Source organism: Yeosuana sp. (assembly GCF_057126245.1).
Genome location: NZ_DBNGMQ010000036.1, coordinates 1 through 43,637 on the forward strand (window position 1 = coordinate 1; position 43,637 = coordinate 43,637).

A 43,637-nucleotide genomic window follows, 5' to 3' on the forward strand; every position below is an offset into this window, starting at 1 on the left:
GAAACAATAAATAATTAACCAATAAACTAAAAACAATGAAACTATCTAAACCACTTTTTTTAATGTTAACCCTTGCAGCTATTATTGTAGCTTGTAAAGATCAACCTAAACAAAATAATTCCGATACTGAAATTACAGTGCCAAAAAAAATAGAGGTAGAAGGCAAGGAAGTGACCTATAATACAGGTAATACTACCATGAAAGGCTATATCGCCTTCAATAAAAATACGAACCAAAAACAACCAGGTATTATTGTCGTTCATGAATGGTGGGGACATAACGATTATACACGCGAAAGATCAAATATGTTAGCTGAACTTGGCTACACAGCAATCGCAATTGACATGTATGGTGATGGCAAACAGGCAGCGCATCCTGCGGATGCTGGAAAATTTTCTGGTATGGTCATGAAAAATATAGACGAAGCCAAAGCGCGTTTTGATGCAGCTATGCAAGTCTTAAAAAATCATCCTTCTGTAGATTCAACAAAAATTGCAGCAATAGGATATTGCTTTGGTGGTAGCGTGGTCTTAACTATGGCAAATGCAGGCGAAGATTTAGATGCGGTTGCAGCCTTTCACAGTGGTGTACAATTACCAATTATGCCTAATGATAAATTGAAAGCGAAAGTACTAGTAGCCAATGGTGCAGATGATCCATTTGTGTCGCCAGAATCTATTGCAAATTTCACACGTGCTATGGATAGCATTAAAGCCGATTATACATATGTAGCTTATGAAAATGCAAAACACGCATACACCAGTAAAGGAGCTACTGCTTTAGGCGAGAAATTTAATTTACCTTTAGAATATAATGCGGAAGCCGATGCCAAATCTTGGCAAGCTTTACAAGATTTATTAAACGAAACTTTTAACAATTAAAAAATATAATTATGAAATTTACAAGAAAAGCAAATGCTGAATGGAAAGGAAGCGGAAAAGAAGGAAAAGGAATCTTAACAACAGGGAGTAAAGTACTCGAGAATACGTCATACTCATTTCATACACGATTTGAAGACGGCGAAAAAGGAACCAATCCTGAAGAATTGATTGGTGCCGCGCATGCCGGTTGTTTCGCGATGCAATTAAGTTTCTTATTAAATGAGGATAACTTTACAGCAACCACGTTAGATGTCGATGCAACGGTCTTGTTTGAAGATGGTGCTATCACTAAAATTAGTTTAAATTTAGAAGGAGATGTTCCTGAAATCGATGCAGAACAATTTCAACAAATTGCACATAAGGCCAAGGATGTATGTCCGGTATCTAAATTATTAAATGCAAACATCGAATTAAAAGTAACCTTAAAAAATTCATAGATATATGACAACAACTGTAAAAGCCTACGGAGCTACAGCTGCAACTGAAGATTTAAAACCTTTGGATATAGAACGTAGACAGGTAGGACACGATGATATAAAAATAGATATAACTTATTGTGGCGTTTGTCATAGTGATATACATACCGTAAGAAACGATTGGAAAGGTTCTACCTACCCGGTAGTACCTGGTCATGAAATTATTGGTCGTATATTAGAAGTAGGGAATAGTGTGAGTGCGTTTAAAGTTGGTGATTTAGTCGGTGTAGGATGTATGGTAGATTCTTGCCACACCTGTTCTTCTTGTCAGCAAGATTTAGAACAGTTTTGTGAAAATGGCACTACATTTACATATAATAGTCTGAATAAACATATCCCGGGAACACAGACCTATGGGGGTTATTCTACTACGGTAGTCGTAGATGAGCAATTTGTATTACGCGTTCCAGAACATTTAGACGAAGCAGCCACCGCACCTTTATTATGTGCAGGTATAACCACGTGGTCACCTCTAAGACATTGGAAAGTGAAAAAAGGAGATAAAGTTGGTGTTATTGGTTTGGGTGGATTAGGGCATATGGGTGTCAAATTTGCGAATGCCTTAGGTGCCCATGTGGTTATGATTACCACATCACCAGAAAAAGGTAAAGATGCCAAAGATTTAGGTGCCCATGAAGTTTTGGTTTCAAAAGATTCAGAGGCCATGAAAGCCCACCAAGGAAGCTTTGATTTCATACTCAATACCATTCCTGTTGGTCATGAAATGGATCCATACTTATCACTATTAAAAATTGATGCCTCGATGGTGTTGGTGGGTGCGGTAGAACCTCTAAAACCATTTCACGGTGGCAGTATTATTATGGGACGTAAACGTATTGCCGGTTCATTAATTGGCGGAATCAAAGAAACCCAAGAGATGCTTGATTTTTGTGGAAAACATAATATTACTAGTGATATTGAATTAATTAATATGCAAGATATTAACACCGCCTATGAGCGTGTAACCAGCAATGATGTAAAATACCGCTTTGTGATTAATATGAAATCGCTTAAAAACTAGTTTATAGTTTTACTGAAAGTTATTATAAGCAGCATTTAAATTTAGTTTAAGTGCTGTTTTTTTTAAATGACATGTTCAAAGGTTTAATTAAACCACCACAAAACAAACCTACTTTTTTTATGCCCTTGTGACATGGATACGATATGGTAGTTTGCGTTTACTTTTTTAAGCTGTTTTTCAATTTTGATGAGGTTATCTGCTTTAGCGACCAGACTGGTAAAAACTTTTACCTGATCTTTAAACAAAACACTTTCCTTTATTAATCGTTTAATAAAGAGCGCTTCACCACCATTACACCAAAGCTCATTGGCCTGACCTTCAAAATTAAGAGTAAGCTCTTTTCGGTCAGTTTCGTCTCCTAAATTTTTAAGTTTTCTAAACGATCCTTTTACGGCGTCTTCTCTAGAACTATGAAAAGGAGGATTACATATGCTAAAATCAAATCGTTCATGTGCTTGAATAATATTTTTAAAAAGAAAACTCTTATTTTCTTGGAGTCTTATTTCAATATTATCTTGCAATGCTTCCGTTTGTAGTATATTCGCTTTGGCTATATTTACAGCTTCCGCTTCACTATCTGTGCCAACCATAGTCCAGTTAAAATGTTGCGTACCAAGAATGCAATAAATCGCATTGGCACCAGCACCTATATCTAGCCCCCGAAGATTAGAATTCACATCGACACCAAATTTTTCAGAAAGAAAATCTCGTAAATGCAGCAGATAATCTAAGCGACCAGGAACAGGAGGTATGAGATATCCTTTTGGTAAATAATAATCCTCTAGTTTAAAATCGGTAAGCAAAATCGCTTTATTCAGTTCAAGCACAGCCGTTGACAAACTAAAATCAATGGTTTCTTCGCCAGCGGGATTTATAATTATATGCTCCTGCAAGGCAGTATGGTGTTTTACCAAACTTTCTAGATTATAACGGTCTCGATACGGGTTTTGAGGATGCATCTATTTAAAAGTACTTCATTTCAAAGTTGCTAAGTTATTGGTATTCATCCTTTATAAAATCTAAATCGAGCACATTAAAATTATTTGCAGCCTTAACGAGTAACGTTGAACCTATTGTTTCAAATAAATCATTGGTTTTAAGGACAAATTGTGCTTGTTTTTCTATCCTATAATTAGGAATCCCAATTAATGTTAAATCAGTAGTTGCAGAATATTGCTTTATGATGTCATAAAAAGGTTCTTGTTCTACAGCGTTATTAATAATTTTTATTTCAACAATTACTCTTAAATTGTCGACTAGTTCATGAATTTTGGAATAAATCAAGTCGGTATCAACATTGTTGTTATTCAAAAATAAAACTCTAATTTTAGTGTCGTTCCATTTAGGAGAAGCGATAATGAATCTGGCAATATTCAACATCATTTCAGCATTCTTACTATCGGTTTCTCGCCACCATAAATCAACGGTTTGATAATTCCCGAACTTTGTTTTTTTATCAAAATCTAAATACAATAAATTATAATCTAAATGCAACAGGGTCTGCGTCATTTTCGAATATTCTACAGAATTCTCCAGCCCTTTGGGCCAGCCCATCATAATGGTATTGGGTTCAACGCCCGAAAACCCAAACGTAGTAGCTATATTTGTGATGCCAGTATATATATTGTCAACTTTTACTTGACGTGCAAAAATCCCAAGATCGCTAAACGTTTCATCTCTTACTATTTGTTCCGTTTTTTTAAAGGGCTTATAATTATCCTTTCCCACAATCAGTTTAAAATTTGTGACAATCCCTGTGCGACCCGATACCGTTTTACATAACTCCAATAAGTACGACTGATGTTTACTTTGCCCACTAAACAAAATAATATTTGGATTCCAATTAGAATTTTCATCACCCGCGTTAGCATTTATCTTCTTTAAGCCTTTGTTTACTACATTTTCCCAAACACTTCGCCAAACATCGTTAGATTGTAGTTTTACTTCTTTACGCTGCAATCCAAAATATAAAATACCGACAATGGCAAAGGCAGCAATCATAGCTATCATATCTAGTTTGAACATGACCGTAAAACAAGCTACGAAGCCAATTAAACCAATCCATCGCTTAATTTTGAATGTGGGTTGAAAATCTGGATTTGCCCAACTTTCAAGAAAATAAGACACATTAATAAAACCATAGGCGGTTAAGTAGAACATAGAGACCACACGAGCAATAACATCTAATTCCCCTATTAAAATTCCAGCTTCAGCAATAATAAAAACCATAAATAAGGCATTTACAGGTTCTCCGTTTTTACCTTTTGCTTTTCCGAATATTTTTGGGGTTACCTTGTCTATAGACATGGCTTGTAAAATTCTTGGGCCACCAAGAATGCCTCCTAAAGCCGAGGACAACGTAGCTCCCCAGATTCCTGCAACCACAGCCGGTGCATATAAGGCAATTTTCATTAAAAAATTATAATCTGTTTTTAATATTTCAGAATCAACATTAAAAGCAATATAAACGGCAAGTCCCACATATACTAGAAGTCCTATGCCAATAGCGGATAAGGTTCCTAAAGGAATCGACTTTTTTGGGTTTTTTAAATCTCCACTCATGGCAATACCCGCTGTAAACCCTGTAACAGCAGGAAAAAATATGGCAAACACAATTTCTAAACTAACAGAATCGGTTGTAGAAAATAAATGTAAGGTTTCAGGCTGATAGTTTGAAGTTCCAAAAAATATGGAAATTAGAGAAATTACAATTGCTGTAAGAACAACAAATTGCGCTTTGAGTGCAACCGAGGTACTAATTAAAGCTAAAATAGTAAGTGATATTAGTGCAATAGTACCTGTTAATCTAATATCATTAATAGTCATTCCAAAACCAAAATAACCATTAAAACTTTCAGAAAACCCAACCAAATACAAGGCAATAGAAAAAGCAGTTCCAACATATAATGCAATACCAATAGATCCTCCAATAGGAATTCCCATACTTCGTGATAACACGTAATAAATACCACCAGCACCTATTTTTTTATCGGATGCTACAGATGAAACACTTAAACCAGTAGTAACGGCAATAACATGAGCAATGATAATAATGATGATAGCACCAAATAAGCCAGCATTACCAACAACCCAACCTAAACGCATGTACATTATTACACCTAGTATGGTTAATAATGAGGGTGTAAAAACACCTTCAAATGTTCTATATTTTTTTTTATCGGCCATTTTCTGTTTTTTTTTAGAGAATGTTCTAAAAAACTATGTGAATATAACTAATAATTCTTCTTTTCAAGATAAATGTTTCTGTGATATTTTATTATTAAAATACTCGTGAACTCACAAGTTTGATTTTTATAAAAACTAGCTAGAGCGTTAAGAAAACGTTTTACAGAATTTTTCAGGAAATTAAAACAAATTACTTTATTAATTTTGTTTTTAAGGTGTTAACAAAAAGAATATTACCTAATTTATCGTATCCTTCAAAAAGTTTAATTCTATTTTCAGATTTTACGATACTTTCATGAAAGCCTATTAAAGTAAGGTCGGCATCTGCCGAAAATTCATTAATTAAATCAATTTTACTCTTAGATACATCAAGAGGTAATACATAAATATTATTTGAAGAAATTGGTAATCTACCAGTTGATGCCAGTTGAATCAGGTTATTTTGTTCCTCTTTTAAGTGCTCAACTTGGAAGGCCGCAAAGATTTTTATTTTTCCTTTTTTCCATTCAGGGTGTCCTAAAATTACATAGGATAGTAAGATCATTAAATTCGTGTTTTCAAAATCTTCCTTACGTATCCATATATGAATATCTTTTTTGTAGCCAAATCCTCTGTCAGAAGTCGCTAGAATTCCAATATCTAAACCTATGGTTTTTATCAAACTGTAATTATCAAATATTTCAGATAACCATTCTTTTTCACCTCTTTTATATTCGAACAGTATCATATTATTTGGTTGTCCCGAAATTCCCGGTTGCTGAATAGCGTGAGCAATAGCCGATGTTGTTGATGGTGTAACCAAAGTTTCAACAAAAACATTTGATTTATTATCTGCTATATTATGTATTAACTTTTCTAATATTACTTGGGCAGATTTTTTAGATTCCCGAGATAAATAAGCCTTTTCAAAATGCAAATACATACCAAATCCATAGCTATGAGAGATCCATTTCATCAATTCAAGAGCCCCTAATCTTTTAAAACTGTCTTGAGAAAGACAAATAACAGCCGGTCTCCATTCTTCTTCAGTACTTTGTTTTTCAGCCTTTTGAAGGAATACCTGTAATCTTCTGCTCAATTGTTGAATAACCCCTTGAAAGATACTCGCCATTCCTGATTTAGTTCCACTTTTTGAGGAAATGTATAAGTAGAGTAAAATCATTAATAAAATGGCTGTAAGTGCATACGGAGTATTTATTTTAAACATCAGATAAATACACATAATAGTCCCTAAAAGTGACAAATACCACTTAGATTTAAATGATGGTCGATAGGATGGATCAGCTGCAAAATGCTGCATAAAGGAAATCAAACATAGTGAGCCATAGGTTACCAAGAAAAACATGGAAATTATTTCTGCAACGGCATTTACATCCCCCATTAAAATAAAAGCAAAGGCAATTATACTCGTTATAATCGTCGCGTTTCTAGGCTCATTATTTTTTTCTGTACCCTTAGAAACCCATGAATTCATTAATTCTCTAGGAAAAACCTTGTCACCACCAATTGCTTGCAACGTTCTTGGTGCAACCATAAAAGATCCTAAAGCGGATGAAATAGTGGCTGCCGCTAATCCTATGGGTATAATAGGTCCCCAATAAGCTATATTACTCATAATTAGCTGATTATTTATAAGATCTGTCGTCGAGGCCGATGAAGCGAGTTTATAGGCAATAAAAACGTAAACTATCATTCCGATAATTGTAGCAGACAGCGTACCAAGTGGTATCGATTTTTTCGGATCCTTTAAATCTCCAGATAATCCAACTCCAGCCGTCATTCCTGTAAACGCAGGAAAAATAATAGCAAATACATAAAAAAATCCTTTATCGTTACTTATGTTTTTAAAAAGTAGAGACGTATCAAACGTTTCACTAAATTCAGTAGACCCAGCAAAGAAAAAAATAAGTGAGATGGTCAGAATTGTAACTACAATATATAAGGCCTTCATTCCCATATCAGCCCCTTTTTTAACCATTAACCAAACTAATAAAAGGAGTGCAGGGATACTAAACAATCTGTTATCATAAATTTCGTATCCAAAATTAACTTCAATCCAGGGTTTAATAACTTCAAACGATTCTGCAAAGGCTATTACATAAAATGCGACACTTATAGCCTGAGAAAAATATAATGCAATACCTATTGCAGCACCAATATTAATTCCAAAAGATCTAGAAATAATAAAATATTCACCACCACCTTCCACTTTCTGATTGGTAGCAATTTCTGCCAATGCCATGGCTGTGGGAATTGTTACTAAATGACCTATCAAAATAATGAAAAGTGTTCCCATAAAACCTACTGACCCAACTGCGAAACCAAATCGCAGGAACATAACAGCTCCTAAAATTGTAGAAATAGCTGTTAAAAACACAGGAAGTGTTGTAAACTTTGATTTTTGTTCCATAAAGTTAGTCTATCAGTTTATATATAAATATATCGAATAAATAAAAGCAAATTACAATTCGCTTCAACATAATCACAAACGTTAAAACACTCGTGTGTTATTATATCTATGATTATGTCAAATTTTGGGCAATGCGTTATTGCCCTGATTGTTGTAAATTGTATTATAATGTCCCGCGTTTTGTAACTTGAGCTTTATTCACAAGGTTTTTATTTTAAATTATTGAGTTCATGAATCTCCTTTGTCGCTTTGTTTATAAGCAGCACAGAACGTTAAGAAATAGTCCTGTGGACTATTTTAGTGAAATCGAAGATTCAATTAAGTCAATGGGGGTACCAGCCTGGTGCTTTGTTAAACTAAAGTTTCTTCTGCGATGTTAATAAAACCGCTTGCGGTTCACGAGTTCTTATTTATTAAATAGGAGTAGAGCAAATAATCCCTCTTTTTACTACTAAAAAGTATGGAATATTAATGTATGCAAAACTATATATAATTTTGATTATCAATTATTTAACATATTATTTTATAAACTATCACTAATTTAACCTATTTTTATAAAGTTAATTATTTGGACAGCCTTCTTTTTTAATTTCTCACAATTTTAATAAATCCTTTGCTTTCTCATTTTTTAATAGACCTTGACAGACTAAAATAGTATCAGAAACTGCTCAAGAATTTGGCATGTCGTATCAAATTAAATCATCACTATTTAGTGATATTTATAATCATACCAAAATGCTTCGTTTTTAAGAAAACGCAAAAAGTAAGTGTTGTTTTTAAAGAACAAAACAAATGTTGAATAATAAAAAAATAACAAATGATAAAACAATTTATAAATAAATTAATGAATACTAATAACAATAAAATTATGAAAGAAGGTACTGTAAAATTTTTCAATCACGCCAAAGGATTCGGTTTTATAACCGTAAAAGATTCAGAAGAAGAAATTTTTGTTCATACCTCAAACGTTATTGATCGAATAAACGAAAACGACAATGTGACTTTTGATGTTGAAAAAGGAGAAAAAGGTTTAAGTGCTACCATGGTAAAACTAGTGTAAACCAATAAATACGATTATTAGAAACCACCTCAAGGGTGGTTTTTTGTTTTACGACTACCTGAATAACCTAGTCACACCTCAATTAAACAATCTAACAAATTTCAATGGTTACCTTTGCAAATAATAAAATATCCATCTAAATGGCAAATAGCATTAAACAACAACATGAAATTTTAGATAAATTAAAAATTCGAGCCTTGTATCCCATGCAAGAGGAAGCCTTGGCGGTTATCAAATCAACTACTAATACGATGTTATTATCGCCTACGGGCACAGGTAAAACATTGGCATTCTTATTGCCTTTACTTGATATTCTAGATCCAACTAACAACGATGTACAAGTACTTATCATTGTGCCGTCTCGAGAACTTGCCATTCAGATTGAGCAAATCGCCAGAGATATGGGTTCTGGTTTTAAGGTCAATGCCCTGTACGGTGGTAGACCCATGTCTAAAGACAAAATAGAAATTAAACATGTTCCTGCTATTTTAATAGGAACGCCAGGTCGTATTCTCGACCATTTTGATAGTGATCGTTTTTCTAGATCCAGCATCAAAACTCTTATTCTAGATGAATTTGATAAATCACTTGAAGATGGTTTTGAGGAAGAAATGAAAGCTATTATGGGACTATTACCAAGTATCAATAAGCGGATTCTCACTTCGGCGACGCAAGGTATCAAGATTCCTGGTTTCGTGCGTTTGAATAAGCCAACAATAGTAGATTATTTAAATGTAAAACGAACGTCTACTTTAGCCATCAAAACGGTAGTATCAGAAACTAAAACCAAACTACCTGCCTTATTAGAATTGTTGCTTCATATCGGAAACTACCAAGGCATTGTATTTTGTAATTTAAGAGATAGTATTGATATGGTAAGCCAGTTTCTAAAGCGAAATAAAATAAGTCATTCCTGCTTTTCTGGAGGTATGGAGCAAAAGGAACGAGAGCGTTCTTTGATAACCTTTAGGAATGGATCAAGTCAAGTGCTTATTGCTACTGATTTGGCATCGAGAGGTATTGACATTCCAGAACTTAAGTTTATTATTCATTACGAATTGCCAAGACATAAAGAAGAATTCATTCATAGAAATGGCCGGACAGCCAGAGTTAATGCCAAAGGTACTGCCTACGTCTTGAAATGGAAAGACGAACATTTACCTGACTTTATCAAAACAGCTAAAGGTATTAATGTGTCCAAAAAAGCAGCCCGTGCATCGCAATTTTGGGAAACATTATTTATATCGGGTGGTCGGAAAGACAAAATTTCAAAAGGTGATATTGTTGGTTTATTTATGAAACAAGGCGGATTGACACAAGACGAACTTGGCACCATTGAACTCAAACAGGACTGTGCGTTCGTTGCGGTGCCACTCACGAAAGCGAAGCAGTTAGTGGGCACCTTAAACAACACTCGTTTAAAAAAGAAAAAAGTCAGGATTACTTTTTTAAGCGACTAAAAGACTACTTATAGCCTTGCGACTTTGCAGTTATAAGTTAGTCTCGTGAATTTTAAGAATTACGATTATGACCTTAGGTGCGAATGATATAACTTAAAGAAAATGTTATGTAACATGAAAGGAATAGTGCAGCCTTACCTTTGATTTGTGATACTTATTTAACGTCACTAATCTTATAACTATGAAAATTAAAAACCTACTACCAGCTTTTGCAATAGCAATGGTTGTATTATTCATGGGTTGTTCAAACGACGACAACTCACAATCAAGTCTTTTACCAACAGTTGATTCTACCGGTCCTGAAAACAATGCCGTTGATGTGACTCTTAATCAAGTTATAACAGTAGCCTTTAGTGAAGCTATGGATCCAGCAACTATTAATGCCGAATCTTTTAGTGTAATGGAAGGCGCAAATAATGTAAGTGGTATTGTAAGCAAGTCTGGTACAACAGCAAGTTTTACACCGGACAATGTGTTGATGGCTTCAACAAATTATACAGCGACTGTATCAACCGATGCTAAAAACATGAACGGGAACGCCATAAGTACAAATAAAGTATGGAGTTTTACTACCAGTGCTTTAGCTGATGCTATTGCACCAACGGTCCTTTTAACGGATCCTCTTGATAGCGATACAAACATTGCTAGAAATAAAGTTATTACTGTATCCTTTAGTGAAAACATGTATGCATCATCTATTAATACTGGAACGTTCACACTAAAACAAGGAACTAATGCAATAGCGGGAACCGTTTCTTATTCAGGAACTACAGCAAAATTTATTTCATCAACTGTTCTTGCAGCCGATATGCTTTACACTGCAACAATAACTACAGGAGCGAAAGACTTAGCTGGAAATAATCTTGGAGCTAATACTCAATGGAGTTTTACAACAAGTAGTAATGCCGCAGGTTTAGCCGTTGTTGACCTTGGCACAGCTGGAAATTATGTTATTCTTGCAAAAACAGCAATCAATAACAATCCAACATCTGCAATTACGGGTAACTTAGGATTAAGCCCTGCTGCGACATCGTATATTACAGGATTATCCCTAACAGATTTTACAGGTTATGCAACGTCCGCACAAATTACCGGACATGTGTTTGCTGCAGATATGGCTTCACCTACTTCTGAAAACCTTACGACTGCGGTTGAAAATATGATTACAGCTTATAATGATGCAGCCGGACGTCCATTACCAGATTTTGTTGAACTGGGAACAGGAAACATTGGTGGCAAAACATTAACTGCAGGTCTTTATAAATGGACCAGTACTGTTACAGTGCCTGCTGACGTGACTATTTCAGGAACGGCAGATGATGTATGGATTTTCCAGATTTCAGGTGATTTAAACATGAGTGCTGCTACAAAAATAACGCTAGAAGGTGGGGCAAAAGCCTCAAACATTTTCTGGCAGGTAGCCGGAGAAGCAACCTTTGGAGCGACTTCGCATTTTGAAGGTGTTATCTTGTCAATGACAGGCATAACGCTTCAAACAGGAGCTTCGTTTAATGGGAGAGCCTTAGCACAAACAGCGGTAATTCTTGATGGAAATACCGTGGTAAAACCACAATAAATTAAATTTTTAATAGTACTGAAAGAGGTGTTCCGATGGGACATCTCTTTTTTTTTGAAGATACTTTTGAAAAACTAATTTAGAATAAAGATTCCTTTTTTAAAATTTTATCTCTAAAGTTTCTTTTACGATATTAATCAAATCGCTTACGGTTCACCAGCTCTTATTTCTTAAATAGGAGTGGAGCGAGTAAAAACTATTTTTATGAGAAGACGCAGAAGTAAAGCATAATGTTTGTGGAATGGTATTTATGAATACTTATAATTGTCTAATTATTTCAATGACTGATAAACATCATTTCGCATAACAATAAGGCTAATTAACTTTAAAGTTATGAAAAAATCACAATTCTTAAAATTTACTTTAAGCATTATCATTTTCATAATGCCTTTGATAATAGCATTCGGTCAAAAAGATCTTTCAGCAACAGATATTGTTAAGAAAGCTGATGATAATATGCGTGGTAAAACTTCAGAAGCGGCTATTACTATTAAAATAATCAGACCTACTTGGAGTAGAGAAATGACTATGAAAGCTTGGTCTAAGGGTGATGATTATTCTATGATTTTAGTTACATCTCCAGCAAAAGAAAAGGGCACTGTTTTTTTAAAACGCATAAAAGAGGTTTGGAACTGGATTCCGACTATCGAGCGTAACATCAAATTACCACCCTCTATGATGTCGCAAAGTTGGATGGGAAGCGACTTTACCAATGACGATTTGGTAAAAGAAGCCTCTTCGGTAATGGATTATGACCATACCTTGTTAGGTAAAGAAACGGTTTTAGATAAAGAATGTTATAAGATTCAAATGATTCCTAAGCCATCAGCCGCGATTGTTTGGGAAAAGGTAATTGTCTGGATAGATACTGCAGATTTTTTACAGTTAAAAGCTGAATTCTATGATGAAGACGGCTCATTAGTAAACATTATGAATTCCAGTGATATAAAAGAATTAGGTGGAAGAAAAATAACGTCTAAAATTGAAATGTTCCCAGTTGATAAAAAGGGAAATAGTACAGTTATCATTTACAATGCTATCGTTTTTGATGTGCCCATTAATGATAATTTCTTCACCACAAGAAATATGAAACAATTAAAATAATGTTATTAAAACTAGCTTGGTTAAACATATGGCGTAATAAACGCAGAACAATCATCACCGCTACCTCTGTATTTTTCGCCGTGTTACTGGCTATAATTTTTCGTTCGTTAACCGATGGTATTTATGATAATATGATTCATAACGTGGTGAGTTATTCCTCCGGTTACCTGCAAATCCACCAAAAAGGGTATTGGGATGAGCAATCTATTGATAATACATTTGAAGAAGATGAACAATTGTATCAGGGCTTACTTAAAAACCCAAATTTTACTCATTTAATACCGCGTTTGCAAACATTTGCACTGGCATCATATACATATAAAACAAAAGGTGTTCTTATTTTAGGAATAGATCCTGCCAAAGAAAAGGAGGTCAACAACCTTCACGAAAAAATTATAGATGGAGAATACATTGAAACCATTAATGAAAATGCTGTTGTTTTAGGCGAAGGTTTAGCATCTCAATTAAAATTAAGGGTGAATGATACTTTGGTGCTGTTAGGTCAAGGTTATCACGCAAGTAGTGCATCAGCAAAGTACAGAGTAAAAGGCCTTATAAAACTAGGAGCAATAGAACTGAATAATAATGTGGTTTATATGCCTTTGCAACAATCACAATACATGCATGGGGCCGAAAATAGGTTAACATCCGTTTCGGTAATGTTAGATAAAACAAAAAACTTAAAAAAACTAAAACAGTCTATACAAGAATCAATAGATTCTGACACTTATGAAGTAATGAGTTGGAAAGAAATGATGCCAGAAATGGATCAGTTTATCGAAGCAGATAGTACAGGACATAATATTATTATTGGCATCCTGTATTTTATCATTTCTTTCGGGTTATTTGGTACGTTGTTAATGATGATTTTTGAGCGAAAGCACGAGTTAGGAATCTTGATTGCTATAGGAATGAAAAAGCATTTACTGGCTTTGGTACTGTTATTAGAATCTATTATGATTTCCTTAATTGGTTGTTTTACAGGTGTTATTGCAGGTGTACTGTTAATAAAATGGTTTACCATACATCCCGTTCATTTTACTGGAGAACTGAAAGAAGTTTATGAAGATTACGGTATAGAATCCATTATATACTTTTCTAATCATGAGAAAATTTTTATTATTCAAACTTTAATCGTTTTACTATTATCTATTCTATTAGCCTTTTATCCAGGGTATAAAGTGATGAAATTAAAACCTGTTGAAGCTATAACTAGTTAATTATGTTGTTTCAAATTGCTTGGCGAAATATTTGGCGTAATAAAGCCCGAAGCTTAGTTGTAATAAGCTCTATTATTATTGGTGTGTGGGCAGGTATTTTTATTATGTCTTTTGCTTGGGGTTTATATAAAAACAATATTGATGAATCTGTTTATAGACAATTATCTCACATTCAAATTCATCATCCAACTTTTGATGAGGAGAATGATTCTAAATTCACTATCACAAATACGGATGAGATTGTAAAACAATTACAATCTGATGATCGCATTGCTTCGGTAAGTTCTCGCGTTATTTCCATAGGAATGATCACGTCTCCAACAACAGCAAGTGGTGTGAAGATTTACGGAATCAATCCTGCTTCAGAAATTACTCAAATTAGATTGAATGAGTATGTAAGAGAAGGCGCATATTTTGATTCAGGAAAACAAAATGAAATTCTCATTGGAGAAAAATTAGCAAAAAAACTTAAAGTTAAGTTTAAAAGTAAAGTGGTTTTAACCTTTACCAATGTTAATTCGGAAATCGTTTCAGGTGCCTTTAGAATTAGCGGAATTTACAGATCTAAAAACATTTCGTTAGACGAAGTAAATGTATATGTGCAACAAAAATACTTGCAGGAACTATTGGCGCTAAAATCATCAGAAAGTAACGAGATAGCTATATTGGTAAAAGATGAAGAACAATTAGATGCCATTAAAAAGCTCAGTGTCGGAGTAGTGCCTAAAGGAAAAATTGAAGATTGGAAAGCGCTTTCGCCAGAGTTAAGCATGATTATAGAGTCATTTAATTTATACACCTACATTATTAGCGGCATTATTCTTTTAGCATTAACATTTGGCATTATAAATACAATGTTAATGTCTGTTTTGGAGCGCATTCGAGAGCTCGGAATGTTGATGGCTATTGGTTTGAATAAGCGTAAAATATTCATAATGATTATACTGGAAACAATCTATTTAACAGTAATAGGTAGCCCAATTGGTCTGTTAGTTGGATGGTTAACCGTTACAGTATTAGGAACAACTGGAATTAATATTTCTATATTTTCTGAAGGCTTATCATCCTACGGATTCAGTTCTATGATTTATCCTGATTTAGAGCATGAAAAGTATGAGATTATTGTAATAATGTGTTTAATAACAACCATTTTATCGGCTATTTATCCAGCTTATAAAGCGCTACAATTAAATCCATCAGAAGCAATACGTAAAATTTAAAGTTATGGCAAAAACAATTATAGATGCACATAATGTGAGTAAAACATTTAACCCAAAAACAATTCCAGTACATGCTGTTCAAAATGTGCATGTCCATATAGAAGAAGGAGAGTTTGTGGCTTTAGTTGGGCCTTCTGGTTCAGGAAAATCTACCTTATTGAATATGATGGGCGGATTAGATGAACCAACAGCAGGAAGCGTCATTATAGATGGTGTAGAAGTTACAGAGTTATCAGAGAACAAGTTAATAGATTTCAGATTACATAATATTGGGTTTGTATTTCAGGCGTTTAATTTAATTCCTGTCCTTACCGCAAAAGAGAATGTAGGTTTTGTATTGCAGTTGCAACATATATCAAAAGAAGAACGTAAAAAAAGAGTATTAGTATTACTAGAAGAAGTGGGACTTCAAGATAAAATAGACAGTAAACCAGGTGAATTATCTGGAGGTCAGCAACAACGTGTAGCGGTTGCAAGAGCATTAGCCTCTAAGCCAAAAATAATATTAGCAGATGAACCCACAGCAAATTTAGACTCGAAATCTGCTGATAATTTGCTGGATATTATGGCAAAACTGAATAAAGAAGAAAAAATAACCTTTTTGTTTTCTACGCACGACCAAAGAGTAATTAAAAAAGCAAGAAGAGTAATAACATTGGTTGATGGCAAAATAGATTCAGATGCTGAGCAAGTACCTACCTAATCATTATGAAAAGGTTGTTTTTAACATATCTGTTACTAATCACTTTGACTACTATATACGCCCAAGAAAAGGAGGAAAAGTTAGTGCTGTCTGGTTATGTTAAAAATCTACACGAATTCAGCTTTATTAACAGCTTAGAACAGTTACAATGGACGACCTTATTGCACAACAGATTGAATTTTAAATATATTCCTACGGAAAAACTTACTGTTAGGTTAGAATTTAGAAACAGGCTGTTTTACGGTGACAATGTTAAAAATATATTCGGTTTTTCAAAGTTCATTTCTCAAGACCATGGGATTACGAATCTTTCCTGGAATATAATCGACAACAAAGACATCCTTTTCAATACAACCATTGACAGGGCTTTAATTAATTATGCAAAAGGAGATTGGGATATTACCTTAGGAAGACAGCGTGTTAACTGGGGAATGAATTTAATTTGGAATCCGAATGATATCTTTAATACCTATAATTTTTTAGATTTTGATTATGAAGAACGTCCTGGCAGTGATGCTTTAAGAGTACAATATTATTTAGATGATTTCACTAAAATTGAAATAGCCGCAAAAAAGGGGGAAAGTGACGATGATAAAATAGTAGCAGCAATGTATAAGTTTAATAAAGAGTCTTATGACATACAGCTTATTACAGGTGTTTATCAAAAAGATTGGGTTATTGGAGCCGGTTGGGCTGGAAACTTAAAAAATGCTGGTTTTAAAGGAGAAGTCTCTTATTTTGTGCCTTATGAAACTTATGTTGATTCAGAAAATGCGTTGAGTGCAGCGATATCGTTAGATTATGGTTTTAAAAAAGGATTGTACATCAATGGCTCTGTTTTATATAATAGTAGTGCAGCCGAGGCGTCTGGTAACATGGGGTATTTGTTACATACCAATTTAAGTGCAAAATATTTAATGCCCTATAAATATTCAGGATTTCTGCAACTGGCTAAAGAATTTACACCAATTTTTAGGGGCACTATAAACACTATTTACTCACCAACCAATCATTCCGTCATCATAATGCCAACCCTTGATTATTCAGTGGCTACCAACTGGGAACTTAATTTCACAGGGCAATCTTTTTTTGAATTTGAAAATTATCAGACTTTAGGGAATAGTCTTTTTGTGAGACTGCGCTGGAGTTTTTGAATTTAATATAAATAATGATATGTAATTTCTTTAATTATGTCAAATATTGCTAAAAAAGCTTTAGCACTAATTGTCATAATTTGTAATATAATGTACCGCGTTATGTTTCTTGAGCTTTATTCGCAATAAATTTATTTGATGTTATTGTGCTCATGAATCTTCGATTTGGTAAAAAGCATGGCAGAACGTTAAATAAAGGTCTAGTAAAACCTTTTTAGCGAATGAGCCAGCTAGCGTTTTATCTAACTACAGTTTCTTCTGTAATGTTAATTAAAGCGAAGAATGAGATTAGGCACTAGACAAACTCATTCAAAATTCATGAGCCTTATTTATTAAATAGGAGTGAAACGAGTAAACACTCCTTTTATGAGAGGACGTAGGAGGGAGGCATAATGTGTGTGGAATGATTTATTTTCAATAATTACTTTTTATAGTTATAATTTTAAAATTACTTTTCATTTAGACTGATAAACATCATTTCTTTTTGCCATAAGATCAACTAGCTTTGATTTTCAATTCTTAAAATTAGTTGCCGTAATAGGTGGAATAATACCAAGCTATAGCAACTACTACAACCCGTTAAGCCAATCTAAAAAACGTGAATAAAAGATTGAGAAATGAGGAACATCCCAATAAAAATATCGCTAAAGAAGTCTATTACTTACTCCGCATTTAAAGTTCTTATAGCCCTTATGCTATTGGGTTGTTCATCGACAAAAAAAATGAAGCAGAAAACAAACCTTTTAGGGTTGGATCAAAATGCTACACATGTATATAGTAGTAATAATGGCAATACAGCAACTTCTGAACAAGATTATAATTTAGATAATCATGACTATATTAGCGAAAAACTAGAGCTAACATCACTAATCCTTCCCAATTCTAAAAATTCATTGACACAAATCGTTACTAGTACAGAAGAAAACGAAATTGTATCACAGGCTATTTTAGCCGAAGAATTTACAAATTTTAATATTTTAGACATTAAAACTCCGGTGGCTGATAAGATAGTAGAAAATTACCTATACAGCGAAAACAAGGAGCCTAGTGGTCATTGCCTTTCTGTAAGTAAAGGTCGTTTTGAACAAGCTTATGAAGAGATTTACGGTCACTTGCTCTATCAAGATCTACCAGATAGTATGGCATCAAAATTCTATAATCCGAAACAGGTGTTTAATATGCTTTACGATTCCGCTTCAGACACGTATGAAGGATGGCGAAGCCTCCCAAAAACATATAGGGGCAAAGGTAATGCAGGTGCTATTGCCTATGCCGGTATGGGTACTTTGGTTGATTCATTAGGAATTTGGAGTGGCCAATTAAGACCTGGAGCACTCATGCAAGTTTGGCGGTATAAAGAAGATTATGAAAAGGTAGTCAAAGGCGTAAATGTTAAAAAACTTGATTCTTATGGACATTCGTTCATTTTTATAAGCTATGTGTGTAATGAAAAAAATGAAATTATAGGGCTTAAAATTGCCGATCAAGGTTTTCAAAGCAGCAGACCTATAAAGCCTCGGTATTATCAAGTTTGGTGGGCAGTAAATCTTAGTATCTAGAGGACAAATCTGTAGTAAAATACAATTTTAACATTTTTAATGTAATTACTTCTTATCTAATACGTTAGAATAATGTATTTTGGCTTCCAAATCTATAAAAACCCTTCATGTTATTTTATTCGCTACTATTCTCTTTAGGATTTATAAACGAAATACCACCTAAAATAGACAAGGTGGCAGTGTATGAACTTGTTCCTGAAAAGTCCTTGCTTATGGAGGAAACTATGAATTTTAAGAAAGGTATAACTTTTGAGTTTAAAAAAAATTTAGATAGTATTGCCATTTCTTATGCCGGCACCAAAATAGATTCTGGTAAACTTCGTTTGCGTTTAAAAGAAGACCTTAGGTTGGGCACTATATCTTTTGATAACATTAAAACAGCTTTTACCAATCAATTAGTAGATAAGATTATACCTCATTGGTACGGTACTCCTTGGAGTTTTGAGGGCCATACAGCTATACCTAACCATGGTGAAATTGCATGTGGTTATTTTATATCAACCACTTTGCGAGATATGGGTATAAATCTCAACCGATATACAATGGCTAAAAAATCACCTATTGATGAGGCTAGAATGATTAGTTGTGGCTCGGTAATTAACAAGATTGTTCAGGACACAACCGAAAAAGCCTTTGAAGAGATTGATTGCTTAACGAAAGAGGGACTCTATTTTATAGGTTTTGACGATGGGCATGTGGGATTTCTTTTAAAACGTGAAGGTAAACTATTTCTAATCCATTCCAACTATCTTTCTCCAGTGTCGGTCTGTATGGAAACTCTCAAAGAATCACGAGTTTTTAAGAGTTTTACTAAATTTCATCTTGTGGCTATTTCTCATAATGATACCCTTTTGCAGCGTTGGTTAGATAATGGTTTGGTGTTGTAATAAATAACAATAAATCTACGAATATTAATAAGCATTCTAATAAAATAGCTTTTACATACGCGAGAACTTTTAATTATCCTGTAGATTATAATTAGTTTCCGTAATTCGATCTGGTTGATAGCATATAGTCCTACGGCCAATATCTGATGTTATATTAAATAGCAACAGCTATACACCGTTTTAAACTATAAACATATTTGTACTATATTGTTTTGTGTTAGCATCCTTTGCTTTTCCAAAGCAAAGGATGCTAACGTAATTTTCTTCAAAAAACCTTTTCTAAAAGTTTCTTCTACAAAGTTAATTGAACACCTTTTTACCAAATCGAGGTGCGAGATTCATGAATTCCTATTAATAAAATATGAGATAATTAATAAACGACGTAAGAGCGCAATGGAATCACAATATAGATGCATTTTTTCATGACTAATATCATGAAAAATTGTATCATTTTTTTTTAATTTTAGAAAATTCAAAAGCTAAATATTAATTATGAAAAATTCAAACCATTCATTTATTAGAACTATCTGTTATAATTTATTTATTATTGGATTTTTATTCTTATTAATGACCTGTAATAATGGTCCTTCAAAAGATAAAACGAGTAAAACTGAAACAGAGGAAATTGTAAAAGCTAATGATATCTATTGGAATGTTAAAGCCATTCATCCAGATGGAAAAAGCTTAGATATTAAAGCCTTTGATGAAGAAGGAAAATCTTTCGACATAAAGGCAATTCAGAACTCCGATCAAACTAGCTTCTTAGATGTAAAAGCTATTGTAGATGGTGAGAAATTACCTGTTAAGGTGTTGGTAAGTGATGATCAATATGTACCTGTTAAAGCCATTAATAATGAAGGCGTTTCGTATGATATTAAAGCAATAACTGCAGAAGGAGAAAAACTGGATGTTAAAGGAGTTGTTAGATTTGAAAATATTGTCATTATGAAAGCCATTACTAAAGAGGGAGATTTCTATGGAGTGAAAGCTATTTCACCGGACGGACAACTTAATGACATTAAAGGAATTAAGATTAATATACAGGACAGAGAGATGACTTTAAAAGGCCTAAGTATCCATGCACATGTCAAAGCAATGCATCCATCTGATAATGAAGATGACTTTGAAATGCCTAAAAAAAATATAAAGAAAGGAATATATAAAAATGACTTTAAAAGAGTTATCTGGAATATTAAGGCGGTAACTGCTGATGGTAAAAACCTAGATGTAAAAGCTTTTGATGCTGAAGGCAATAAATTTGATGTAAAAGCAACACAAGATTCTAAACAACATAGTTTTATGAATATTAAGGCCTTTGTAGAGGGGGCAGAATTACCAGTTAAAATAATGCAAAGTACTGACGAATATGCACCTATTAAGGCTATTGGAACAGACGGTACTATTTACGATATTAAAGCGTTAACTGATGGCAATGTTAAACTAGATGTAAAAGGCATTAGTCGTTCTGGTAATATTATTCATGTTAAAGCTATAAATGAAAATGGCGAATTTTATGGTATTAAAGCTTTTTCTCCAGACGGAAAACTTAATGCAGTAAAAGGTGTTAAGATTTTTGATAGAGAAGTAGAAATGAAAGTACAAGGACATCCAGTATATGCTCATTTAAAAGCTATTAATCAATAAGTGGCTCTATAGCATAAATTGACTTCTTCGATTTTTCGGTGATACCTTATAATGAGAAGGGGTTCAGCCTGATAAAGTAATTATTCCAGATTGGCTAAAATATAGAAGCGGTAAAGATGAAGCACTTGAATGGGTAATTAAAGACATTGAACAAAAGTATTACTTAAAAAAAACACTTTATAGACCTAAAGGAACTATATCTACAATTATGTGTAAATAGCCTGAAATACGGCTATACAGAAATTACTATACCTCTGTACTATAATGTACCTTGTTATGTAACTTGAGCTTTGGCAAAAGGGAAAGTTCAATACATTATTTTCTTTATTTTTTTCTTCTATAATTTCCCTTTACGATGTAAATGGAACACGCTTTTTACGAAACGACGATAGGAGAGTAGTTGAATGTATGTGGAATGGATAATTGTTATAAATAATATTACAGCAATTAAAATTAGTTAAATCAAAAAATAGCTTAGAATTCTATTAATCTTTTCTTAAAATTCTAAATATGGAATATGATATTTATCATTTTAAATTTCTTTTATTATAAGTAATTTTATTTTTTATATCTATAAGTTCTTTAGTTATATATAATGGAAATAAACACTTGTGAGCAAACATTCTTGTTATCTCAAACATAGTGAACATACAAAGTACATTAAACAAAAAAAAAGCAAAATGTCAATCTTAATTTTATAAATATAAAAATTATGATCTTACATAATGTACTCGCTTTTATAACAAAAGACAACAAACAAGAGTTCGAACCCTATTATTTATACGATAGTTCTGAGATAAAAAAGAACTGCAGAACATTTCAAAATATATCCTATAAAAACAAAACCATACACTTCGCCACTATGGCGAACATCAATAGTGATTTCTTGAGAATAATAAAAGAAGAAAATACTAATGTCTTTGTGAATTCTATGTGGCATCTAAAACAGGTAATGGATGTAGGTTACAAAGGACATCAGATAATCTTTACTGCATCTGCAATGACCGAAAAAACGATGAAAACTATAAAATCCAACGGAATAAAAACCTATTTGGATTCTCCTATGCAGCTTAGACGTTGGTCAAAACTAAATCCTGATACATCTGTTGGCATTAGATGTAATATAGGAGATAGTATAAAACCTTATTCAAATCATGCTGGGTCGTTTATTGGTAAAACAAGCAGACTTGGTTTTAGCTTTGAAGAAATTAAACAAATAACAGATAAATCTAAAATTACTAGTATTCATGTATATGTCGGCACAGACATTACAGATATAACATATTTTATGAACTGTTATTCTGCACTTATCAAAATTGCCAAATATTTTCCTAATCTGAATTCTTTAAATTTTGGGGGTGGTTTTGGAGTTTCAGAAAATGGAGAAAATACTTTTGATATAGAAGAGTATAGCTCACAACTGAATAAATTAATGGAAGTTGCTTCTAAAAATCTAGATAGAGATTTACATATTATATTGGAACCAGGAAGAATTATTGGAGCAAACTCAGGGTATTTCGTTTGTAATGTTAGCGATATTAAGAAAAAAGACAATTCCGTTCTTATTGGTGTAAACGCATCTATAGTTCAATTTCCAAGACCACTAATGTATCCTGATTTAGCTCTTCATCCAGTATACGTTGTTCGAAATGGCAAAGTTTTAACCAGTAAAGAACAACACGTTTCTATCATTTATGGCAACTCTACCTATTCACGAGATATATTTAGAAAAAACATATACCTATCAAAAATTAAAATTGGTGATATGTTGGTGTTTGGTAATTCCGGTTCCTATTCTTCATCGTCATATTCACAATTCTTAGGTTTCGAAAAGCCTGAGGAATATTTCATCTAATATTACAATATTATGAAGGTAGAATTATTAAATAGAAAAAAAGACTTTTCAATATTTAAAAAAGTAGGATCGGAAGTTTACAAAGGTAATAAATATTACAGAGGAACGGGATCCAGTATCGAAAAGCTACTATTAAAATCTTCTGGAGCATTTTCTAAACACGCTACTATAAAAACCTTTGTTGTTAGGGATCAAAATAACTTAATTGCACGATTTGCTCTTATTCACGACCAATATCTTCCTGACTATATTCAGGTTTCATTTTTTGAAGCTCATGAAGGTCTAGGTGATATCTTTTCTATAATTAAGAAATGTGCAAAACTCCACTTCCCTAAAACATACAAAATTGTTGTGGGTTTAAATGGACATCTTAATTATGGTGCTGGGATATTATTAAACAGATTTGACGAAACTCCATTGTTTGGAATGCCGTATAATAATGATTATTATGCCGACTATTTTAAAGACTTAACACCTCGTAAAATGGTAAGTTATAAGTTTAGTATGGACATTTACAGTCAGTGGGCAGAATCATATAAATCCTTTCGAAAAATAGATGGACTCACTGTCCGATTTATGAATAAGAAATATATAGAAAAAGAAAGTGCTATTTATACCGAATTAAACAACAAGACATTTACACAGCACCCTTATTGGGCAAGAAGAGAGGCTGAAGAAGATTTGGAACTTTTTGCTCCTTTCAGTCATTTACTGGATAACGAAAACTTAATTTTTGCAGAGGTAAACGGAGAAACTGCGGGCTTTTTTCTATGGTATCCTGATTTTAATAACTTAATTTCAAGCCAGGGAGATTTAAATATCTTTGATGTCATTAAATACAGAATAAAACCATCAATTGAGACTTTCCGATTTACAGAAATTGGAATAACACCCAAATACCAACGAAGTCCAGTTGCACTAGCTTTAATAGATAAAGGTCTCACAGCAATGAAGGGATATAAGTATTTTGAAGGTGGGTTTATATTCGAAGAAAATAAAGCATCAATAGCATTTGTGACACGTGTTTACCAAAGATGCTATGGCAAGTTACCAAAACCATATCGTGAGTTTGCAGTTTTTGAAACAGCTATTTAATGATAGAAATTAAATACATAAAAAAACCTGAGGACCTTCCCAAAGAGTGGGATAAAATAAGTGATTCATATTTTCAAACGATAGAATTCTTGAGACATGCTGAGACCTATAATAATTGTAAACAGCGATATTATATGCTATACAATGAAAATACACTTGTTTCAGCCGCTATTATGTATTCTTTACATTTAGACTTATTTACTTTTTTAAGGATCAAAAGTCCGATAAAAACAAATATAGTTGGGATTCCTGCTTCGGTATCTTCTACGGGAATATTTGGTAATAAAGAATACATAGAAGACTTAAAAAAACATTTATACAAAGAAAATAAAGGCTTAATTCTGTTCTTGAATTTAGAAACACAAAACAAGAACTCCAACATAGCTTCTGGAAAAACTCTACCAACAATTATTTTCAAAAATCAATTTGAAAATACAGAGAAATATAAATCAAAACTTCGATACCCTTACAGAAGAAGAATTAATAAACTAAATTCAAATATTAACTATAATATTGAATCTTCTAGCTGCTCTGTTTTTGATGAAGAAATGCACAAGCAGTATCTAGCTGTTTACAATAAAAGTAATAACAAACTGGAAAGGTTGAATTTAGATTTTTTCAAAAACTTACCCAATAATTTTTTACTTACGACTATTAAGAAAAAAGATAGCTTATTAGGATGGTATATTACATTAACCATCAAAACAAAAACTTATTTTTTTCTTGGAGGAATAGATTATAAGCTTAATAAAGACAATTCGACATATTTGCGATTACTCTATAATATAGTTGAGAAATCGATAAAAGACAAAGCCAAAATTATTGATTTAGGTCAGACTGCGGAAATTCCTAAAATACGAATGGGAGGAAAGCCTAAAACACTCTATATGGAGGTTTTTCACAGTAATTATATTTTCAATTACTTATTAAAAAAGATAATAACACACATAGAATACAAGGTAAAGTTGGAATATAATAAAGTATTTAAAGAGGACTTGGACTAAGAGCTTAATTCTTGTTAAGTATACTTGAATAAAAAATTAAAATCCGAATTATATGAAAATATTAATGATTCATCCACGTCCTTCACCACGAACAATTGGCTTACAACATCTAATGATAATTGAGCCTCTTGAACTCGAAGTGTTAGCTGCATTGAAAAGGGAAGAAGATGAAGTGGAGATTATTGATATGATGATTGAAAAAGAGTCTATTGAATATTTCATCAAAAAATATAAGCCCAATGTACTTTGTGTTACAGGTTACATCACAAATGTTTCCAACATAATCTCCTATTGCGAAAAAGCGAAAAACATTGACCCAAATATATCAACAATAGTGGGGGGAGTGCATTGTGAAGTTGTTCCTGAAGATTTCAATGTTGATGTCATAGATTATAGGGTAGTTAGAAATGCTACAAGAGCTTTTACTCCTCTTCTCAATCATATTGAAAATAAAGCTGAATTGCCTAAAGGTGTTTTAAAACCAAATAAAAATGTAAATGAGATTGAATTACCAGATTTTGACTTTTATATGCCTATTCCTGCAAGAGCGTATGCAAACAAATACAGAAAAAAATATTTCTACATCTTTCATGACGATATAACTATTCTAAAAACATCATTCGGCTGTCCTTACAAGTGTTCGTTTTGCTTCTGCAGGGTTATAACAAAAAACTTATTTTATCAACGACCTATTGATGACGTTATTGAAGAAATTTCGAATATAAAGCAACGCTCAATCTACATAGTTGACGATGATTTCTTAATTGATAAAAAACGTCTTAAAGCATTTACATCAAATATCAAACAACGAAGAATTAAGAAAAACTATATTGTTTATGGTAGAGCGGATTTTATAGTGAAAAATCCCGAAACAATGAAGGATTTAGCCGAAATAGGGTTGAATACGGTAATTGTTGGATTTGAAAGTTTCTCTGATAAAGAATTGGATTTGTACAATAAAAAAACAGATTCAAACATTTATAAAAAAACTATGGAAATTCTAAAAGAAAATAATATCGACGTCTATGCTACTATAATTGTCTCACCTGAATGGGGAAAATCAGAATTCAAAAACATGGTCATAAACCTCAAAAAACTTGGCATACATTATGTAAACCTGCAACCATTAACGCCTTTGCCAGCGACCGAGATTTCATATCCCGACGATCAAATGGTTATAAAAACAGAGGAGTACGATTTATGGGATTTAGCCCATGTTTCTATAAGACCAACTAAACTATCTATTCCTGACTATTATAGAGAAATACTAAAAGCTTATAATTCCATCTTATTTCAGCCAAAAGTGCTTTGGATGTATATAAAAACATATAGCATAAAGATGCTATACAAAATGTATATGGGAAGTGTTCGTATAACAAAACAATACAATATAAAAATTAAAGAAACAGAACAAAATGCCTAAGATACTATTCATACAACCCACGCAATATGCCGAAGATGGAAATCTATGTAAACAAAACAAAATTAATCTTCCCAGTTTATCATTTCCTTTACTTGCAGCTTATACACCCGACACTTGGGAAATAGAATTGAACATCGAAGTTGTAGATGAAATAAACTATGAGTCTGAAGCAGACATTGTAGCGATTAGCAGCATGGGAATTTCTACACTTAGAGGCTTCGAAATAGGTGAAATATTCAAGAAAAAAGGTAAGATTGTAGTTATGGGTGGATATATGGTATCGATAGCTACTGATATAGGAAAAAATTATGTAGACACAATAGTCATTGGAGATGCAGAAATTTCATACCCATTAATGTTGAAAGATTTCGAGGAGACTGGAACTCTAAAAGCAATATATGATAATCCTATCGACAATTTAGATAATTTACCAATACCAAAATACGAATTAATTATGAAGAAAAAGATAGGTAATATGCTACCGGTTCAGGCGGGAAGAGGGTGTACATACCATTGTACATTTTGCTCAATAGCATGTTTGTATAAGGGTAAATATATGTCTAGACCTGTTGACGATGTAATTCGGGATATTAAAGAGGTAAAACGTTTAGGGTTCAATAGGTTTTACTTAATCGATGATAACATTATTTCTAATCCAAAATATCTTACGGAATTGTGTGAGAAAATAACACCTCTAAAAATGAATTGGGCAAGCCAGTGTACTTTAAGTTTGGCTAAAAACCCTAAATTATTAAATACAGTTGTAAAATCGGGATGCAATTTGATGTCTTTTGGTGTTGAGAGCATTTTACAGGAATCTATTGACAGTGTAAACAAACCCTGGTTAAAAGCATCCGATCATAAAAACAGTATAAAAGTTCTCTTTAAGGCAGGGATTACAGTTAGCACCGAAATGATTATTGGAACCGATTATGATACAGTAGGATCTATTAAAGACACTGCCGATTTTGTCAATCAGAATAAAATAGCAATTCCCCGATTTTATATACTGACTCCCGTTCCGGGGACAAAATTATACAGTGATATGAGAAAAGAAAACAGGCTGATTAGTGAGGATTTTAAAAGATTTGACGGTACCGAATGCATGCACATTCCAAAAAAAATGACTCCAAAAGAAGTAACCGAGATGTATTGGTGGTTGAACAATGAAATCTTCTCATTCAAAAGTATCATTAACAGAACCCTCTTTAACAAACAGCTTTGGAAAAACATACCTATGCTATTGTTCTCAATTGCAATAAACCTTCATTATAGAATGTATGTAAAGAAAAAAGTTGCACCTAACATATTTTAATCATTTAAAAGAGAAGGTGACATTTGGAAATGGACCTATGACTTAATACAATAAAACAACAAACTGGGTAAGAAACATTCTTTTCAGTAAATTTATTCAAGAATATTATACCTAGTCAATTTTTTCTCTGGCAAGAAGACCTTATGATAAATTAAGCAATTTTGAAAAAATGTTAATTATCCGGTATAGTAAAATAATTATCAGTTTGATTATATTAGGAGTAATCATCTCTTTCCTATTCATTCCTAGACTTTATGTAAAGCACGATTTAAAAAGCTTTTTTGTAGAAGGAGATTCCGATTTAGATTTTTATAATGATTTTAGAAAATCATTTAAATCAGATGAAAACATTTTAATGATTGCCATTCATAGTGAAAAAGGAATTTATGACTATAAACTACTCCATGAGATTCACGATTTTACACTAAAATGCAAAAGGATTTCTCATGTAATTAATGCAAATTCTATTACAACATATAAGGATTATATTAATTCACCTATGGGAATTATGAGCTTTCCTTTTCTACACTATAAGGACAGCACAAAATATATAGCAGATAGCATTAGGATTTCAAAGAATTCAAATATTAATGACTGGTTTGTTTCAAAAGACTCAAAGACATTAACAGTAATCCTTGAAACCGATCCTACAATTGATGAAAAATCAAAGGATAATCTAATAAGCAATCTAGATACCCTTTTAGAAAATTATTCATTTGAAGAAGTACATTTTGCAGGTGGCTGGAATTATGAAACAAGGTATTTTCGAATGATTGGTAAGGAATTACAATTCAATATAATACTTTCCTCAATTGTTATTGTATTGGTTCTTATTATTATTTTTAGATCAATAGCCGGCGTATTAATACCTGCTATTTCAGTAATTATTTCAATGATATTTCTTTATGGGTTGCTTGGGTTATTTGGCAGGCCCTTAAACGTCTTAAGCACTATTTTCCCTACTATTATGCTGATTGTAGGTGTATCAAATTTAATTCATATTTTATCGAAATATAAGGATTTACTATCAAAAGGTCTGGAAAGAAAAAAAGCTATTGCAGAAACCTTTAAAGAATTAAGAATAACCATCTTTATTACGTCTCTTACAACAGCAATAGGATTCTTTTCTTTAGCTATATCATCTATGAAAGCATTTAGAAATTTTGGTATTGAAGCTGGAATTGGAGTTTTAATTGCATTTGTAGTTTCAATAACCTTTGTTCCGGCATTACTCCATAATATTAAAGCTAAATCAATTGGTAAAAATCATAAACTAGAAAATTCTGTTTTATCTCAAATACTAGATAAAATATATAAAACGATTCTCAAATTTCCAACAAGAATATTGATAGTTACTGCTATAATATTTGTTGTTTCCATTTTTGGGTTATTACACATTAACACTAATAATTTTATTTTGAGTAATTTTTCTAATACCACTTCTTTAAAAAAAGATTTCATTTTTTTTGAGGAAAACTTATCAGGTGTTCGAACATTTGAGATGTCTGTCAGTACAATTGATGGAGATTCTTTAACTAACATAAACATTTTGAATAAAATTGATAAACTTCAATCTTATCTTGAAGATAGTCTCGATTTTAAGCAAGTCTATTCTCCTGTCTCAATCTATAAATCAATGAATAGAATATATAATGGCGGCGTTTCAAACGCGTATATCCTTTCTGAAAATCAGTCTAAAATAAATAAATATGATAAAGCCGCATTAAAGTTGAATAGAAAATTATATAGTCAATTTATAGATTCCACACATACAAAAGGACGAATTACTGCAAGGATAAAAGATATAGGAACAACTAAAATTAAACACCTTAATCAACAAACTAATGACTGGATCAATGATAACATAACGGACAATAATTTAAAATTTCGCATCACGGGTTCTATGTTTCTAACTGATAAAAGCAATGATTATTTAATACACAATATGCTAATGAGTCTTTCTTTTGCCTTTATTGTAGTTAGTATAATAATGTTTCTATTGTTTATGGATTTAAAAATGGTAATTATCTCATTGATTCCAAATATTCTTCCTCTATTTGTTGTTGCTGCTATTATTGGTTTAACAGATATAATTTTCAATGGTTCCGTTGCAATTATTTTTTCTATTGGATTTGTTATTGCAGTAGATGATACGATTCACTTTTTGAGTAAATTTAAGTTGGAACTGAGTAAGGGTCATGACGTAAAAAAAGCAATAAAAATAACTTTAGAAGAAACTTGTAAGGCGATAATAACAACTTCTATTATTTTATTTTTTGGCTTTATTATATTAGTACATTCAGATATGAAAGGAGTCTTCTACCAAGGACTTCTTCTTGCTATTATGCTTCTCACCGCATTAATAGCTGACCTATTCTTACTACCTGTTTTTTTAATACGTTTTATTAAAAAGTAAAACACGTGTCGTAATTGTTTCCAAAATTATATGCAGTCTTGATTTTCTTGTTACTTTATTTATCAAGTAAAAAAGATTTAATAAAACCTTCAAGAGTTCAATTGTTTAATTTCTATTTTACATAATATTAATAGTTGTAATTAAAAAAGAATAAATAGTATCGAGAATAGAATAAGTGCTTAGAATCTTATTTTTTTAAAATTTAAGCTCTTTTGGCAAGCTTACGAGAATTGCGTAAAAAAAATATGTTGCACAATTATTCATATACGTTAAAATTTCAATAACAGCAAAAAGGTTAGCTTTTATTTTGGCGTTGGCAACCGTTGGATAATTGTGTTTAAAATAAATTGCCAGAGCAATTTGATTTTATATAACAATAGAGCGCTTGTTAGCGGATATTTTACATAACGGCTAATTATAGATACAAATGTTTTTTAAACTCTGCGAAGCAAACCGCTTATTAGTTTAATGACCCAAGTTCCAATTAATCTTATGAAAACGAATGCTTCTGGGATATTTTACATAATACTACATTATAGCTATCAAATGGACTTCTCTCATAAAATACCAATGATAGTATTTGTACTATAATTTATATTATGTAAAATAGAAAATTTAATCCCATACTCTAGGGAGCATAATATTTTATAAAAAAGAGACCATAATTAAAATAATTTATGGTCTCTCAAAATATAGTTTAGTTAGGGTATTAAAAATTATAGAAATTCAAGAAAATAAATCATCATTTCCTCCTTAAACTCATAATGTAATTTTATATAATCTTTCATATCTTCACGCAAGGAATGTTGTTCATTCTGCAATCTACCATCTATGGTTTCATCAAAATTCACTCTGTTGATGGTTATCATTTTATTTCTGATTCTATGAAGTAATTTCTTAATAGCATCCTTTTCAATCATAATTCGATTCTGAAAAACCTCTAAAGGCTTTAATGCTTTTTGTCCAAATTCGCGTTCAGCTATTTCTTCCAATTTTTCTTGAAACGTATCCATCTCATTAAAATGAAATCTTAATTCACGTTTCCATGTTTCTAAATTGAATTTAAGGTCACTTAGGTATAATACTTTAGTATGCATAATTTTCATCAATTTATATTATTAATTTTTTACTAATTCACTTTGTACATGTGCTGGTACCATCTGATAAGATAAAAACTTACTCGCAAAGGTTGCTCTACCTTGCGTTAATGATCTTAAATCAGTAGAATATCCATACAATTCATCTGCCGGTATCAGACATGTTAAAATTTGGTAATTGTTATTGTTTTCAAAGCCTTGAATCACAGCTCGCCTTGATTGTAAATCGGTCATTACTTGCCCTACCATTTCTTCTGGTACTTTTACAATAAGCTCATTTGTTGGCTCCAGTAATTTCGGATTTGCATTTAAGAATGCTTCTTTAAAAGCATGCGCTCCAGCAATTTTAAATGATATATCATTAGAATCTACCGAGTGCATTTTACCATCATATACCATGACTCTAATATCTCGTACATAGGATTCTGTTAATGGACCAGATTCCATAACCTCTAGAATACCTTTCATAACCGATGGTAAATACCGCTGATCGATAACACCTCCAACAATACAGTTATAAAAAATTAATTTTCCGCCCCAAGGTAAATCAACCTCCTCTTTTCCTCTTAAATTAAACCCTTCAGGTTCAGGTATTCCTTCTTTCCAAGGCTCAATTTTCATATGAACCTCTCCAAATTGACCAGATCCTCCAGATTGCTTTTTATGTCTATAACTTGCATTTGATGAACGCTGTATCGTTTCTCTGTACTGAATTTTTGGTCGCTCAAATTTTGCACTTACGCCATAAACATTTTGTAGTGTCCAATCTATAGTAGCTAAGTGTAATTCACCTTGACATCCTAAAAGTAGTTGCTTTGATTCTTTCGAATATTTAACCACAGCGGTTGGATCTTGGCTATTAATACGCTTAAGCGCGTCACTTAATTTTTCTTCATCGTTTTTATCAACAGCAAAAATAGCTTTAGTAATTCTAGATGCAGGATGTTGGATGCTTTTAATGGTAATTTGTTTTTTACCACTATACAAGGTATCATTGGTTTCTGTATATTTTAGTTTTAAAGTAGCTCCAATATCACCAGCCGTTAGTTTTGATACGGAATGCCGTTCTTTACCATCCATGATATATAACTGATTGATGATTTCAGTTTCACCAGCTCTCGAATTTGTTAATCTATCATTGACATTAATCTCACCAGATTTTACCTTAAAAAAGGTAATTTGCCCTAAATTAGGTTGATATAATGTTTTAAAAACGAATAAAACAGTTGGTGCCGATGTACTTGAGGTAATTTCATCACCTTCTAAACTCTGTACGGCCTTTAAATCTGAAGCAGCAGGAGCAACATTATCAATGAATCCCATGAGTCTACCCGTTCCCATATCGTTTAAAGCAGAGACACAAAAAACAGGGAATAATTCGTGGTTTAACATCCCAGCCTTTATTCCCTGTCGCATTTCGTCTTCGTTGAGCGTGCCTTTATCGAAATAGAGTTCTAATAACTCTTCATCGTTTTCGGCTGCTTTTTCGACTAACTCATTGTGCAATGAATTAGCCATTTCAACATGGCTATCTGGAATTGGGAGTTTTTCAGGCTTCCCTCCTTCTTTCCCAAATTTGTACATTTTCATCTTTAAAACATCAATAATGCATTGAGCACCGTCAACAACCAATGGAAACTGGATTTGAACCGCATTATTTCCTACTAAAGATTTTATACTTTTAAAATTATCTTCGAAATTTGTTTCTGGATGATCTATTTGATTAACTACAAAAAGCGTAGGTCTGTTATATTTATCAATGTAATTCCATATAATCTCAGTCCCAACTTCAACACCTTGTCGTCCGTTTATTACGGCAACTACCGTGTCAGATACTCGAATAGAAGAAATTATTTCACCAATAAAATCATCTAAACCAGGTGTGTCTATAATATTTATCTTATAATTACGCCATTCTGTGTGCATAGGTGTTGCATAAATAGACGCTTCACGCTCCTGTTCTATAAGATGATAGTCCGAAACCGTATTTTTGTCTTCTACAGTGCCTCGCCTTTTTAAAAGACCTGCTTCAAACAGCATGGTTTCAGAAAGTGTGGTTTTTCCACTATGATGAGCCCCTACTAAAACAATGTTTTTAATGTGCTTTTCGTCAAATATTTTCATGTTCTAGGTTTAATTTGTTATAAAATAAAACTAAGTCCTTTAAATTAATTAAAAAATGATTTAAGTCAGCAAAAAAATTCAAAAAAATATGTAGTTATTTAACGATGATGTTTTAATCTACATGTTAAAGCTATCTTAAACTTATGCTAAATAATTTTAAAACGGTTTTAAATAATCAGATAAACCTATATTTGTGTGCTTGAAAAAGAAAAATTATTAATGAAAGAAAAACCAAAAACTGGTACGAAATCCGAAAAATCAAGATTACATTTATTACATCAATATTATACGTATACTGGTTTTTATCAATTCGTAGGTCATGCTATTAAAAAGGCTTTACCTTATATTGTACTTATTGTTGTCGCCATTTATTTGGTAAATAGATTTTTTAATATTAATGAAGCGCTCATTCATGTTACCGAAATACTTCCTATACCAGGTGTATTAGTTTTTTTCTTTGTTTCGGAAACGTTTTTAGGGCTTATTCCTCCCGAAATATTTATTGCTTGGTCTGGTAAATTAAACCAACCTTGGTTATACTTAAGTGTTTTGGCGGTTCTATCTTATTTAGGCGGACTGTGTACTTACTGGATAGGTATTGGAATTACTAAAATTCCATCCATAAATAACTATTTAGAACAAAAAATGAAAAAGCAACTAAAAAACTCTAAAAAGTGGGGTGGTTTTTTAATTTTAGTTGGTGCATTATTACCTCTACCCTTCTCTATTTCTTGTATGGCTGCAGGCATTATTGAATTTCCTTTTAAAAGCGTGATACTTTACGGCTCTCTGCGCTTATTGAGATTCCTTCTTTACGGACTTGTAATTTTTCATGTGTTTTAATTCATTTGAATTGAGTTTTTATCTATCTAAATAGTACCTTTGAAAAAAATTAAAATTTTCGATGTTTACATTTTTAAATATTTTTAGATTGGTTGCATTTTTAGAAGGTGTTTCTTATATCTTATTACTATTTATAGCAACTCCTGTAAAATACGTAGCAGAGGACCCTAAATATGTAAAAATATTAGGAATGCCACATGGACTGCTGTTTATAGGCTATCTTATTTTAGCATTTATGTTTAAAAATGAAACCAATTGGAATAAATCGCAATTTGCCTCTGTACTGATCGCGTCTATCATTCCATTTGGAACATTTTATGTTGATAGAAAATATTTAAATACCTCCAATTAATTATGGAAACTTTAAAACATTTGCTCTACGATTATTTAGTGTCTGTAGGTTTTACAGAAACGTCTTCTAAATACATGAATATGCTTGCATTGGCAATAGTATTGTTCGTGTTGGTTTTTATAATTGACTTTATTATAAGAAAAATATTAATTGAAGTTTTTTCGAGATTTGCATCAAAATCAAAAACTAACTTTGATGATTTGTTGGTGACCAATAAAGTGCCTAGTAACGTAGCTCATGTTATTCCGTTTCTAATCATGATTGAGTTCATGCCCATTGTCCTAAGTGATTTTATGAATTCTTTAAAGATTGTAGAGAAAGGGTTGCAAGTGTTTGCCATTCTTTTAACGCTTTGGATCGTAAGAAGTGTTTTAAATACAATAAAAGATTATTTGAAGATATTACCTAGACTTAAGGATAAACCCATAGATAGTTATATTCAAGTGTTTATGATTTTTTCTTGGGTCGTGGGGATTTTTTCAGCCATAGCCATCATCTCAGGAATAGAATTTATAAATTTTATAACAGGTTTAGGAGCTGCTTCTGCTGTTATTCTATTAATTTTTAAAGATACCATTTTAGGGTTTGTAGCTAGTATTCAGGTTTCTATTAACGATATGGTACATATTGGTGATTGGATCACTTTTGAAAAATATGGTGCAGATGGTGATGTTACAGAAATTAATTTAGCTACTGTTAAAGTTCAAAATTGGGATAAAACCATCACAACCATTCCTACTTATGCATTGATTTCTGATTCGTTTAAGAACTGGCGAGGAATGATAAATTCCGACGGAAGACGCATAAAGCGTTCCTTAAACATTAAGTTTGATAGCATTAAGTATCTGTCTAAAGATGAAGTTGATAGCCTTAAAAAAATTCAGTTAATTAGTTCGTATTTAGACAAACGTCAAAGTGATATAGAAACCTATAATACAACCAATAACATAAATAAGGAATTGGCTTTAAATGGTAGAAACCTTACCAATATAGGTGTGTTTAGAAAATACGTTCAAACCTATATAGAACAGCATTCTGCCATAAATAAAGAGATGATGATCATGGTTAGACAATTAGCACCTACAACGCAAGGGATTCCTTTAGAAATTTATGCTTTTAGTTCCGATAAACGTTGGGAAAATTATGAATATATCATGTCTGATATTTTTGATCATGTCATTGCTTCAGTACCTTATTTTAATTTAGAAATATTCGAACTTCCAACAGGTTCAAGTTTTTTATCGAAAGACACGAAATAATTAGAGATGATTGTTTATTTAATAATGAGCTTTTTAATAACGTTATTATTTATTTTCATTAAATAAAATCCTGATTTTAATGCGTTTAAATTAAATTCAACCTCTTTAATATTCTGATATTGTTTTTCTTCAAGGAGCTTTCCAGTAATGGAAAACAGTTTAATATTTGTAATGTCATGACCTTTAATTATTACAGTATTAAAAGCGTCTGATGGATTTGGATAGACATTAATTCTATTCGCATTTTTTATGATGTTTGAACTTGATAAGGCGGTACCTAAATTTTTTTTTAATGAAATTACCAATGTAGTGCCTTTTGAAAAACTAATGTTAGTGCCACTAGCGTCCGTTTGATTCGCATTATTTGCGATATCCGGATGCTGAATAGACATGAACAAATACTTGTAGTCTGGTGTAAATGTAATGCCTGTAGGCTCAGATCCTATTGGTGTAATAGCAAATATCTGTACTCTAGGATTTGCTTGGGTATGTCCATTTTTAACAACCCAAATATAATTTTGGTCTCCATTATTTAAATCACCATCCTGAAACACCCATAAATTACCATCACCATCAAAGGCTAAGTTATCATTGCCATAGCTCCATGGAATAGATGATGACCCCGAGTCATAATCAATCGTATAATTCATATTACCAACATAGGTTTCCATAGTTGACACAGTCGTACCATTAATAGCATCTGAATCTTGAAAACGATAGACTTGATTTTCAGATTTAACAGCAAAATATACCATCCCATCAGGTCCGATTTCTACGTCCTCAATACCAGCAAATTCAGTTGCCCCTAATGCCACACTTTGTGAAATGGTGGTATTTTGTTCGGCCTGAGTTGTATTATTCAATAACACCCAATCTCCTGAGCCATTTTTAGAGCCTTTATAAACATATAACAAGCCAGCACTTAGGTCTTTTGCAGTATTCGCAACATACTTATAAAGATACCCTGGGTTGGAATCGGCACCTTGATACACCGTTCTTTCGTTAGAATGAATGGAAACATTTTCGTGAGCAAAATTACCCATAGCCCAATGTTTACCAATCACCGTTTTACTGGCAGGGTTAATTTCTACATTCCAACCCGTATCATTATAACCATCCGCATTAAAATCCCATGCTACTGCAAATTCTTCTGATGATATAACGGTCCCCCAAGAGGTTACAGTTCCTGAACAATTCGCGCCCGTCACAAAAACTGAAGAAAAATCAATGGCTTGTGAGGCTGTCGTTTCCCATAGTTGTGTTGTGGTATTAAAATTAACATCAAACACAGTCACAGCTCCAGGTGCTATTTCATGATTTAAACTTAAATACCCATTGGTACTGCTGCCTGCTATGGGCACAAAACCTGTAAAATCAGGGTTTTGAGGAATTGTTCCAGAACCAACCGTTAACGCGTCACCTGTTTCTGCAATTTTTTGAAAGGTATGTGTGGACGGGATTACAAATTGGTCAGACTGCGCTACGGGTTCTACTGAAGTAAAATCCCCTATATTTTGTTGCGGGAACACATAAAAATTAATAAACAAAAAACTGGTTAAACAGAACAATGGCAATTTTTTCATAGGGTTGGAATAAAAAAAGGATTCAATACTAATGTAATGAATCCATTTTAAAATATATGATAAAATATTAATTTCTAGATATTTGCAGCTAACCAGTCACCTACTTCTTTTGTGCCATAAGCTTTTCCGCCATCAGACAAATCTTCAGTAACAATGCCTTGGGCTAATGCTTTATTAACAGCATCTCTAATAGCTTTCCCTTCTTCTGGCAAATTAAACGCCGTTTCAAACATCATAGCTGCCGATAAAATAGTTGCCATTGGGTTTGCTATGTTTTTGCCTGTTGCCTGCGGGTATGAGCCATGAATGGGTTCAAATAAAGCCATATCGGTTCCCATAGAAGCAGATGGCATTAATCCCATAGATCCAGAAATTACAGAAGCCTCATCGGTTAAAATATCTCCGAATAAATTCTCTGTAATTAACACATCATAACTATTTGGCCATTGTACTAAACGCATCGCTACAGCATCAACAAATTCGTAACTGACTTCAACCTCTGGATAATCCTTTTCCATAGCCTGAACCGTTTCTCTCCATAAACGAGACGTTTCTAACACATTCGCTTTATCAACACAGCACAGTTTTTTAGAGCGCGTCATAGCCAGTTCAAACCCTTTTTTTGCCAAACGTTGTACTTCAACTCTCGTGTAAACACAATTATCAAAAGCCGTTTCACCACCATCTCTTCTACCCTTTTCACCAAAGTAAATACCACCAGTTAGTTCTCGTAAAAACACCAAATCGGTGCCTTCAATGCGTTCTCTCTTCAAAGGCGATTTATCTATAAGCGATGGGAAGGTAAATGTTGGTCTCACATTAGCAAATAACCCTAATTTTTTACGCATTTTTAATAAGCCTTGTTCTGGTCGTACCTTTGCAGATGGATCATTATCGTATTTAGGATGCCCAATAGCACCAAATAAAACAGCATCTGATGCAACACAAATATCATGCGTGCTGTCTGGATAAGGCTCACCTACAGCATCAATAGCTGCAGCGCCAGTTAGGGCTGGTTTCCAAGTAATCTCATGTTCGAATTTCTTAGCAACAGCATCACTTACTTTTACTGCTTGCTCTATAACTTCCGGTCCTATACCGTCTCCGGCTAAAAGGGCAATATTAAATTTCATTATATTTTATATTTAATCTTTAATTTTTTCTATCTAATAATTTGGGCGTTACCCTAAAAAGGGTCGGGCTTTCCACTATATCTTTTTAAAATGTCATTGTGAAGCAAATTTTTATTTGCTGTGTCAATCTCATAAACCTGAGGAGATTACTTCGTCGTGCCTCCTCGCAATGACGACTCGTTTAACATGTTTTAAAAAGAATACCGTTATAATCCCTAACGCAGTTACTAACTATATATAATAACTTTTAATTAGTAATAATATTTAGCATTTTTTCTGTGGCTTTGATAGCTGATACTGTTTGATCTGAGTCTAATCCACGAGTTTTAAATTCTTTATCTAAACTTTTCCAAGTAATAATTGTTTCGCATAAAGCATCTGAACGACTTCCAGGAGGAATTCTAACCGCATAATCAATCAAATCCGGCAACATTCTATTCTTTCTTTTAAAGATGTTTCTAATAGCATTCATAAAGGCATCAAACTGTCCGTCGCCTTGCGCATTCTCTTCAAAAGTTTTATCATTAACAGTAATAGAAACCGTTGTTGATGGCTTTAAGCCTTTTGAGTGTGTTAATACATATGAATTAACTTTTACCTTTTCCTCATACGTTCTGTCTAAAACATCAGAAATAATATAAGGTAAGTCCTCTTTTGTTACCACTTGTTTTTTATCGCCTAATTCAATAATACGTTGCGTGACTTTCTTTAAGTTCTCATCATTAAGTTGAAGACCTAATTCTTGTAAATTTTTTTGAATATTAGCTTTACCTGAGGCTTTGCCAAGCGCATATTTACGTGTTCTACCAAAACGTTCTGGCATTAAATCACTAAAATATAAATTTCTTTTATTATCTCCATCTGCATGTATACCAGCAGTTTGTGTAAATACATTAGCCCCAATTACTGGTTTGTTTGAAGGAATCATAACGCCTGAAAAATTTTCAACCAGCTTACTCACCGTATACAATACTTTTTCATTTACACCAACTTTAACCTCGGGCATAAAATCATTTATTACAGCAATAGTACTAGCCATAGGTGCATTTCCAGCACGCTCTCCCATACCATTAATTGTTAAATGCAGCCCATCAGCGCCAGCTCTTATCCCTTCAATAGCATTTGCAACACCTAAATCGTAATCATTGTGGGCATGAAAATCGAAATGTAAATGAGGATATTTATCTTTTATTTCTTTAACAAAATCATAAGATTCTTTAGGAGTCAAAATTCCTAAAGTATCTGGAAGCATGATCCGTTTTATAGGTTGCGTTGATAAAAACTCCAAAAACTCAAAAACATAGTCTTTAGAATTACGCATACCATTACTCCAATCTTCTAAATAAACATTGGTATCTATACCTTTTTTAGTAGCAAGAGAAATCGTTTCTGATATTTCTTTAAAATGCTGACTAGAAGTCTTTTTTAGCTGATAAGTTAAATGATTTAATGAACCTTTCGTTAATAAATTTTGAACCTTAGCTCCTGCATCAAGCATCCAATCAATTGATATGCCTTTATCAACAAACGTTAAAACTTCAATGGCCTCAATAAAACCATTTTCATTAGCCCAATTAGTAACATTTTTCACCGCCAGAAACTCACCTTCAGACACTCTAGCTGATGCAATTTCTATACGATCAACTTTTAGTTCTTTTAATAAAAGTTTAGCAATGGTTAGTTTTTCTGAAGCAGAAAACGACACGCCAGAGGTTTGTTCACCATCGCGCAATGTCGTATCCATTATTTCAATTCGTTTTGCTGCCATTTATAATATCAAATCATTAGCAAAAGATTCGATATCGCTTTTCATACTTTGAAGATAATCAATATCATCAAAACCATTAAGCATATTATCTTTTTTGTAACTGTTGATTTCAAACGATTCCTGAGCGCCAGTAGATGTTATGGTAATTGTCTGTTCAGCTAGATTTACTTCTATTTGAGTGTTTGGATCTTTATAAATTTCTTCGAAAATTTGTTCTGAGAATTCAGAACTCACCTGCACGGGTAAAACACCAACATTCAAACAGTTATTTCTAAAAATATCTGCGAAAAAACTAGACACAACGCAACGAAATCCGTAATCATAAACCGCCCAAGCGGCATGTTCTCTTGAAGAGCCAGAACCAAAGTTCTTCCCACCTACCAAAATTTTGCCAGAATACATGGGATTATTTAATACAAAACTTTCTTTTGGAGTATTGTCATTATTATATCTCCAATCTCTGAATAAGTTATCACCAAAACCTTCACGCTTAGTCGCTTTTAAAAATCGTGCAGGTATAATTTGATCGGTATCTACATTTTCTAAAGGTAATGGAACTGCCGTACTTGTTAATATGTTAAATTTATCGTAAGCCATTTTTCTATTATGTTATTTGTTTATTCAGTCAATGATTATAATAAATCTCTCGGGTCCGTTACCACGCCTGTAACTGCTGCTGCTGCTGCTACTAAGGGACTCGCCAATATGGTTCTTGAACCAGGACCTTGACGACCTTCAAAATTTCTATTAGACGTACTAACTGCATATTTGCCAGCTGGCACTTTATCATCATTCATTGCTAAACATGCAGAACAACCTGGTTGTCTTAATACGAATCCAGCTTCTGTAATAACATCTAAAATACCTTCTTCTTTTATCAAGGCTTCTACTTCATGCGACCCGGGTACTAACCAAGCCGTAACGTGATCTGCTTTTTTCTTTCCTTTTACAATAGATGCAAAAGCCCTAAAATCTTCTATTCTACCGTTGGTACAACTTCCTAAAAACACATAATCAATCTTTTTACCAATCATCGCATCGTTTTCTTCATAACCCATATAGTCTAAAGACTTTTTATAAGTAGCAACACCACCTTCTAAATCATCAGCATTAGGGATGTTTTTAGAAATCCCCATGCCCATACCTGGATTGGTTCCGTAGGTTATCATAGGTTCGATATCACTGGCGCTAAATGTTAATTCTTTGTCAAACGTCGCATCGGCATCTGTTTTTAATGTTTTCCAATGTGCAACAGCCTTATCCCAAGCATCTCCTTTAACAGATAGTGGTTTGTCTTTTAAATAAGCAAAAGTCGTTTCATCTGGCGCAATCATACCGCCACGCGCTCCCATTTCAATAGATAAATTACAAACGGTCATACGGCCTTCCATAGTCATATTTTCAAACACATCACCTGCATACTCCACAAAATAACCAGTTGCTCCAGACGTTGATAATTTTGATATAATATATAAAGCGACATCTTTTGGCGTCACCCCTTTTCCTAATTGTCCATTCACATTAATGCGCATTTTTTTAGGTTTAGGCTGCATGATACATTGTGTAGACAATACCATTTCGACTTCAGAGGTTCCAATACCAAAAGCAATAGCGCCAAATGCACCATGAGTGGATGTATGCGAATCTCCACAAACAATGGTTGCTCCAGGAAATGTAATGCCGTTTTCTGGACCCACAACGTGTACAATACCATTTTTTTGATGTCCTAACCCCCAATGGCTAATGCCATATTCGTTAGAATTGTCTTCTAAAGCTTTTAATTGATTAGCAGATAATGGATCTTCAACTGGTAAATGCTGATTAATGGTTGGTGTATTATGATCTGCCGTAGCAAATGTACGCTCTGGATACAATACTTTTAATCCTCTAGTTTTTAAACCAAGAAATGCGACCGGACTTGTAACTTCGTGAATAAAATGACGATCTATAAAAAACACATCTGGACCACCTTCAATTTTCCTAACAACATGTGAATCCCATACTTTATCAAACAATGTCTTACTCATAAAAATTTTTATTTCTATTTTTAATTTTAAATAATGCCTTTAACTACAATGTACTGCACCCCAAAAGCTTTCAAATTTATAAAAAACTAACTTTTTTTTCAGTATATAATAATATTTAAGCTGTTTAGTAATTCATTTTTATAAAATTATTAATGGATTTGATAAAAATCGACTTTATCACAACAGAATTGATAGTTTGCTTATAAATTTTAATAGCAGAATTTTATATTTTTACTTTAACCGGTCTTCAACAAATTCAACTTCGGTTTTTCCGTGTGGTTTTGCCTTACCATCTTGACATAAATTAACCATGACAATGTTAGATATTGTGATAATAGTTTCATGAGTCATTTTATTTCTAACCTCAGAGCTAAGCGTTAAAGATGCTTTTCCAAATTTAACCACTTCGATACCAATTTCAACAATATCACCTTGCCAAGCCGACGACTTAAAATCAATTTCACTCATGTATTTGGTTACTACTTTTTGATTTTCTAATTGAACAATCGTATAGAGTGCTGCTTCCTCGTCTATCCATTCTAATAACCGACCTCCAAATAAGGTTCCATTAGGATTTAAATCTTCTGGTTTTACCTATTTTCTGGTGTGAAATTTCATCTGTTAAATTCTGCTTTAAGGTTTGATACAAATTACAAATATTTACTTTCTACTTATAGTAAATATAACATATAGATTATGATAAAAAAATGTGATTGTTGATAACCTAGTTAAAAACTATAAAACCAATCAATATAAAGCGTTTTATTAATCTATATTTTTAT

General features: G+C 32.7%; 33 protein-coding genes and 1 pseudogene. 23 read left to right on the plus strand and 11 right to left on the minus strand.

Annotation, left to right across the window (positions count from 1 at the left end; all coding sequences use genetic code 11):
- Positions 1–35 precede the first annotated feature (35 nt).
- From AC15TD_RS03650 to AC15TD_RS03660, 3 genes are read left to right on the plus strand one after another with little or no spacing between them, the layout of a single operon-like run.
- On the plus strand, positions 36–881 hold the full coding sequence (locus tag AC15TD_RS03650) for a dienelactone hydrolase family protein (protein WP_484450783.1): 846 nt from the start codon (positions 36–38) through the stop codon (positions 879–881).
- Positions 882–892: 11 nt separating this feature from the next.
- Positions 893–1,318 carry an OsmC family protein gene (locus AC15TD_RS03655; RefSeq protein ID WP_484450784.1) on the plus strand — a complete coding sequence of 142 codons (426 nt, stop codon included), beginning with the start codon at positions 893–895 and terminating at the stop codon, positions 1,316–1,318.
- A 4-nt stretch (positions 1,319–1,322) separates the two neighbouring features.
- On the plus strand, positions 1,323–2,378 hold the full coding sequence (locus AC15TD_RS03660) for an NAD(P)-dependent alcohol dehydrogenase (RefSeq protein WP_484450785.1): 1,056 nt from the start codon (positions 1,323–1,325) through the stop codon (positions 2,376–2,378).
- Between the two features lie 83 nt (positions 2,379–2,461).
- Here AC15TD_RS03660 and rlmF read toward each other — a convergent pair whose 3' ends face one another.
- The 3 genes from rlmF to AC15TD_RS03675 all read right to left on the minus strand — a co-directional run bounded on the left by rlmF (position 2,462) and on the right by AC15TD_RS03675 (position 7,974).
- The gene (rlmF, locus tag AC15TD_RS03665) at positions 2,462–3,337 is read right to left on the minus strand and encodes a 23S rRNA (adenine(1618)-N(6))-methyltransferase RlmF (protein ID WP_484450786.1); all 876 of its coding nucleotides are present in this window, start codon (positions 3,335–3,337) and stop codon (positions 2,462–2,464) included.
- A gap of 34 nt (positions 3,338–3,371) precedes the next feature.
- Positions 3,372–5,564 carry an amino acid permease gene (locus AC15TD_RS03670; protein ID WP_484450787.1) on the minus strand — a complete coding sequence of 731 codons (2,193 nt, stop codon included), beginning with the start codon at positions 5,562–5,564 and terminating at the stop codon, positions 3,372–3,374.
- A gap of 190 nt (positions 5,565–5,754) precedes the next feature.
- Positions 5,755–7,974: an APC family permease gene (locus AC15TD_RS03675; protein ID WP_484450788.1), complete on the minus strand. Its 2,220-nt coding sequence runs from the start codon at positions 7,972–7,974 to the stop codon at positions 5,755–5,757.
- A gap of 817 nt (positions 7,975–8,791) precedes the next feature.
- On the opposite strand from AC15TD_RS03675, the gene AC15TD_RS03680 reads away from it, so the two are divergent.
- The 17 genes from AC15TD_RS03680 (at position 8,792) to AC15TD_RS03760 (ending at position 30,669) form a co-directional block, all read left to right on the plus strand.
- Complete coding sequence (locus tag AC15TD_RS03680) at positions 8,792–9,034, plus strand: cold-shock protein (RefSeq protein WP_484450789.1); 243 nt, start codon at positions 8,792–8,794, stop codon at positions 9,032–9,034.
- 140 nt (positions 9,035–9,174) lie between these two features.
- A complete protein-coding gene (locus AC15TD_RS03685) occupies positions 9,175–10,494 on the plus strand; it encodes a DEAD/DEAH box helicase (protein WP_484450790.1) in 1,320 nt (439 codons plus the stop codon).
- 181 nt (positions 10,495–10,675) lie between these two features.
- Positions 10,676–12,070, plus strand: a complete 1,395-nt coding sequence (locus tag AC15TD_RS03690) for an ice-binding family protein (RefSeq protein WP_484450791.1) — start codon at positions 10,676–10,678, stop codon at positions 12,068–12,070.
- 333 nt (positions 12,071–12,403) lie between these two features.
- Positions 12,404–13,174: an outer membrane lipoprotein-sorting protein gene (locus tag AC15TD_RS03695; protein WP_484450792.1), complete on the plus strand. Its 771-nt coding sequence runs from the start codon at positions 12,404–12,406 to the stop codon at positions 13,172–13,174.
- Positions 13,174–14,394: an ABC transporter permease gene (locus AC15TD_RS03700; protein WP_484450793.1), complete on the plus strand. Its 1,221-nt coding sequence runs from the start codon at positions 13,174–13,176 to the stop codon at positions 14,392–14,394. The genes AC15TD_RS03695 and AC15TD_RS03700 overlap by 1 nt, the downstream gene beginning before the upstream one ends.
- Positions 14,395–14,396: 2 nt before the next feature.
- Complete coding sequence (locus AC15TD_RS03705) at positions 14,397–15,614, plus strand: ABC transporter permease (protein ID WP_484450794.1); 1,218 nt, start codon at positions 14,397–14,399, stop codon at positions 15,612–15,614.
- A 4-nt stretch (positions 15,615–15,618) separates the two neighbouring features.
- Complete coding sequence (locus AC15TD_RS03710; RefSeq protein WP_484450795.1) at positions 15,619–16,317, plus strand: ABC transporter ATP-binding protein; 699 nt, start codon at positions 15,619–15,621, stop codon at positions 16,315–16,317.
- Between the two features lie 44 nt (positions 16,318–16,361).
- A complete protein-coding gene (locus AC15TD_RS03715) occupies positions 16,362–17,471 on the plus strand; it encodes a hypothetical protein (RefSeq protein WP_484450796.1) in 1,110 nt (369 codons plus the stop codon).
- 722 nt (positions 17,472–18,193) lie between these two features.
- Entirely contained in the window at positions 18,194–19,030 is an 837-nt protein-coding gene (locus AC15TD_RS03720) for a hypothetical protein (protein WP_484450797.1), read from the plus strand.
- A gap of 107 nt (positions 19,031–19,137) precedes the next feature.
- Positions 19,138–19,917 (plus strand): hypothetical protein, encoded by a 780-nt coding sequence (locus tag AC15TD_RS03725; RefSeq protein ID WP_484450798.1) that lies wholly within the window; start codon positions 19,138–19,140, stop codon positions 19,915–19,917.
- Between the two features lie 492 nt (positions 19,918–20,409).
- Positions 20,410–21,561 (plus strand): DUF7486 family protein, encoded by a 1,152-nt coding sequence (locus tag AC15TD_RS03730; protein ID WP_484450799.1) that lies wholly within the window; start codon positions 20,410–20,412, stop codon positions 21,559–21,561.
- Between the two features lie 712 nt (positions 21,562–22,273).
- Entirely contained in the window at positions 22,274–23,416 is a 1,143-nt protein-coding gene (locus AC15TD_RS03735; protein WP_484450800.1) for a hypothetical protein, read from the plus strand.
- Positions 23,417–23,428: 12 nt separating this feature from the next.
- Positions 23,429–24,511, plus strand: coding sequence for a hypothetical protein (locus tag AC15TD_RS03740; protein WP_484450801.1), 1,083 nt, complete (start codon positions 23,429–23,431; stop codon positions 24,509–24,511).
- On the plus strand, positions 24,511–25,515 hold the full coding sequence (locus tag AC15TD_RS03745; RefSeq protein WP_484450802.1) for a hypothetical protein: 1,005 nt from the start codon (positions 24,511–24,513) through the stop codon (positions 25,513–25,515). The genes AC15TD_RS03740 and AC15TD_RS03745 overlap by 1 nt, the downstream gene beginning before the upstream one ends.
- A gap of 52 nt (positions 25,516–25,567) precedes the next feature.
- A complete protein-coding gene (locus AC15TD_RS03750) occupies positions 25,568–26,938 on the plus strand; it encodes a B12-binding domain-containing radical SAM protein (RefSeq protein WP_484450803.1) in 1,371 nt (456 codons plus the stop codon).
- Positions 26,931–28,253 (plus strand): B12-binding domain-containing radical SAM protein, encoded by a 1,323-nt coding sequence (locus tag AC15TD_RS03755; protein ID WP_484450804.1) that lies wholly within the window; start codon positions 26,931–26,933, stop codon positions 28,251–28,253. Before AC15TD_RS03750 ends, AC15TD_RS03755 begins: the two co-directional genes overlap by 8 nt.
- 205 nt (positions 28,254–28,458) lie before the next feature.
- The gene (locus tag AC15TD_RS03760; RefSeq protein WP_484450805.1) at positions 28,459–30,669 is read left to right on the plus strand and encodes an efflux RND transporter permease subunit; all 2,211 of its coding nucleotides are present in this window, start codon (positions 28,459–28,461) and stop codon (positions 30,667–30,669) included.
- Between the two features lie 716 nt (positions 30,670–31,385).
- On the opposite strand, the gene AC15TD_RS03765 is transcribed toward AC15TD_RS03760, so the two are convergent.
- The gene (locus AC15TD_RS03765; RefSeq protein ID WP_484450806.1) at positions 31,386–31,766 is read right to left on the minus strand and encodes a hypothetical protein; all 381 of its coding nucleotides are present in this window, start codon (positions 31,764–31,766) and stop codon (positions 31,386–31,388) included.
- 21 nt (positions 31,767–31,787) lie between these two features.
- Complete coding sequence (locus AC15TD_RS03770) at positions 31,788–33,890, minus strand: elongation factor G (RefSeq protein ID WP_484450807.1); 2,103 nt, start codon at positions 33,888–33,890, stop codon at positions 31,788–31,790.
- Between the two features lie 195 nt (positions 33,891–34,085).
- Between AC15TD_RS03770 and AC15TD_RS03775 the strand changes: the two genes are divergently transcribed.
- The 3 genes from AC15TD_RS03775 (at position 34,086) to AC15TD_RS03785 (ending at position 36,344) form a co-directional block, all read left to right on the plus strand.
- Positions 34,086–34,733, plus strand: coding sequence for a YqaA family protein (locus AC15TD_RS03775; RefSeq protein ID WP_484450808.1), 648 nt, complete (start codon positions 34,086–34,088; stop codon positions 34,731–34,733).
- A gap of 61 nt (positions 34,734–34,794) precedes the next feature.
- Positions 34,795–35,085, plus strand: coding sequence for a DUF3817 domain-containing protein (locus AC15TD_RS03780; protein ID WP_484450809.1), 291 nt, complete (start codon positions 34,795–34,797; stop codon positions 35,083–35,085).
- Positions 35,086–35,087: 2 nt separating this feature from the next.
- Positions 35,088–36,344 (plus strand): mechanosensitive ion channel family protein, encoded by a 1,257-nt coding sequence (locus tag AC15TD_RS03785; protein WP_484450810.1) that lies wholly within the window; start codon positions 35,088–35,090, stop codon positions 36,342–36,344.
- Positions 36,345–36,358: 14 nt separating this feature from the next.
- On the opposite strand, the gene AC15TD_RS03790 is transcribed toward AC15TD_RS03785, so the two are convergent.
- From AC15TD_RS03790 to AC15TD_RS03815, 6 genes and pseudogenes are all read right to left on the minus strand, one after another.
- Positions 36,359–37,927, minus strand: coding sequence for an alkaline phosphatase PhoX (locus AC15TD_RS03790; RefSeq protein ID WP_484450811.1), 1,569 nt, complete (start codon positions 37,925–37,927; stop codon positions 36,359–36,361).
- A gap of 74 nt (positions 37,928–38,001) precedes the next feature.
- Positions 38,002–39,060 carry a 3-isopropylmalate dehydrogenase gene (gene leuB, locus AC15TD_RS03795; RefSeq protein ID WP_484450812.1) on the minus strand — a complete coding sequence of 353 codons (1,059 nt, stop codon included), beginning with the start codon at positions 39,058–39,060 and terminating at the stop codon, positions 38,002–38,004.
- 247 nt (positions 39,061–39,307) lie between these two features.
- Positions 39,308–40,828: an alpha-isopropylmalate synthase regulatory domain-containing protein gene (locus tag AC15TD_RS03800; RefSeq protein ID WP_484450813.1), complete on the minus strand. Its 1,521-nt coding sequence runs from the start codon at positions 40,826–40,828 to the stop codon at positions 39,308–39,310.
- Entirely contained in the window at positions 40,829–41,425 is a 597-nt protein-coding gene (leuD, locus tag AC15TD_RS03805; protein ID WP_484450814.1) for a 3-isopropylmalate dehydratase small subunit, read from the minus strand. It abuts the gene before it with no gap.
- A gap of 35 nt (positions 41,426–41,460) precedes the next feature.
- Positions 41,461–42,855: a 3-isopropylmalate dehydratase large subunit gene (gene leuC, locus AC15TD_RS03810; RefSeq protein ID WP_484450815.1), complete on the minus strand. Its 1,395-nt coding sequence runs from the start codon at positions 42,853–42,855 to the stop codon at positions 41,461–41,463.
- Between the two features lie 231 nt (positions 42,856–43,086).
- A pseudogene (locus tag AC15TD_RS03815) lies at positions 43,087–43,473 on the minus strand (acyl-CoA thioesterase).
- Positions 43,474–43,637: the final 164 nt, after the last annotated feature.

Coding starts and splice junctions, on each gene's coding strand:
- rlmF (WP_484450786.1), bottom strand. CDS start 3,337: ATGCATCCTCAAAACCCGTATCGAGACCGTTATAATCTAGAAAGTTTG.
- AC15TD_RS03785 (WP_484450810.1), top strand. CDS start 35,088: ATGGAAACTTTAAAACATTTGCTCTACGATTATTTAGTGTCTGTAGGT.
- AC15TD_RS03720 (WP_484450797.1), top strand. CDS start 18,194: ATGAAGCAGAAAACAAACCTTTTAGGGTTGGATCAAAATGCTACACAT.
- AC15TD_RS03735 (WP_484450800.1), top strand. CDS start 22,274: ATGATCTTACATAATGTACTCGCTTTTATAACAAAAGACAACAAACAA.
- AC15TD_RS03765 (WP_484450806.1), bottom strand. CDS start 31,766: ATGCATACTAAAGTATTATACCTAAGTGACCTTAAATTCAATTTAGAA.
- AC15TD_RS03780 (WP_484450809.1), top strand. CDS start 34,795: ATGTTTACATTTTTAAATATTTTTAGATTGGTTGCATTTTTAGAAGGT.
- AC15TD_RS03695 (WP_484450792.1), top strand. CDS start 12,404: ATGAAAAAATCACAATTCTTAAAATTTACTTTAAGCATTATCATTTTC.
- AC15TD_RS03755 (WP_484450804.1), top strand. CDS start 26,931: ATGCCTAAGATACTATTCATACAACCCACGCAATATGCCGAAGATGGA.
- AC15TD_RS03680 (WP_484450789.1), top strand. CDS start 8,792: ATGATAAAACAATTTATAAATAAATTAATGAATACTAATAACAATAAA.
- AC15TD_RS03690 (WP_484450791.1), top strand. CDS start 10,676: ATGAAAATTAAAAACCTACTACCAGCTTTTGCAATAGCAATGGTTGTA.
- AC15TD_RS03700 (WP_484450793.1), top strand. CDS start 13,174: ATGTTATTAAAACTAGCTTGGTTAAACATATGGCGTAATAAACGCAGA.
- AC15TD_RS03730 (WP_484450799.1), top strand. CDS start 20,410: ATGAAAAATTCAAACCATTCATTTATTAGAACTATCTGTTATAATTTA.
- AC15TD_RS03710 (WP_484450795.1), top strand. CDS start 15,619: ATGGCAAAAACAATTATAGATGCACATAATGTGAGTAAAACATTTAAC.
- leuB (WP_484450812.1), bottom strand. CDS start 39,060: ATGAAATTTAATATTGCCCTTTTAGCCGGAGACGGTATAGGACCGGAA.
- AC15TD_RS03685 (WP_484450790.1), top strand. CDS start 9,175: ATGGCAAATAGCATTAAACAACAACATGAAATTTTAGATAAATTAAAA.
- leuD (WP_484450814.1), bottom strand. CDS start 41,425: ATGGCTTACGATAAATTTAACATATTAACAAGTACGGCAGTTCCATTA.
- leuC (WP_484450815.1), bottom strand. CDS start 42,855: ATGAGTAAGACATTGTTTGATAAAGTATGGGATTCACATGTTGTTAGG.
- AC15TD_RS03800 (WP_484450813.1), bottom strand. CDS start 40,828: ATGGCAGCAAAACGAATTGAAATAATGGATACGACATTGCGCGATGGT.
- AC15TD_RS03650 (WP_484450783.1), top strand. CDS start 36: ATGAAACTATCTAAACCACTTTTTTTAATGTTAACCCTTGCAGCTATT.
- AC15TD_RS03725 (WP_484450798.1), top strand. CDS start 19,138: ATGTTATTTTATTCGCTACTATTCTCTTTAGGATTTATAAACGAAATA.
- AC15TD_RS03655 (WP_484450784.1), top strand. CDS start 893: ATGAAATTTACAAGAAAAGCAAATGCTGAATGGAAAGGAAGCGGAAAA.
- AC15TD_RS03790 (WP_484450811.1), bottom strand. CDS start 37,927: ATGAAAAAATTGCCATTGTTCTGTTTAACCAGTTTTTTGTTTATTAAT.
- AC15TD_RS03770 (WP_484450807.1), bottom strand. CDS start 33,890: ATGAAAATATTTGACGAAAAGCACATTAAAAACATTGTTTTAGTAGGG.
- AC15TD_RS03740 (WP_484450801.1), top strand. CDS start 23,429: ATGAAGGTAGAATTATTAAATAGAAAAAAAGACTTTTCAATATTTAAA.
- AC15TD_RS03750 (WP_484450803.1), top strand. CDS start 25,568: ATGAAAATATTAATGATTCATCCACGTCCTTCACCACGAACAATTGGC.
- AC15TD_RS03660 (WP_484450785.1), top strand. CDS start 1,323: ATGACAACAACTGTAAAAGCCTACGGAGCTACAGCTGCAACTGAAGAT.
- AC15TD_RS03670 (WP_484450787.1), bottom strand. CDS start 5,564: ATGGCCGATAAAAAAAAATATAGAACATTTGAAGGTGTTTTTACACCC.
- AC15TD_RS03745 (WP_484450802.1), top strand. CDS start 24,511: ATGATAGAAATTAAATACATAAAAAAACCTGAGGACCTTCCCAAAGAG.
- AC15TD_RS03705 (WP_484450794.1), top strand. CDS start 14,397: ATGTTGTTTCAAATTGCTTGGCGAAATATTTGGCGTAATAAAGCCCGA.
- AC15TD_RS03675 (WP_484450788.1), bottom strand. CDS start 7,974: ATGGAACAAAAATCAAAGTTTACAACACTTCCTGTGTTTTTAACAGCT.